This window comes from Nakamurella deserti, assembly GCF_003260015.1.
Lineage (GTDB): Bacteria > Actinomycetota > Actinomycetes > Mycobacteriales > Nakamurellaceae > Nakamurella > Nakamurella deserti.
Genome location: NZ_QCXS01000002.1, coordinates 2011403 through 2068641 on the forward strand (window position 1 = coordinate 2011403; position 57239 = coordinate 2068641).

General features: G+C 71.6%; 55 protein-coding genes (2 of these 55 running past the window's edge). 26 read left to right on the forward strand and 29 right to left on the reverse strand.

Annotation, left to right across the window (positions count from 1 at the left end):
- From DB033_RS09145 to DB033_RS09185, 9 genes are all read left to right on the forward strand, one after another.
- Positions 1-929, forward strand: the 3' portion of a protein-coding gene (locus tag DB033_RS09145) for an amidohydrolase family protein (protein WP_111766397.1). 241 nt of this gene lie to the left of the window's left edge; the window shows 929 of its 1170 coding nt (coding positions 242-1170); its start codon lies off the left edge, out of view; it ends in the stop codon at positions 927-929.
- A gap of 2 nt (positions 930-931) precedes the next feature.
- Positions 932-2161: an alpha-hydroxy acid oxidase gene (locus DB033_RS09150; RefSeq protein WP_157970597.1), complete on the forward strand. Its 1230-nt coding sequence runs from the start codon at positions 932-934 to the stop codon at positions 2159-2161.
- On the forward strand, positions 2158-2823 hold the full coding sequence (locus tag DB033_RS09155; protein WP_111766399.1) for a Rieske (2Fe-2S) protein: 666 nt from the start codon (positions 2158-2160) through the stop codon (positions 2821-2823). Before DB033_RS09150 ends, DB033_RS09155 begins: the two co-directional genes overlap by 4 nt.
- Before the next feature lie 32 nt (positions 2824-2855).
- The gene (locus DB033_RS09160; protein WP_111766400.1) at positions 2856-3941 is read left to right on the forward strand and encodes an amidohydrolase family protein; all 1086 of its coding nucleotides are present in this window, start codon (positions 2856-2858) and stop codon (positions 3939-3941) included.
- Entirely contained in the window at positions 3938-4693 is a 756-nt protein-coding gene (locus DB033_RS09165; RefSeq protein ID WP_157970598.1) for an HpcH/HpaI aldolase family protein, read from the forward strand. Before DB033_RS09160 ends, DB033_RS09165 begins: the two co-directional genes overlap by 4 nt.
- Positions 4690-5667 (forward strand): phosphotriesterase family protein, encoded by a 978-nt coding sequence (locus DB033_RS09170; RefSeq protein ID WP_111766402.1) that lies wholly within the window; start codon positions 4690-4692, stop codon positions 5665-5667. Before DB033_RS09165 ends, DB033_RS09170 begins: the two co-directional genes overlap by 4 nt.
- Before the next feature lie 2 nt (positions 5668-5669).
- Positions 5670-5993, forward strand: coding sequence for a 2Fe-2S iron-sulfur cluster-binding protein (locus DB033_RS09175; protein WP_111766403.1), 324 nt, complete (start codon positions 5670-5672; stop codon positions 5991-5993).
- A complete protein-coding gene (locus DB033_RS09180; RefSeq protein WP_111766404.1) occupies positions 5990-7252 on the forward strand; it encodes an NAD(P)/FAD-dependent oxidoreductase in 1263 nt (420 codons plus the stop codon). The genes DB033_RS09175 and DB033_RS09180 overlap by 4 nt, the downstream gene beginning before the upstream one ends.
- A 98-nt stretch (positions 7253-7350) precedes the next feature.
- Positions 7351-8688 (forward strand): MFS transporter, encoded by a 1338-nt coding sequence (locus DB033_RS09185; protein ID WP_205843736.1) that lies wholly within the window; start codon positions 7351-7353, stop codon positions 8686-8688.
- A gap of 6 nt (positions 8689-8694) precedes the next feature.
- Here the strand turns inward: DB033_RS09185 and DB033_RS20925 are convergent, their stop codons facing one another.
- Positions 8695-9399, reverse strand: a complete 705-nt coding sequence (locus DB033_RS20925) for a GntR family transcriptional regulator (RefSeq protein ID WP_170315506.1) — start codon at positions 9397-9399, stop codon at positions 8695-8697.
- 481 nt (positions 9400-9880) lie between these two features.
- Between DB033_RS20925 and DB033_RS09195 the strand changes: the two genes are divergently transcribed.
- The 3 genes from DB033_RS09195 to DB033_RS09205 all read left to right on the forward strand — a co-directional run bounded on the left by DB033_RS09195 (position 9881) and on the right by DB033_RS09205 (position 13564).
- A complete protein-coding gene (locus DB033_RS09195) occupies positions 9881-10792 on the forward strand; it encodes a glucose 1-dehydrogenase (RefSeq protein WP_111766407.1) in 912 nt (303 codons plus the stop codon).
- 192 nt (positions 10793-10984) lie between these two features.
- A complete protein-coding gene (locus DB033_RS09200; RefSeq protein ID WP_157970599.1) occupies positions 10985-12832 on the forward strand; it encodes a putative bifunctional diguanylate cyclase/phosphodiesterase in 1848 nt (615 codons plus the stop codon).
- 99 nt (positions 12833-12931) lie between these two features.
- The gene (locus DB033_RS09205; RefSeq protein ID WP_111766409.1) at positions 12932-13564 is read left to right on the forward strand and encodes a TetR/AcrR family transcriptional regulator; all 633 of its coding nucleotides are present in this window, start codon (positions 12932-12934) and stop codon (positions 13562-13564) included.
- Between the two features lie 214 nt (positions 13565-13778).
- Here the strand turns inward: DB033_RS09205 and DB033_RS09210 are convergent, their stop codons facing one another.
- Positions 13779-13988 carry a DUF5302 domain-containing protein gene (locus tag DB033_RS09210; protein WP_111766410.1) on the reverse strand — a complete coding sequence of 70 codons (210 nt, stop codon included), beginning with the start codon at positions 13986-13988 and terminating at the stop codon, positions 13779-13781.
- A gap of 177 nt (positions 13989-14165) precedes the next feature.
- On the opposite strand from DB033_RS09210, the gene DB033_RS09215 reads away from it, so the two are divergent.
- From DB033_RS09215 to DB033_RS09225, 3 genes are all read left to right on the forward strand, one after another.
- On the forward strand, positions 14166-15593 hold the full coding sequence (locus DB033_RS09215; RefSeq protein WP_111766411.1) for an aminobutyraldehyde dehydrogenase: 1428 nt from the start codon (positions 14166-14168) through the stop codon (positions 15591-15593).
- A gap of 188 nt (positions 15594-15781) precedes the next feature.
- Complete coding sequence (locus tag DB033_RS09220; RefSeq protein ID WP_111766412.1) at positions 15782-17047, forward strand: primosomal protein; 1266 nt, start codon at positions 15782-15784, stop codon at positions 17045-17047.
- Between the two features lie 9 nt (positions 17048-17056).
- Positions 17057-17401, forward strand: a complete 345-nt coding sequence (locus DB033_RS09225; protein ID WP_111766413.1) for a DUF5655 domain-containing protein — start codon at positions 17057-17059, stop codon at positions 17399-17401.
- Positions 17402-17405: 4 nt separating this feature from the next.
- On the opposite strand, the gene DB033_RS09230 is transcribed toward DB033_RS09225, so the two are convergent.
- Positions 17406-17813, reverse strand: coding sequence for a VOC family protein (locus DB033_RS09230; RefSeq protein ID WP_111766414.1), 408 nt, complete (start codon positions 17811-17813; stop codon positions 17406-17408).
- 100 nt (positions 17814-17913) lie between these two features.
- On the opposite strand from DB033_RS09230, the gene DB033_RS09235 reads away from it, so the two are divergent.
- Positions 17914-18864: a helix-turn-helix transcriptional regulator gene (locus DB033_RS09235; RefSeq protein WP_111766415.1), complete on the forward strand. Its 951-nt coding sequence runs from the start codon at positions 17914-17916 to the stop codon at positions 18862-18864.
- A gap of 75 nt (positions 18865-18939) precedes the next feature.
- A complete protein-coding gene (locus tag DB033_RS09240) occupies positions 18940-20040 on the forward strand; it encodes an adenosine deaminase (protein WP_111766416.1) in 1101 nt (366 codons plus the stop codon).
- 148 nt (positions 20041-20188) lie between these two features.
- Here the strand turns inward: DB033_RS09240 and DB033_RS09245 are convergent, their stop codons facing one another.
- A complete protein-coding gene (locus DB033_RS09245) occupies positions 20189-21475 on the reverse strand; it encodes a thymidine phosphorylase (RefSeq protein ID WP_111766417.1) in 1287 nt (428 codons plus the stop codon).
- A gap of 67 nt (positions 21476-21542) precedes the next feature.
- On the opposite strand from DB033_RS09245, the gene DB033_RS09250 reads away from it, so the two are divergent.
- On the forward strand, positions 21543-23183 hold the full coding sequence (locus DB033_RS09250; RefSeq protein ID WP_111766418.1) for an ABC-F family ATP-binding cassette domain-containing protein: 1641 nt from the start codon (positions 21543-21545) through the stop codon (positions 23181-23183).
- A 48-nt stretch (positions 23184-23231) separates the two neighbouring features.
- Here DB033_RS09250 and DB033_RS09255 read toward each other — a convergent pair whose 3' ends face one another.
- From DB033_RS09255 to nadA, 6 genes are all read right to left on the reverse strand, one after another.
- Positions 23232-23660 carry a hypothetical protein gene (locus tag DB033_RS09255; RefSeq protein WP_111766419.1) on the reverse strand — a complete coding sequence of 143 codons (429 nt, stop codon included), beginning with the start codon at positions 23658-23660 and terminating at the stop codon, positions 23232-23234.
- 115 nt (positions 23661-23775) lie between these two features.
- On the reverse strand, positions 23776-24186 hold the full coding sequence (locus tag DB033_RS09260) for a TIGR03618 family F420-dependent PPOX class oxidoreductase (protein WP_111766420.1): 411 nt from the start codon (positions 24184-24186) through the stop codon (positions 23776-23778).
- A 402-nt stretch (positions 24187-24588) separates the two neighbouring features.
- Positions 24589-25431, reverse strand: a complete 843-nt coding sequence (locus tag DB033_RS09265) for a hypothetical protein (RefSeq protein WP_111766421.1) — start codon at positions 25429-25431, stop codon at positions 24589-24591.
- A gap of 81 nt (positions 25432-25512) precedes the next feature.
- Complete coding sequence (gene nadC, locus DB033_RS09270; protein WP_111766422.1) at positions 25513-26403, reverse strand: carboxylating nicotinate-nucleotide diphosphorylase; 891 nt, start codon at positions 26401-26403, stop codon at positions 25513-25515.
- The gene (gene nadB, locus DB033_RS09275) at positions 26400-27998 is read right to left on the reverse strand and encodes an L-aspartate oxidase (protein ID WP_111766423.1); all 1599 of its coding nucleotides are present in this window, start codon (positions 27996-27998) and stop codon (positions 26400-26402) included. Before nadB ends, nadC begins: the two co-directional genes overlap by 4 nt.
- A complete protein-coding gene (gene nadA, locus DB033_RS09280; protein ID WP_111766424.1) occupies positions 27995-29050 on the reverse strand; it encodes a quinolinate synthase NadA in 1056 nt (351 codons plus the stop codon). Before nadA ends, nadB begins: the two co-directional genes overlap by 4 nt.
- Before the next feature lie 101 nt (positions 29051-29151).
- Between nadA and DB033_RS09285 the strand changes: the two genes are divergently transcribed.
- Entirely contained in the window at positions 29152-29865 is a 714-nt protein-coding gene (locus tag DB033_RS09285; protein WP_157970600.1) for an NUDIX hydrolase, read from the forward strand.
- Positions 29866-30128: 263 nt separating this feature from the next.
- Here DB033_RS09285 and DB033_RS09290 read toward each other — a convergent pair whose 3' ends face one another.
- The 5 genes from DB033_RS09290 to DB033_RS09310 form a co-directional block, all read right to left on the reverse strand.
- Positions 30129-30557 (reverse strand): cytidine deaminase, encoded by a 429-nt coding sequence (locus DB033_RS09290; RefSeq protein WP_240615809.1) that lies wholly within the window; start codon positions 30555-30557, stop codon positions 30129-30131.
- Positions 30554-31900: an ABC transporter permease gene (locus DB033_RS09295; RefSeq protein WP_111766425.1), complete on the reverse strand. Its 1347-nt coding sequence runs from the start codon at positions 31898-31900 to the stop codon at positions 30554-30556. Before DB033_RS09295 ends, DB033_RS09290 begins: the two co-directional genes overlap by 4 nt.
- Positions 31901-31952: 52 nt before the next feature.
- On the reverse strand, positions 31953-33059 hold the full coding sequence (locus tag DB033_RS09300) for an ABC transporter permease (protein WP_111766426.1): 1107 nt from the start codon (positions 33057-33059) through the stop codon (positions 31953-31955).
- On the reverse strand, positions 33059-34630 hold the full coding sequence (locus tag DB033_RS09305; protein WP_240615810.1) for an ABC transporter ATP-binding protein: 1572 nt from the start codon (positions 34628-34630) through the stop codon (positions 33059-33061). The genes DB033_RS09300 and DB033_RS09305 overlap by 1 nt, the downstream gene beginning before the upstream one ends.
- A gap of 301 nt (positions 34631-34931) precedes the next feature.
- Positions 34932-36143, reverse strand: coding sequence for a BMP family lipoprotein (locus DB033_RS09310; protein WP_157970601.1), 1212 nt, complete (start codon positions 36141-36143; stop codon positions 34932-34934).
- 435 nt (positions 36144-36578) lie between these two features.
- Here DB033_RS09310 and sdhC point away from each other — a divergent pair, with 435 nt between their 5' ends.
- The 5 genes from sdhC (at position 36579) to DB033_RS09335 (ending at position 41641) form a co-directional block, all read left to right on the forward strand.
- Positions 36579-37004 carry a succinate dehydrogenase, cytochrome b556 subunit gene (gene sdhC, locus DB033_RS09315; protein ID WP_111766428.1) on the forward strand — a complete coding sequence of 142 codons (426 nt, stop codon included), beginning with the start codon at positions 36579-36581 and terminating at the stop codon, positions 37002-37004.
- Positions 37004-37465 (forward strand): succinate dehydrogenase hydrophobic membrane anchor subunit, encoded by a 462-nt coding sequence (locus tag DB033_RS09320; protein WP_111766429.1) that lies wholly within the window; start codon positions 37004-37006, stop codon positions 37463-37465. Before sdhC ends, DB033_RS09320 begins: the two co-directional genes overlap by 1 nt.
- A gap of 1 nt (position 37466) precedes the next feature.
- A complete protein-coding gene (gene sdhA / locus DB033_RS09325; protein WP_111766430.1) occupies positions 37467-39227 on the forward strand; it encodes a succinate dehydrogenase flavoprotein subunit in 1761 nt (586 codons plus the stop codon).
- Entirely contained in the window at positions 39227-40027 is an 801-nt protein-coding gene (locus tag DB033_RS09330; protein ID WP_111766431.1) for a succinate dehydrogenase iron-sulfur subunit, read from the forward strand. The genes sdhA and DB033_RS09330 overlap by 1 nt, the downstream gene beginning before the upstream one ends.
- Before the next feature lie 96 nt (positions 40028-40123).
- Positions 40124-41641 carry a D-alanyl-D-alanine carboxypeptidase family protein gene (locus DB033_RS09335; protein ID WP_205843738.1) on the forward strand — a complete coding sequence of 506 codons (1518 nt, stop codon included), beginning with the start codon at positions 40124-40126 and terminating at the stop codon, positions 41639-41641.
- Here DB033_RS09335 and DB033_RS09340 read toward each other — a convergent pair.
- Positions 41627-42523, reverse strand: a complete 897-nt coding sequence (locus DB033_RS09340) for an LLM class flavin-dependent oxidoreductase (RefSeq protein ID WP_205843739.1) — start codon at positions 42521-42523, stop codon at positions 41627-41629. The genes DB033_RS09335 and DB033_RS09340 overlap by 15 nt on opposite strands.
- A gap of 170 nt (positions 42524-42693) precedes the next feature.
- Here DB033_RS09340 and DB033_RS09345 point away from each other — a divergent pair, with 170 nt between their 5' ends.
- Positions 42694-43569 carry a methyltransferase domain-containing protein gene (locus DB033_RS09345; protein ID WP_157970602.1) on the forward strand — a complete coding sequence of 292 codons (876 nt, stop codon included), beginning with the start codon at positions 42694-42696 and terminating at the stop codon, positions 43567-43569.
- A gap of 8 nt (positions 43570-43577) precedes the next feature.
- Here the strand turns inward: DB033_RS09345 and DB033_RS09350 are convergent, their stop codons facing one another.
- The 6 genes from DB033_RS09350 to DB033_RS09380 all read right to left on the reverse strand — a co-directional run bounded on the left by DB033_RS09350 (position 43578) and on the right by DB033_RS09380 (position 50223).
- Positions 43578-44681 carry a YihY/virulence factor BrkB family protein gene (locus DB033_RS09350; RefSeq protein ID WP_111766435.1) on the reverse strand — a complete coding sequence of 368 codons (1104 nt, stop codon included), beginning with the start codon at positions 44679-44681 and terminating at the stop codon, positions 43578-43580.
- 89 nt (positions 44682-44770) lie between these two features.
- Positions 44771-45856, reverse strand: coding sequence for a tryptophan--tRNA ligase (gene trpS / locus DB033_RS09355; protein WP_111766436.1), 1086 nt, complete (start codon positions 45854-45856; stop codon positions 44771-44773).
- Between the two features lie 507 nt (positions 45857-46363).
- Positions 46364-47395: an ABC transporter substrate-binding protein gene (locus DB033_RS09365; protein WP_111766438.1), complete on the reverse strand. Its 1032-nt coding sequence runs from the start codon at positions 47393-47395 to the stop codon at positions 46364-46366.
- Positions 47396-47453: 58 nt separating this feature from the next.
- The gene (locus tag DB033_RS09370) at positions 47454-48206 is read right to left on the reverse strand and encodes an ABC transporter permease (protein WP_111767376.1); all 753 of its coding nucleotides are present in this window, start codon (positions 48204-48206) and stop codon (positions 47454-47456) included.
- A complete protein-coding gene (locus DB033_RS09375) occupies positions 48203-48859 on the reverse strand; it encodes an ABC transporter permease (protein WP_420814055.1) in 657 nt (218 codons plus the stop codon). The genes DB033_RS09370 and DB033_RS09375 overlap by 4 nt, the downstream gene beginning before the upstream one ends.
- A 236-nt stretch (positions 48860-49095) precedes the next feature.
- The gene (locus tag DB033_RS09380) at positions 49096-50223 is read right to left on the reverse strand and encodes an ABC transporter ATP-binding protein (protein WP_111766440.1); all 1128 of its coding nucleotides are present in this window, start codon (positions 50221-50223) and stop codon (positions 49096-49098) included.
- A gap of 460 nt (positions 50224-50683) precedes the next feature.
- On the opposite strand from DB033_RS09380, the gene DB033_RS09385 reads away from it, so the two are divergent.
- Positions 50684-53050, forward strand: a complete 2367-nt coding sequence (locus DB033_RS09385; RefSeq protein ID WP_111766441.1) for a peptidase M6 immune inhibitor A — start codon at positions 50684-50686, stop codon at positions 53048-53050.
- Here DB033_RS09385 and DB033_RS09390 read toward each other — a convergent pair.
- The 7 genes from DB033_RS09390 to DB033_RS09420 form a co-directional block, all read right to left on the reverse strand.
- On the reverse strand, positions 53023-53466 hold the full coding sequence (locus tag DB033_RS09390) for a hypothetical protein (protein WP_111766442.1): 444 nt from the start codon (positions 53464-53466) through the stop codon (positions 53023-53025). The two genes, DB033_RS09385 and DB033_RS09390, sit on opposite strands and share 28 nt — an antisense overlap.
- Positions 53467-53529: 63 nt before the next feature.
- Positions 53530-53739 (reverse strand): hypervirulence associated TUDOR domain-containing protein, encoded by a 210-nt coding sequence (locus tag DB033_RS09395; protein ID WP_111766443.1) that lies wholly within the window; start codon positions 53737-53739, stop codon positions 53530-53532.
- 83 nt (positions 53740-53822) lie between these two features.
- Positions 53823-54506 carry a polysaccharide deacetylase family protein gene (locus tag DB033_RS09400; protein WP_111766444.1) on the reverse strand — a complete coding sequence of 228 codons (684 nt, stop codon included), beginning with the start codon at positions 54504-54506 and terminating at the stop codon, positions 53823-53825.
- Positions 54503-54787 (reverse strand): hypothetical protein, encoded by a 285-nt coding sequence (locus DB033_RS09405; RefSeq protein ID WP_111766445.1) that lies wholly within the window; start codon positions 54785-54787, stop codon positions 54503-54505. Before DB033_RS09405 ends, DB033_RS09400 begins: the two co-directional genes overlap by 4 nt.
- 10 nt (positions 54788-54797) lie before the next feature.
- Positions 54798-55688 carry a carbohydrate ABC transporter permease gene (locus DB033_RS09410; RefSeq protein ID WP_205843740.1) on the reverse strand — a complete coding sequence of 297 codons (891 nt, stop codon included), beginning with the start codon at positions 55686-55688 and terminating at the stop codon, positions 54798-54800.
- A complete protein-coding gene (locus tag DB033_RS09415; RefSeq protein WP_111766446.1) occupies positions 55688-56527 on the reverse strand; it encodes a carbohydrate ABC transporter permease in 840 nt (279 codons plus the stop codon). The genes DB033_RS09410 and DB033_RS09415 overlap by 1 nt, the downstream gene beginning before the upstream one ends.
- 113 nt (positions 56528-56640) lie before the next feature.
- Positions 56641-57239, reverse strand: partial view of an ABC transporter substrate-binding protein gene (locus DB033_RS09420; protein ID WP_111766447.1) — the final stretch only. The gene runs 772 nt beyond the window's last position; only the last 599 of its 1371 coding nucleotides appear in the window; the start codon falls outside the window, past its right edge; the stop codon is at positions 56641-56643.

The following is a 57239-nucleotide window of genomic DNA, read 5'->3' on the forward strand; positions in this document are numbered from 1 at the left end:
GCCGGGTCGGCGTCGACCCGGCGCTGGCCGTCGAGCAGGTCGTCGACCTCTACGACATGTCGGCCGTGGTGCTCACCTGCCCGCAGACCTACATCATCACCAGCGGCGGCGTGAACATGCCGCACCAGCTGGCCACCGCGCTCTACCGCGCCTACAACGACGCCCTGGCCCACACCTGGTGCGGCTACGACGACCGGTTCCGGGCCTCCATCACCGTGGCCCGCGACATCCCCGGCGGCGAACGGGAGATCGAACGCTGCATGACCGAGCACGGCGACAAGTTCGTGCAGGTGCTGATGTCCCCGTCCGGCGCCGATCCCATCGGCCGGCGCCGCTACTGGCCGATCTTCGAGGCCTGCGAGGCCTACGACATTCCGCTGGGATTCCACGTTCCCGGCATGGGCCGCCAGCCCACCGGCGCCGGCAGGCAGAGCTTCTACGGCGAGATGCACGCCGCGTTCTCCGTGCTGCCGTTGTCCATGGTGCCGAGCCTGATCTTCGAGGGCGTCTTCGACCGTTTCCCCAGGCTCAAGATCGCCGCGCTGGAACTGGGCTGGGACTGGGTGGTGCCGTTCAGCTGGCGGCTGGACGCGGTGTACGACAAGCACCGTGCCGACCTGCCGCACCTGTCGCGCCGGCCGTCGGAGTACCTGCGTGAGCACTTCTGGTTCAGCACCCAGCCCCTGGAGGAGCCCGAGCGGCCGGACATGACCGAGGGGGTGTTCCGGCTGTTCGAGGAGGCGGGTTTCGCCGACCGGCTGATGTTCTCCAGCGACTACCCGCACTGGGACTTCGACTCGCCGTACGAATCCGTCCCGGAGCACTTCCCCGAGGACCGCCGCCGCCGCATCCTGGGCGAGAACGCCAGTGCGCTCTACCGCCTGCCGCTCAAGCCCGGCCACGGGCTGCCGTCGCCGACGGACGCCTGACCGTGCTGCGCACCACGGCGCTCACCCGGCACCGGCTGGCCGGCGTCCTCAACTACGAGGACGCCCGGGCGGCGGCCCGGCGGGCGCTGCCGAAGTCGATCTTCCAGTACGTCGACGGCGGTTCCGAGGACGAGCTCACCCTGGGTTGGAACCGCCAGGCCTTCACCGATCTCTCCTTCGCCCCGCGCGGGGCGGTGTGGGTACCCGACCCGAAGCTGGCTACCACGGTGCTCGGTGTCCCGGTGTCCATGCCGATCCTGACCGCACCGTGCGGCGGCATGCGGCTCATCCATCCGGACGGCGACCTCGGCATCGCCCGGGCCGCCCACCTGGCGGAGACCGTCCACGTGTCGACGTCGGCGTCCGGGTTCTCGCTGGAGCAGATCGCGGAGGTGCCGGGCCCGAAGTTCTTCCAGGCGTACAGGTTCTCGAATCAGGAGGCGATGAAGTCGCTGGTGCGTCGGGCCGACGCCGCCGGGTACGCCGGCCTGGTCGCCACCATCGACACGAGTGTGGGCGGGAACCGGGAACGGGACTTCCGCAACGGCTTCAGCTACAACATGCGGATCAACCTGCGCAACGTCGTGAAGATGACGCCGCGGGTCATCGGTCATCCGGGGTGGGTCTACCGCTTCACCCGCGACGGCATGCCGTTCCAGCTGCCCAACACCGCGGACATCACCCCGGACGGCAGACCGATGGAGCTCTCCGCGCTGACCCGCACCGGCGCGGAGTCCCACTCACCGGACTGGGACGACATCGCCTGGATGCGGGCCCACTGGGACGGCCCGCTGGTGGTCAAGGGCGTGCTGACGGTGGCCGATGCCCGGCGGGCCCGGGCCCTCGGGGCCGACGGCATCATCGTGTCCAACCACGGCGGCCGGCAGCTCGACGGAGCTCCGGCCACCCTGCGGGCGTTGCCCCGCATCGTCGACGCGGTCGGCGACCACGTGGAGATCGTGCTGGACAGCGGGATCCGCCGCGGTGCCGACGTGGTGAAGGCCCTCGCCCTGGGCGCCCGCGCCGTCCTCGTCGGTCGCTACCCGGCCTTCGGGCTCGCGGTGGGCGGCACCGCCGGCGTGAGCCACGTCCTGGAGCGCATGCGCATCGAGCTGATCCGCACCCTGCAGCTGCTGGGCTGCGACGACATCCACACCCTGGACGCGAGCTGGGTGACCGACCGGTCGACCCGGCCGCTGTCCGAGACCGAACCGGAGCTGGTGACACGATGACCGAACCGACGACTCCCGCACCCGGCACCGAGGCTGCGGCCAGGGCCCGGAAGCCCCAGCGCTACGTGGTCGGGCGGGTCGAGGACTTCCCCGACTCCGGACGGCTGCTGGTCGAGGTCAACGGCCGCGAGATCGGCGTGTTCCGGGTCGACGGGGAGTTCCACGCGGTGCTCAACCGCTGCCCGCACCTGGGCGGCCCACTGTGCTACGGCCAGATCGTCAGCAAGGTGAGCTCCCCCGCCCCGGGCATCGTCACCCTCGACCGGTCGCAGACCCTGCTGACCTGCCCGTTCCACAACTGGGAGTTCGACATCCGTACCGGGCAGTCGTACTTCGATCCGCACAACCTGTCCGCGCGGCCGTTCCCCATCGGGGTCGAGACCGGCACCGACCTCGAGCCCGACCTGCAGTCCGGGGTGGCGGGCATGGTTCCCGGGCCGTACTGGGCCGAGAAGATCGACGTCGACGTCGAGGAGCAGTACATCGTGCTGACCCTCAAGGCACCGTCCCGACGCCGCGCCGCCACCGCGGCGGACGGCCCGGCGGACGCGGCCGCCACCGGTCCGACCGCCGCCGCACCGGTCGAGCCGCGGGTCCCCCGCCCCCAGGCCGTCACCGAAGCCGGATCGGCCCCCGCACCCACCCGGCCCGCCGCTTCCTGAGCGCGGCCACCCCTCTCGCGAAGGACCAGACAATGACGACTGTTCTCCCGCAGGCCACCCGGCCCTCCTCCTGGACCGGCGCGGTCATCGACTGCGACGTGCACGCCAACGTCCCGACACTCGACGCGATCCTGCCCTACCTGGACCCGGTGTGGCAGGAGGCGACCCGCGAACGCGGCTGGCACGGCCCCACCGGGCCGGCGTTGAGCTATCCGCCGGGCGCACCCACCACCGCCCGCCCGGAGTGGATCCAGGCCGACGGCACCAGCGCCACCCGGGTGGAGCTGCTGCAGCACCAGGTCCTGGAACCGTGGCGGACCGAGAAGGCCGTCCTCAACTGCTATTACGGGGTTGACTCGCTGCGGCACCCCGACTGGGCGCCGGCCCTGGCCCGCGCGGTCAACGACTGGATGGTCGCCGAGTGGTTCGCCGCCGACGAACGGCTGGTCGGATCGCTCGTCATCCCCGCCCGTGACCCGCAGGCCGCGGCGGCCGAGATCGACCGCGTGGGCGGGCATCCGCAGTTCAAGCAGGTGATGCTGCCGGTCCGGTCCGAGCGGCTCTACGGCCAGCGTTACTTCCACCCGATCTACGAGGCGGCCGCCCGGCACGACCTGGTGCTCGGCCTGCACTGGGGCGGGACCACCGAGGACGCGCCGTCACCCACCGGGTACGCGGGCCATTTCGCCGAGGAGTACGCGGTCGAGACGCAGCTGTACCTGGCCCAACTCACCAGCGTCGTCTTCGAGGGCGTGTTCCAGAAGTTCCCCACCCTCCGCTTCGCCGTGCTGGAGGGCGGTTTCACCTGGGTCCCGACCTGGGGGTGGAGCATGAACAAGAAGTGGAAGGGCCTCCGTCGCGACTTCCCGTGGTTGGATCGGCTCCCGCTGGACGTCGTCCGCGACCACATCCGGTTCTCCGTCGCCCCGTCCGACCTCGGCTCGGTCGCGCAGACCCGGACGATCGTCGAGTGGCTCGGGTCCGAGGACATCCTGATGTTCGCCACCGACTACCCGCACCGGCACGACGACGACCTGGAGAAGCTGCTCGAGGCGGTGCCGGACACCATGCGCCCGAAGCTGATGGCCGAGTCGGCCCGGCAGTGGTACCGGCTGTGAGCCGGAACCGGTTGCGCGACCGGCTGTCCGAGGGGCGCGCCGCCACCGGTCTGTCCTGCGTGCTGGGTGACGCGCAGATCGCCGAGGAGTTCACCGTCGCCGGGTACGACTACGTCTACCTCGACCAGCAGCACGGCCTCATCCCCGCCGAGCGTCTGGTGCCGATGCTGCGTGCCCTGGCCCGGGGCACGGCCACGCCCCTGGTCAGGGTGGCGGGCAACGACGCGACCCTGATCGGCCAGGCCCTGGACGCCGGCGCCGAGGGCGTCATCGTGCCCATGGTCGACACCGCCGGCGACGCCGCCCGCGCCGCGGCCGCCTGCCGGTACTTCCCGGACGGCACCCGCAGCTGGGGACCGGTCCGCGCCACCCACGGCCTCGGCGGTGACCCGGCCACCGTCAACGGTCAGGTGATGTGCCTGGTGATGATCGAGACCGCCACCGCCGTGGACGATGTCGACGCCATCGTGGCCACCCCCGGCGTCGACGGCGTGTACATCGGACCCGCCGACCTCTCGGTCAGTCTGGGCGGCGCGCCCACCGGTATCGAGGCGGCCACCGAGCCGGCCCTGCTCGACGCCGTCCGGGCCATCCGGGAGGCCTGCGCACGGCACGGCAAGGTCACCGCCATCACCGGTGTCCCGGCCACCCGCCACGCCGAGGGATTCGGCATGGTCACCGCCGGTTCCGACATCGGCTTCATCCGGGCGTCCCTCGCGGCGCTCGCCCACACCCCAGGAGGACCGGCATGACCACCGTCGACACCGTCAACGGCCCCGTCGAACTCGGCGCGATCGGCCGCACGCTCACCCACGAGCACATCTTCACCAAGAACCCCGAGATCGAGGAGGGCTGGCCCGACCCGGAATGGGAGGGTGAGGACGCCATGGTCGCCAAGGCCGTCGACACCCTCGACGAGCTCAAGACCCTCGGCATCGAGACCATCATCGACCTCACGGTTCCCGGACTCGGGCGGTCGATCCCGCGCATCCAGCGGGTGGCCGCGGCCAGCGCGGTGAACATCGTGGTGGCCACCGGTTATTACACCTTCAACGCGCTGCCCACCTTCTTCCAGACCCACGGCCCCGGCCTGATGGTCGACATGGACGACCCGATGCCGGCGCTGTTCATCCGTGACCTCACCACCGGCATCGGTGACACCGGAGTCAAGGCGGTCATGATCAAGGTGGCCACCGACGAACCCGGGCTCACCCCGGGCGTCGAACGGGTGATGGGCGCCGCCGCCACCGCACACCTGGAGACGGGCGCCACCATCACCACGCACACCCACGCCCGCGAGTTCCGCGGCCGCGATCAGCAGGAGTTCTTCCGCGCGCGGGGCGTACCGCTGGAGCATGTGCTGATCGGCCACTCCGGGGACAGCACCGACCTGGACTACCTGCGCGAGATGATGGACAACGGCTGCACTCTCGGCATGGACCGGTTCGGCATGGTCTCGATGCGCAGTGACGAGGAGCGGGTGGACACCGTCGTGCGCCTGGTCGAGATGGGGTACGCGGAGAAGCTCACGCTGTCCCACGACGCGGGGGTCTTCAGCATCAACACCCCGCCGTCCTTCCGGCGACGGGAGTCCCCGAACTGGAACCACGCCCACATCTCACGGGACATCCTCCCCCAGCTCCGGGAGCGGGGCGTCTCCGACGCCGACATCGACCAGATGATGATCACCAACGCGGCGCGCATCCTCGTCGGGGCGCGGAGCTGACCGTGCCCACCATCACCTACCACCACAGTGACGGCTCCGTCGACGAGATCGACGTGGTGCCGGGCACTTCCGTGATGCGCGGAGCCGTGGCCGGCGGGATCTCCGGCATCGTCGGCGAGTGCGGCGGTCAGGCCATCTGCGCCACCTGCCATGTCTACGTGCGGCCGGAGTACCTCCCCGCCCTGCCGCCGCCCTCCGACGACGAGGAGGAGATGCTCGAGGAGACCGCGGCGCCGCGGGACCCCGAACGCTCCCGGCTGGGCTGCCAGCTCAAGACCGGGCCCCGCCTCGAGCGCATCGTGGTCGACGTGCCGGAGGAGCAGTGACCGGCGGGCGGCGCGTCGTCGTCGTCGGCAGCGGGCAGAGCGGCATCCAGCTCGTGGACTCGCTGCGCAGCGAGGGTTTCGACGGGGACGTCGACCTCTTCGGCGACGAGCCCCATCTGCCCTACCAGCGGCCACCACTGTCCAAGGACTTCCTGGCCGTCGCCGGCGGCGACACCGGCGGCGGAGGCACCGCGCTACCGCTGCGTGCGGAGAGGTTCTTCGCCGACCGCGCCGTCACCTTCCACCGGGGCGTCGCCGTCGCCGCCGTCGCCACGGCGGCCGGCACCGTCGCCACGGCGGACGGACACGTCCTCGCCTACGACGACCTGGTGCTCGCCACCGGCGCCCGCAACCGGGAGCTGCGCATCCCGGGCGCCGACCTGGCGGGAGTGCACTCGCTGCGCACCCTGGACGACGCCGTCCGCCTGCAGTCCGAGCTGCGGACCGCCCGCCGAGCGCTGGTCGTCGGAGCCGGGTTCATCGGTCTGGAGTTCGCCGCGTCCGCCCGCGCCCACGGAGTGGAGGTGACCGTGCTCGAGCTCGCGCCCCGGATGATGGGACGTGTGCTGTCTCCCGAGATGTCGGACCACTTCCACGAGCTGCACGCCGCCGGTGGGGTCCGGACGCACTTCGGCGAGGGCATCACCGAACTCCGCGGCGAGGACGGCCGGGTGACCACCGGGGTCGGCACCTCCGGCACGGCGTACCCGGCCGACCTCGTCGTCGTCGGGGTCGGGGTGGTACCCAGCACCGGACTGGCCCAGCAGGCCGGGCTCGCCGTCGGCAACGGCATCGTGGTCGACGAGTACCTGCGGACCGGCGATCCGCACATCTGGGCGCTGGGCGACTGTTGCGCCTTCCCCGACGCCCGCACCGGGGAACTCGTCCGGTTGGAGTCGGTGCAGAACGCGGTGGACCAGGCCAAGACCCTGGCCCGCACCCTGGCCGGCACGCCCACGCCGTACACCGCCACCCCGTGGTTCTGGTCCCACCAGGGTGAGAACCGCCTCCAGATCGCCGGTCTCATCCCGACCGACGCCGATTCGGTCCGCCGTGGTGATCCCGCGGGCGGGTCGTTCTCCGTGTTCCGGTTCGTCGCCGGCGCCTTCGCCGGGGCCGAGTCGGTGAACAGCGCCGCGGACCACCTGGCCGCCCGGCGCATCCTGGACCGCCGTCTCCCCCTCACCCCGGCCGAGGCGGCCGATCCCGCGTTCGACCTCAAGGCGTACTCCCGCACCACGTCCGTGCCGGCCGCCTGACCCGCGTCCGGTCCCGCTGTCCTGCACCACCCCAGCGGCTCCTCCACCGGGACGAGTCCGCCGCCCAGCACCCTTCCCGCGACGCAATGGAGGATCCCGTGGACACGACGTCGTCTCCCGGCAGCACGGCACTGAAGAACGACGCGACCGACCCCCTGGACCCGACACGACGGCGGCAGATCCGCCGCGTCCTGGTGTCCAGCTTCATCGGCTCGCTCATCGAGTGGTACGACTTCTATCTCTTCGGGCTGGCGTCGGCGCTGGTGTTCAACCAGCTCTTCTTCCCCGACTTCAGCAACGCCGCCGGCACTCTCGCCTCGTTCGCCACCCTGGCCATCGGGTTCTTCGCCCGCCCGGTCGGCGGGGCCATCTGGGGGCACTACGGGGACAAGCTGGGCCGCAAGAAGATGCTCGTGCTCTCCATCATCCTGATGGGCGTCGGCACGACGCTGATCGGGCTGCTGCCGACCTACGCCCAGATCGGGATCGCCGCGCCCATCCTGCTCGTCGTGCTGCGCACCCTGCAGGGTGTCGCCGCGGGCGGGGAATGGGGCGGGGCGGTCCTCATCGCCATGGAGCACTCCCGGAGTCGCCGCGGTTTCTCCACCAGCATCCCGCAGATGGGACTCACCGGCGGGATCCTGCTGGCCACCGGGGTTTTCGCGTTGCTCACCCAGCTGCCGCCGGACGCGCTGCTGAGCTGGGGCTGGCGGCTGCCCTTCATCCTGTCCTCGGTGCTGGTGGTCGTCGGGTTGTGGATCCGGCTCGGTGTGCACGAGAGCCCGGTCTTCCTCGAGGCCCAGAAGAACGCCGACACCGCCGACGGCGAGCGCGCCCCCATCATCGAGGTCTTCCGCCACCCGAAGACCCTCCTGATCGCCATCGCCCTGGTGGTCGGTCCGTTCGCGGTCAGCTCCATCTACTCGACCTACGCCGCCGCCTACGGACTGCAGACCGGGTTCACCCGGTCGGAGATGTCCTCGGTGGTCCTGCTCAGCGCGGCCATCGGCTTCCTCGGGCAACCGATCTTCGGGACGCTCTCGGACCACTGGGGCCGGCGCAACGTCACCCTGATCGGGCTGGCCATGCAGGCCGTCAGCGTCGTGTTCCTGTTCAACGACCTCAACTCCGGGAACCTGGGCGCGCTCTACATCTCGATGGCGGCCATCGCCATCGGACACTCCATCTGCTACAGCCCGGTGGCCGCGTGGCTGGGCGAGCTGTTCCCCACCCGCCTGCGGTACACCGGCGCGTCGCTGGGCTACCAGCTGGCCGGGTCCATCGGCGGTCTCACCCCGCTGATCTGCGCGGCCCTGCTGATCGCCGGCGGTGGCACCTTCAACACCGGGTACATCGTGGCCTTCGGGATCGCGGTCAACGTGCTGGCGTTCGTGGCCGCGATGGCCGCCCGGGAGACGTCCCGGGACGTCCTGTAGGGCGGCTCACCCGTCCTGTGGGCCGGCGCCGGCGGATGCCGGGCCGGCCCACAGGCCCAACTGGTCCAGCTGGGAGATGAGCAGCTCACCGGTCCGCACGAAGTGGTCCTCCATCAACTCGCCCGCCCGGTGGGCGTCGCCGGCCTCCATCGCCTCGACGATCGGTGTGTGACCGTGCCGGTTGACCTCCGCCCAGCCGGGAACGCTCTGGAACGCCTCGTTGAACCGCAGGGGTACCGACCGGATGGCCACATCGGCGAACCAGACCAGTCGGTGGGCGCCCGACACCGCGTGGACCGCGGAGTGGAACTGCTCGTTGAGGTCCAGGGCGGTCTGGCTGTGGTGGTCCTCCAGCGCGGTCAGGGCGCTGTTGAGGGCACGGACCTCCGCGAACTGGGCCGTCGTGGCCCGTTGGACGGCGCGGGTGGCGATCTCGCCCTCGATGTGGGCCCACACGTGGTAGGTGTCGCGCAGGTCCGCACGGTCCAGCGGAGCGACCCAGAAACCCCGGTGCGGCTCGTGGACCAACCACCCGTCCTGGGACAGCTGGAACAGGGCCTGGCGCACCGGGGTGGTGCTCATCCCCATCAACTCCGACAGCCGCGTCAGACCCAACCGCTCGCCGGGACGGACGTCACCGCTGAGGATCAGGTCCCGCACGACCCCGACGACGGCGCCGCCCAACAACTCGCGCTTGCCCGGTGTCCGCACCGCGTTCCTTCCGATCGCCCCCCGTGGGCCCTCCGGCGACGGCCGACCTGCCCGACCGCGGCGAGGCGCCCCGGACATGCGGATTCCGCTGTCCTGCGACCTATTTCTACCCGACCGGACCGGCGCGGGGGTGCGCGCGGGAGTCTCGGGGACCGGGCCGTACCGGCACCGACGGGCCCGGCCCGCTCGCCGGCGCACGCGACCTCCGCAAGCACGGCCGACCGGACGCACGGCGCACCGGACGCACCGGGCGGGTCCCGCGGTGCGTGTCGACTCCTGTGACCACCGCCGCGCCGCCGTCCGGTGAGCCGGGCGCCGGGCCGCCGGCCGGTGGGGATCCCGCGGGGCGGGTCCCGGCCCGGCCGACGTTGCCACGGTGCACTTCTCGTCCCGGACCGGGTGTCGGGCATCACGCCCGGCGATGCGGCCGCGTCGCCCCCGGGACACGGTGATCGGGCCCGTCGGTGGGTAACCAGGGGTCATGACAGATCAGAAGACCGACCAGTACACCCTGCAGGACCCGACGAAGCTGTACGCCGACCGCAAGCCGGACGAGCAGTACCTCGAAGGCGCCGGCACGGACGCGGAGATGGCCGAGAACGTGCCCGCCGACCACGGCGAGGACTCCTACCGGGGCTCCGGCCGGTTGGCCGGCCGCAAGGCGCTGATCACCGGCGGTGACTCCGGAATCGGTGCCGCGGTGGCCATCGCCTTCGCCCGCGAGGGAGCCGACGTGGCGATCTCCTACCTCCCGGAGGAGGAGGTGGACGCCCAGCGGATCGTGGGATTCATCGAGGCCGCCGGCCGCAAGGCCGTGGCGCTGCCCGGGGACATCACCTCGAAGGCCTGGTGCGAGGAACTCGTCGCCAAGGCCGTCGAAGGTCTGGGTGGACTCGACATCCTCGTCAACAACGCCGGCAAGCAGCAGAACGTCGACTCGATCACCGACCTCGACGACGACGAGTTCGACGAGACCTTCAAGACCAACGTCTACGCCACGTTCCGGATCACCAAGGCCGCCGTTCCGCACCTCGTGCCCGGGTCGACCATCATCAACACGACCTCGATCCAGGCCTACGCACCGTCCCCGCACCTGGTGCACTACGCCGCCACGAAGGCGACGGTGAACAACCTGGCCAAGGGCCTCGCAGCGCAGCTCGCACCCAAGGGCATCCGCGTGAACGCCGTGGCGCCCGGCCCCATCTGGACGCCGCTGCAGCCGGCGGGCGGGCAGAAGCCCGAGGACCTGCCCAGCGCGGGCGAGCAGACCTACCTGGGTCGTTGGGGGCAGCCGGCCGAACTGGCGCCGGCCTTCGTCTTCCTGGCCAGCGGTGAGTCGTCGTACGTGGTCGGCGAGACCCTGCACGTCGACGGAGGCATGCCGACGCCGTGACGCAGCCCCGGACACGGACCACGGTCCGTGTCCGGGCGTCCCGCCGTCGGGGCGGCGCGCTGGGTCCGGTGGAGCTCACCACTGTCGCGGTGAGTATCCTCGCGACCACGTTCAGTGGTTCGGCTCGATGTAACCCACACGGCCGGGGGCGGGTCCGCGGTCGAGCGGGCAAGCCGCCGGGCGGTGGAGTCGATGCTGTCGGACATGGTGTGGGCGCTGGGCGACCTCGCCGCCCGCGCGGCGCAGGGAGCCACCCCGGACGAGCTGTTGACCGGGTTGTGCTCGGCCGCGGTCGCGGCGTTGGAGGTCGACGGCGCGGCGGTGATGGCGGTGCGCGACGGCCGGTGCCGGTTCGTCTGGGCGCGACCCGCCGAGTTCACCGGCTTCAGCAGGCTGCAGGAAGCGTTGCAGCAAGGTCCGTGTCGCGACGCCATGAGCACCGGGACGGTGATCCGCGCCGACACGGCCGCGGAGCTTCAGATGCGATGGCCGGAGCTGTCGTCCGCGGCCGCCCCCGGCTCCCCGGACATCAGCTCCGTGCTGGTGGTGCCGTTGATGAGCCGGGGCAGGTGCTGGGGAACCCTGGACCTGTTCTGGGTGGCCGACGGCGAGCTGCCGCCCGGCATGGAGACAGCCGCCCGGGCGCTCGCCGAGGTGGCGGTCTCCTACCTGGTGCTGGCCGTGGATTCGGCCGCAGCCGGCGAGCTGCACGACCGGATGACACACAAGCTGCTCCACGATCAGCTCACCGGGCTGCCCAACCGCGGCCTCATCCACGAGATGGTCTTCCACGCGCTGAGCGCCGTCCACCGCCGGGGTTCCGCGGTGGCGGTGCTGTTCGTCGACCTGGACGGTTTCAAGGCGATCAACGACGTCCACGGACACGTCGCCGGCGACACCGTCCTGCGCGAGGTGGCCCTGCGCCTGCGCGCCTGCGTCCGTGACAGCGACAGCGTCGCCCGGCTCAGTGGCGACGAGTTCCTCGTCCTCTGCGAAGACCTCCCCGCGGCCGGGACGGACGTCACCGCCGCCACCACGGTGCTGGCCGACCGGATCCGAGCCGCCGTCGCGCGGCCGATCGTCGTGGAGGGTGTGTCGGTGACCGTCACCGCCAGCATCGGTGTCGCGATCACCACCGACCGGCCGTCGGTGGCGGAACTGATCCACGACGCCGACATGGCCATGTACGAGGCCAAGGCCCTCGGACCCGGCGGCACCGTCACGCACAGCGACCCTCGGCACCTCGACGGCCACCGGCGCCATTCCCTGGAACGGCGCTTGTTCGACGCGCTGCGGCGTGAGGAGCTCACGGTGCTCTACCAGCCCATCGTGGCCCCCGATGCGACCGTCGTCGCCGTGGAGGCCCTGCTCCGCTGGCAGCGTCCCGGCGACACGCTCGTGGCCGCCGCGGATTTCATCGATCTCGCCCAGAGCACCGGGGTGATCGTGCCCATCGGGCACTGGGTCATCCGCCGCGCCCTGACCGACCTCCGGCACTGGCGGGACACCGCGCCCGGGACCGCACCGGACACGGTGTGGTGCAACCTCAGTCCCCGGGAGCTCGTCGCGCCGGACCTCCCCGGCGTCATCCGGGACGCACTCGCCGACGTCGGCCTCCACCCCCGTCACCTGGGTGTGGAGATCCTCGAACAGCATCTCACCGACGTCCGCGCCGTCGCCGCGCTCGCCGCGTTACGGGCCGCCGGGCACCCGCTGGCCATCGACGACTTCGGCACCGGCTACTCCTCGCTGTCCCGGCTGGTGGACCTCCCCGTCACCCACCTGAAGATCGACCGGTCCCTCGTGGCCGGACTGCCCGATCACGAGCGTTCCCGGACGCTGACCCGGGCCGTGCTGACCATCGCCGACGAACTCGGCGTCACGGTCGTCAGCGAAGGCATCGAGACGCAGGCCCAGGCCGCCTACCTGACCGCAGCCGGCACCCACCTCCTGCAGGGTTTCCTCTACAGCCGGCCCAGCAGCGCGGACACGATCACCCGCAGGCTCGCCGCACCGGGCGGTACGTCACCGGCGGCGTGAGCGTCACGCCCCGCCCGTCCGTGCGCGACGGCACCCACGGCGCGCGTGCCGCGGCGGGTAGGTTGACGGGGATCCTGCGTCGCGTCTCGAGGTGTGGAAATGCCCGACCCATCGGAAGTGGAGCGGCGTCACGACGTCGCCGCGCGGATCGTGCGCTCGACCGCCGCGCTGGTCAACCGGCACGGGATCGAAGGGGTGTCCGTGCCGGCGATCTGCGCCGCGGCGGGGGTGGGTGAGAGCGCCTTCGCGGACCGTTTCGGCTCCGTCAACGACGTCTTCGTCGAGATCGCCCGTTTCATGACCGCCGCTTTCGGCACCGCGATCGACGCCTCGATGAACAGCGACCACTCGCTGCTCGAGTCCATCCGCGCCGCACAGCACAGCTTCCTGGATGTCGTGGAGGAGCACGTCGACATCCAGAACGCGCTGATGGTGATCCGGTCCGCGGCCGCAGTGGATCCGACCGTCGGGGTGGCCGCGGGGTCGTCGTCGTCGCTGCAGGCCGAACTCGTGCTCAACGCGGAACTGTGGCTGATCGAGACCGCCCGGCTGCACGACATCACCTGGGACCTGCCGCGCCCGCTGCTCGCGGCGTTCGTCTCCACCAGCCTCACCGGGGTGGTCATCGACTACCTGGCGCGCCGGGAGATGCCGGAGAGCCGGCGGTTGGTCGACATGGTCGCCGCCGACCTGGCCCGGCACGGTGCCGCCCGGACGGACCGGGACGGCTGAGCCGGGTCCCGCGCGCGGGACCGCGGTCCCGGTCACGGAGACGTCCGAACGGGCCGATCCTGCCGGGCGGAACGACCGGCAACGCCCCGGGGCCGGGCGGGGGCGACGGTCGTCGCCCCCGCGGGGCGGAGACGACGGGCCGGCGGCCACGACGGGCGCCGCGCCGGGGCACTCCGGCCGATGACCAGGTGCCGCCGGGACGGGCGCCGCCCGGTCAGCCCGACTTGCGGCGGAAGACCCGCTTGGCACCCGCGGCGTGCGAATCGCCCGACACGTGGTTGTCGCCGTCCGCGGTGGTCCGGTTGCGCGCGTGGTTGGCGGCGTTCTTCCGCTCCAGGGCGGCCTTGAACCGGGCCTTCTGGTCCACCGGCCCGGCGTCGGTCCCGACGGTCTCGTCGGGCGTGCTCTCAGCGCTGGCTGACATGGTGGCCTCCTCGGCAGTGGGCGGTCGCGACGCTACCCGACCGCGGTGCGGACCCGGTCATCATCACCGCCGGAGCCGGGTGGCGGCGAGTCATTTACCCTCGGCACAACCGTCGAGCGGCCGGAGCGGACCGGAGATGCCGTGACCGTCGGCCGCCGTGAATCGGAGAGAACAGTCATGACGCTGGCCCTGCAGAACTTCGTCAACGGCGCCCGGACCCCGGCCGCCTCCGGCGAGACGATGGACGTCGTGGACCCGTCGACCGGCGAGGTCTACGCCGCCGCACCACGTTCCGGCCCCGCCGACGTCGACGCCGCCTACGCGGCCGCGGCCACCGCGTTCCAGACCTGGGGCGAGACGACCCCCGGCGAGCGGCAGCTCGCACTGCTGCGCATCGCCGACGCCCTCGAGGCCCGCGCCGACGAATTCGTCGACGCCGAGGTCGCCAACACCGGCAAACCCCGCGGGCTCACCGCCAGCGAGGAACTGCCGCCGGCCGTCGACCAGCTGCGCTTCTTCGCCGGAGCGGCCCGGGTGCTGGAGGGGCGCGCCGCCGGCGAGTACCTGGCGGGTCACACCTCGTTCGTCCGCCGGGAACCGATCGGCGTCGTCGGACAGGTGACGCCGTGGAACTACCCGCTGATGATGATGGTCTGGAAGATCGGTCCGGCGCTGGCCGCCGGCAACACCGTGGTGCTCAAGCCGTCCGACACCACTCCCGTCACGTCCCTGCTGCTCGCCGAGCTGGCGGCGGAGTTCCTGCCGGCAGGCGTGCTCAACGTCGTCACGGGTGACCGGGACACCGGGCGCGCCCTGGTGTCGCACCCGACGCCGGGGCTGGTCGCCATCACCGGCTCCATCCGGGCCGGGATCCAGGTCGCGGAAGCCGCTGCGGCCCAGGTGAAGCGGGTGCACCTGGAGCTCGGCGGCAAGGCGCCGGTCATCGTGTTCGACGACGCCGACGTCGCCGCCGCCGCCGAGGCGATCGCGATGGCCGGGTACTTCAACGCCGGCCAGGACTGCACCGCCGCGACGCGGGTGATGTGTGCACCCGGGGTCCACGACGACTTCGTCGCCGCCCTCACCGAGCAGGCGAGGAACACCGTGACCGGCCCGCCGTCGAACACCGATGCGTTGTACGGCGCGGTCAACAACGCCGCGCAGCTCGCCCAGGTCAGCGGCTTCGTCGACCGCCTGCCCGACCACGCCGTGCTCGACGCCGGGGGCCACGCGCTCGGCGGCCGCGGGTACTTCTTCGAGCCGACGGTGATCTCCGGTCTCCGCCAGGACGACGACGCCGTGCAGAACGAGATCTTCGGTCCGGTCATCACCGTCCAGCGGTTCGCCGACGAGGCCGAGGCGCTGCGGTCGGCCAACGGCACCCGGTACGGCCTGGCCTCCAGCGTCTGGACCACCGACCACGCCCGCGCGATGCGGATGAGCAAGGGCCTGAACTTCGGCTGCGTGTGGATCAACACCCACATCCCGCTCGTCGCCGAGATGCCGCACGGCGGTTTCGGGCAGTCCGGTTACGGCAAGGATCTCTCGATGTACGGCTTCGAGGACTACACCCGCATCAAGCACGTGATGAGCGCCATCGGCTGAACCGGACGTCGCCGGCGGCGGCGGCCCTGCCACGATCCACCGGTGCGCCCCAGGCGGCGCACCGGGGACGCATGGTCGTACTGGGTAGGCTCCGTGGGCGCAACGGGCGTACGGGCGGTCCCGACCGTCCGTACGCGATCACCGCGGGACTCGCCGACAGCCCCGGACAGCACGGAAAGGACCACGACGTGGCAGCGGACATCGTGCCCATCGAGCTCGGCCTCACGGCCGGCAACCTGGTGACCCTGTGGGCACCGCGCTGGCGGGAGGACGGCGAGGAGTGGGAGGCCTTCCTCGGCCACGGCGAGTTCCTGTACGCCTTCCCCGACACCGCGCACCTCGCCGCGTTCATCCGGACCGAGACCGAGCACGACCTCGCCGACCATCCCGACTGGGCGGACGTCCCCGACGCCCTCGTCGACGAGCTCGAGCCGTCGGACGAGCGCAGGATCGATCTCGTCGGCGTCCCCGAGCTCGTCGCCGGTCCCGCCGACATCTGGACCGTCGCCGAACTGGCCGACACCGTCGCGATCCTGCGGTCGCTGGCCGAGGTCTGCGACCTCGAGGTGGTGCTTGAGGTACTGGGGTCGACCGAGGGGTTCGAGGTACTGCCGCTCGGCGACAGCGCCTTCACCGGCCGCACCGGCGAGAAGCTCTGGGACGGCATCGGCGCCGCCGTCGTGGCGCGCTGGGACGAGGTCGTGGACGCCGTCGACGCCATCGTCACCACCCCCGACGTCGACCCCGAGGCGCTCGCGCGTGCGCAGGCCGAGCTCGCCTCGGTGTCGAAGCTGACCCTGAGCGACGCGGAGGGATCGGTGGCGGTCTCCGACGCCGCGCCCGAGGCGGCGCCGGAACTGGAACGGGCCGCGGAGCTGGAGTTCTGGGACGAGCTGGGCATCGACTGCATCTCGGTCGCCGTCGACGGCGTCACCGGCTACACCCTGCGCTGCTACCTCGGCGAGGACCCGGTCTTCCTCGCGGAGAACGGCCGGATCCAGATGTTCACCGACACCGAGCTGCTCGCGACCTACCTGGCCGACGCGTCGGTCAACCACACGATGGCCAACCTCGAGGTCTTCGGTGAGGTCCGCGACGAGGCCGCCACCGGCGACCTGGAGATCGCCGTCGGTCCCGAGAACACCTACGAGCTCGACGGTCTCATGCAGCAGCTGATCAAGGGTCCGGGTGCGGTCGACCGCAGGCAGCTCGAACTGGCTGTCGAGCTGCTGGTCGACGCGGCCGCCGTCCGGGGCGACGACGAGACCGCCGAGGCACTGGGCAGCTCCTCACCGCTGGGCTTCCTGATCAACGCCACCCTGCGGCCGGACCCCAACCGTATCCAGCCGACCCCGCCGTTCACCGACGAGGTCACCGCCTGGAACGTGCTCGTCGAGTCGTTCGTGGCCGGCCTCGACTGGCACCCGGAGCGTTCGGCTCCCGCCGACGTCTGACCCGTCGGTATGAGCGACGCCGCCTGGCCCCGGATCACCTCCGATCCGGGACCGGCGGCGGTCTACGAGGCGCTGCTCGCCGCGGTCACCGAGCTCGGGCCGATCGGGATCCGCCTCCGTAAGTCGGCGGTGCAGGTCGTCCGCCCCGACGGGGCCGGCGTGCTGGCCGTGTACGCCGACGCGGACGGCCTCGTCGTCACCCTGGTCACCGACCGGCGCCACACGTCACCCAGGTTCTCGACGGCGCAACAACTGTCGTCCGGGGTGTGGAACCAGCGGGTGCGACTGACGGCCGTCGCCGACGTGGACGACGAGGTCCGCGGGTGGCTCGCCGCGTCCTACCACCGTCGCTGACCGGTCACCCGGGGGCGTGACACGCGGCCTCCAGGCTGATGCCCAGCGGGTCGGTGACGAAGCCGCCGTAGTAGTCGGCGTGGTACTCGGGATGGACCGCGGGCGCCAGCTCCTCGGTCGCCCCCGCCGCCATCGCCGCCCGGTGGAAGGCCTCCACCTCGCCGCGGTCGCCGGCGGTGAACGCGAGGTGCATCCCGGTACCGACCACCCCTTTCTCCAGCAGCCAGAAGAACGGCTTCACCTCGGCCCAGCCGAACCCGACCATGGCGTGCTGGCCGGGGAAGGCGGGGATGGTCAGGATCCGCACGATCCCCAGGGTGGCCAGTACCGGCTCGTAGAACGCGACGGCCGCGTCCAGGTCGGGGACGGCGACGTTGAGGTGGTCGATCTGCGATCCGGAACGGTCGGTCATGGTGGTCCTCTCGACGGCCGGCGGACGTCGTGCCCGCACGATGGCCACCGTCGCAGCCGGAGCGGACGCAGGATGTCCGCTCTGCGCGGATGATCGGGGAATGGCCACCACCTCCGCCCGGCTCCTGCAGCTGTTGTCCCTGCTGCAGTGCGACGGCGCCTGGACCGGACCGGCCCTCGCCACCGCCCTCGGGGTGTCCGACCGGACGGTGCGTCGCGACATCGACGCGCTGCGGACCCTGGGGTACGCGGTGGACGTCAGCCGCGGGGCGGGCGGCAGCTACCGGCTCGGCACCGGGCGGCGGCTGCCACCCCTGGTCTTCGACGAGGAGCAGGCGATGGCCGTGGCCGTCGCGCTGCAGGCGGCACCGCGGTCGATCGTCGGGCTGGACGCCGCGGCGGCCCGGGCGCTGACCACGCTGCTGCAGGTGCTGCCGGGACGGCTGGGCCAGCAGGTCGCCGGCCTGACCATCACCTCGGTGACCAACCTGTGGGACCTGGCGCCGCCGCCGGTGGACGCGGCCGTCCTGCGGGACGTCGCCACCGCCATCCACCGCACGGAGACGCTGCGGTACGACATCACCGGCGCCGCACCAGGTCCCGCGGCGACGCTGGAGCCGCACCATCTGGTGTCGTGGGCCGGTCGGTGGTGCCTGCTCGGTCGGGAGCCGACCGGTGGAGGGTGGCGGGCCGTGCGACTGGACCTGCTGACGCTGCGGACGCCGAACGGTCCCCGCTTCGACCGCCGGACCATCCCCGGCGGTGACGTCGCCGCGTACTTCAGTACGCTCCCCGACCGCGGCGACAACCTCGACCACTGGCCGTGTCAGGGGTCGGCGGTCGTCGAGCAACCCGCCGAACTGATCGCCCGGTTCGCGCCCGGCGGCACCAGGGTGCAGCCGATCGGCCCCACGAGCAGCCGGGTGACCATGGGCGCATGGTCGTGGAACGGCATCGCCGCACTCCTGGGCTCCTTCGACGCGGTCGTCCGGGACGCCGAACCCGCCGCGCTGCGGGAGGCCTGCCGGGAGCTCGCGTCCCGCTACCGCTGACCAACTCCGGACGGTGATCCCACGGTTCCCCGGCAGTCCGCCGAACGCCCGGGGTCACTGCGGTACGGTGCCTGGATGTCACCCCATCACGGCCTCGAGCTGACCAGCGAGACCATCCGCCGGGCACCGAAGGTGCTGCTCCACGACCACCTGGACGGCGGCCTGCGCCCGTCGACGGTCATCGACCTGGCCGCTCGGATCGGGCACGAGCTGCCGGCGCAGACGCCGGCGGAGCTCGCGCACTGGTTCGTCACCGCGGCGAGTTCCGGCGACCTGGTCACCTATCTCGAGACGTTCGCGCACACCGTCGCGGTGATGCAGACCCGCGAGGCGTTGATCCGGGTCGCGTCCGAGTGCGCGCAGGACCTCGCCGCCGACGGCGTGGTCTACGCCGAGGTGCGGTTCGCACCCGAGCTGCACACCGAGCAGGGCCTGCCGATCACCACCGTGGTCGAGGCGGTGCTGACCGGGTTCGCCCACGGCGAGGCCATGGCCGCCCAGCAGGGGCACCCCATCGTCGTCCGTGCGCTGCTGACCGCCATGCGGCACGCCGCGCGGTCGCGCGAGATCGCCGAGCTGGCGGTGAACTACCGCGACCGCGGCGTCGCCGGCTTCGACATCGCCGGCGCCGAAGCGGGTTTCCCGCCCTCGCGGCACCTGGACGCCTTCGAGTACCTGAGCCGCGAGAACGCGCACTTCACCATCCACGCGGGCGAGGCGTTCGGGCTGAAGTCGATCTGGGAGGCACTGTCGTGGTGCGGCGCCGACCGGCTCGGGCACGGCGTGCGGTTGATCGACGACGTCACCGTCGGCGACGACGGTGTCGTCCGACTCGGCCGGCTCGCCGCCTACATCCGGGACACCCGGGTGCCGCTGGAGATGTGCCCCACGTCCAACGTCCAGACCGGCGCCGCGCCGTCCATCGACGAGCACCCGCTGGGACTGCTGGCCCAGCTCAAGTTCCGGGTCACCGTCAACACCGACAACCGGCTGATGAGCGGCTGCTCGATGACCAGCGAGATGACGGCGGTGGCCAACGCTTTCGGTTACGGCTGGGCCGATCTGCAGTGGCTCACCCTGAACGCGATGAAGTCGGCGTTCCTGCCCTTCGACCGCCGGTTGGCCATCATCGACGAGGTCATCAAGCCCGGCTACGCGGCCCTGCTGGCCGGCTGAGCACAAAGCTCCCCGACTCGGGTAGCGATGTTCCCGCTGAGCGGGCACATTCCTCCCCGACTTCCCGGCCGGCGACGGCGCATCGGAATCCGGTGGAGATGTTCCCGCTGAGCGGGCACATTCCTCACCGACTCGGGGCGGATCGTGCTCAGCGCAGGACGTCGAGGATCAGCGGGGTCGCGGTCACGGATGTGCCGGGGGCGGCCACCGTGAGCGCCGCCTCGACGAGGGCCACCGCCTCGGGGAGACGGTCCTCGTCGTCGGTGCACAGCTCGAACACCGGTTGCCCGACGCGGACCGGCTCCCCCGGCTTGGCCAGGCACACCACGCCGGCGGCGGCCTGCACCAGGTCCTCCTTGCGGGCGCGGCCGGCACCGAGCCGCCAGGCCGCGACGCCGACGCCCATCGCGTCCAGCGCGCTGACCGTGCCCTCGGTGGTCGCACGCACCACGTGCCGGATCAGCGGCGTCGGCAGCTCCGCATCGGGGTCGCCCCCCTGCCCGGCGATCATCGCCCGCCAGGTGTCCATCGCGGCGCCGCCGGCGAGCGCGACGGCCGGATCGGTGTCGAGCCCGGCCAGCGCGAGCATCTCCCGGGCGAGCGTCAACGTCAGCTCGACGACGTCGGCCGGTCCCCCACCGGCCAGTACCTCGACCGCCTCGGCGACCTCCACCGCGTTCCCCGCGGCCCGGCCCAGCGGAGTCGACATCGCCGACAACACCACAGTTGTCGTCACGTCATGGGCGGCACCGATGTCCATCATCGAGCGGGCCAGCGCGGTCGCCCGCTCCTGATCGGGCATGAACGCCCCGGCACCGACCTTGACGTCGAGCACCAGCGACGGGGTGCCCTCGGCGATCTTCTTGCTCATGATCGACGCCGAGATCATCGGGATCGACTCGACCGTGGCGGTGACGTCACGCAGCGCGTAGAGCTTGCGGTCGGCCGGCGCGAGGTCGGCGGACGCGGCACAGATGACCGCCCCGACGTCGCGCAGCTGGCCGACCATCCGGTCCGCCGGCAGCACCGCCGACCAGCCGGGGATGGACTCCAGCTTGTCCAGGGTGCCACCGGTGTGACCGAGTCCGCGGCCCGACAGCTGCGGCACCGCCGCCCCGCAGGCCGCCACCAGCGGCGCCAGGATCAACGAGACCTTGTCCCCCACACCGCCGGTCGAGTGCTTGTCGACGACGGGCCGGCCGATGCCGGCCAGGTTGAGCCGGATGCCGGAGTCGATCATGGCGGCCGTCCAGGTGGACGTCTCCTCCGAGGTCATCCCGTTGAGGTAGATCGCCATCAGCAGCGCCGACATCTGTTCCTCCGCCACGGCTCCCGCGGTGTAGCCGTCGACCATCCAGCGGATCTGCGCGTCACTGAGCGGCCGGCCGTCCCGCTTGGCCCGGATGACGTCGACGGCGGCGATCGCGTTGCTCATCCGACCAGTATCGCCGGGGCCGGTAGACCCGGTCGGGACCGGGCCGCGCGCCTGGCAGGATCGATCCGTGACCGCAACGCTGAAGGCCGACGGCCTGGGAGCCGGGTTCGGTGACCGGACCCTGTTCACCGATTTCGACCTGGTGATCGCCCCGGGGGACGTGGTCGGCCTGGTGGGCGCCAACGGCGCCGGCAAGTCGACCCTGCTGAAGATGCTGGCCGGGATCGAGACACCCGTCGAGGGCCGCGTGACGCTGTCGCCGTCGGACGCGACCGTCGGCTACCTGCCGCAGGAGGTGGAACGCCGGGCCGGCGAGACGGTGGCCGGGCACCTCGCCCGCCGCACCGGCGTCGCCGACGCGCAACGGGACCTCGACGCGGTCACCGAGGCGCTCACCGCCGGCGAGCCGGGCGCGGACGACGCGTTCACCCCGATCCTGGACCGCTGGCTGGCCCTGGGTGGCGCCGACCTGGAGAGCCGCACCGATGCGGTGCTGGCCGACCTGGGACTCCACGTCGACCCGACGATGCCGATGACGGGACTGTCCGGCGGGCAGGCCGCGCGGGTGGGACTCGCGGCGCTGCTGCTGTCCCGCTTCGACGTGCTGCTGCTGGACGAGCCGACCAACGACCTCGACCTGGACGGCCTCGATCGGCTGGAGCGCTTCGTGACCGGCGCCCGCACCGGCATCGTCCTGGTGTCCCACGACCGCGAGTTCCTGGCCCGCTGCGTCAGCACCGTCGTCGAGCTCGACCTGGCCCAGCAGCAGATCAGCGTCTACGGCGGCGGCTACGAGTCGTACCTGACCGAGCGGGAGGTCGCCCGGCGGCACGCGCGGGAGGCGTTCGAGGAGTACGCCGACAAGCGGGACGAGCTCAAGGAGCGTGGGCAGATGCAGCGCACGTGGATGGATGTCGGCATCCGCAAGCAGGCCATCGCACGCAAGAAGGACAACGACAAGATCGCGCGGGCGTCGCGGATCGAGCAGACCGAGAAGCAGGCCGCCAAGGTCAGCCAGACCGAGCGGATGCTGGAGCGGCTGCCCGAGGTGGCCGAGCCCCGCAAGGAATGGAAGCTGCACTACACGATCCAGGCGGCGGGCCGGTCGGGTTCGGTGGTGGCGACGCTGCGGGACGCGGTGGTGCAGCGCGGCGACTTCACCCTCGGACCGGTGAGCCTGCAGGTCGACCTGGGCGACCGGATCGGTGTCACCGGCCCCAACGGCGGCGGCAAGTCGACGCTGCTGGCGCTGCTGCTGGGGCGACTGACGCCCTCCGTTGGGGCGGCGGCCCTGGGCTCCGGGGTGCAGATCGGTGAGATGGACCAGGCCCGGCAGCTGCTCACCGGCGGCGCCACCCTGCTGGACGCGTTCGAGGCCGAGGTACCCGACTGGGCGCCGAACGACATCCGGACGCTGCTGGCCAAGTTCGGGCTCGGGGCGCACCACGTCCTGCGGCCGACGGCGACCGCCTCGCCGGGTGAGCGCACCCGGGCGGCGATGGCGCTGCTGCAGGCCCGCGGGGTGAACCTGCTGGTGCTCGACGAGCCGACGAACCACCTGGACCTGCCGGCGATCGAGCAGCTCGAATCGGCGCTGGAGAGCTACACCGGGACGCTGCTGCTGGTCACCCACGACCGGCGGATGCTCGACGCCGTGCGGCTCAACCGCCGCTGGCACGTCGAGGCCGGGACCGTCACCGAGCGCTGAGGCGCCGCCGGTGGTGACGGATCGGGGCACCGGACACCCGGTCAGCGGTCACGAAGGGCCCCGATCCGAGCGGTGCCGGGCGATGAGGGAGAAGCCGGCCAGGAAGCAGAGCACCGCCGACACCATCACACCGTTCTCGACCCAGAAGCCGGGCCGCCCGGGAATGACGTCCTTCATCACCATCCCGAGGAACACGAGAACGGTCCCGGCGGTGAACTGCCGCCAGTCCTCAGCGGTGAGTTCACGCTTCCGTCGGGTGGGCGGCTTCGGTCGCCGCTCCGTCGAGTCGGGGAGGACCCGGAACACCAGCACGCCGAGAACGGCGGCCGCCAGCGCCCAGCCCGTGGCCACCCGTCGCTGACCGGTGTCGACGACCCAGGCCCACGCGGCGATCGCGTGGACCAGCTCGAGCACCGCGAGCGCCAGACACCACCGTCGCACCGTCCGCGCGCTCGCTTCGAACTTCTGTCCCGCCACGACGGCACGGTACGAGCCGGTGGACGGCCGCCGGCACCCACCTGGCAGATCGGGGCAAGAACTTCCGCTGAGCGGTCGGGGACCTCCCCGGTTCCGACGGCCGGGGCAGATCCGGTCAGGCGTCCTTCAGCTCACCCCAGGCGTGCCAGCGCTCGATGGTCAGGTGCGTGTACACCCGGGGGCGCACATGATCGGGGTAGGGCTGTCCGCCGTAGTGGATCGAGAGCCGGTCGATCTGGCGGTGCCCGACGTCGTCGAGGATGTCGCCGATCCGGCCCTGCACGCTGGCCTGGGTGTACCAGCTGGCTTCCGACAACGCGGTGAGCGAGACGCGTGGGTCGTGCCGCATGTGCTCCAGCCGGGCGCGGCCGGCGTCCAGGCCCAGCAGGATCGTCCCGTCGTCCTCGAGCAGGTACCAGGTGGCCACCGAGACCGGCCGGCCGTCCGTCGCGACCGTCGCCATCACGGCAGGGTTGGGCAGGCGCAGGAAGTCGCGGACACGGGCCGGAAGTGGTGTCGTGGGCATGCCGGAACGCTACCCAGCGCCCCGGAGGTCTGCTCGACACGGCCGTAGAACCAGGTGTGTCGCGCTCGCAGCGTGAACACCTCGAGCCAGACGGAACGTCGCGCGGCCGGGCACCGTCCGGCCGTCCTCACCGCGAACGACACCGCGCTGCGTGGGTGGGCCGAGGTGTCGGTCGGGAACGCCGGAGCCGCGGAGCCACGACAGCGCGTGGCGGCGCCGCCGCGAGCGCTGAGCGTCGACACCGTTCCGGCGAACGCCGTGAGACACCTCAACCGGCTCCGACTCACCGCCGGACGGCGGCGTGACGTCGTGGGAGAGCTCCCCGGACAGGCCGCCGCACTGGATGTGGCGGTCGCCCCGCCCTGGGGTCGGGGTGGCGCCGGACACCGTCGATCCACCGCGTCAGCACACCGGGCGCCCAGGGAGCACCGGCTGGGTGCTGACGACGTAGGTGCCGTCGGGAGTGGTCCAGTCACCGATGTCGTACGGCCCCGTGGTGATGTCCATCAGCTCGTCGGCGACGCTCCCGGTGAGCGTGACGCAGCGGCCCTCGCCGGCGAGGGCGACCAGCAGCGCGGCATCCAGCGGCCAGTCACCACGGCCGGCGACACCGGTGGCGCCATCGGACGGACGCGCAGACATCATCATCGCCGACGGGCGCCAGGGCTCGTCCCCGCTCGCCGCGTCCCGCAGATCGGCCAGCACGTCGACGAAGGCGTTCCTCGCCTCGACCACGTCGGCCGGTAGTCCCATCGACGCATCGGTCGGGAAGTCCAGCGCGGAGACGCTGCGAGTGCCGCCGTTCGCCGTGAAGGTGAGGGTCACCGACCCTGCGTCCGTCACGACCGCCGACACGAGATCGTCGCGGAGCGGCACCGCATGCCCGGGTGACGCCATGAAGACGTCCAGGATGGAGCGCAGCTCGTCCGGATCGGCGCGGCCGATGGTCGCCCGGTCCCACCCACCCCACGGCGCCGGCTGGATCACCGTGCCGTCGGTGTAGGCGATCCACTCGGGCACGCCGTTCCGGTACGCCGATTCGGCCGCGTTGCCGCCCGAGAAGCTGATCATCGCCACCACCCCGGCACCGAGCGGGTTCTCCTCACGGGGCGGTCGTCGCCCGGTGAGGTCCCCGGAGTACGTCGTGGTCGCCCGGTGGTCGGCGGTCGGTGCGGTCACCGGCGTCTCGCCGCACGAGACCAGCAGGATGGCGACGAGCATCGCGGCGATCGGGGTCCGGCGCATCGGTGTCCTCCCCACCCGCGCCGCGTGGTCAGCGGCAGCATCCACCAGACGGGTCCGGCAGACCTGCGGTTGCATCCGGCGTCAGGTCAGGTCCAAGCCCAGGTCCAACGCCGGCGCGGAGTGCGTGAGCGCCCCGACGGCCAGGTAGTGCACGCCGGTGGCGGCGACGGCGTGCGCCCGATCCAGGGTCAGGCCGCCGGACGCCTCGAGCCGGACCTCCGGATAGGCGGCCGCCCGGCGCACCGCGGTCGCGGTGTCGCGCAGCGAGAAGTTGTCCAGCAGAACGAGGGTCGCGCCGTGGTCGAGGGCCTCGGTGAGCTGGTCCAGGGTGTCGACCTCGACCTCCAGGGCGATGTCGGGTCGCAGGCTCCGGACGGCGGCGATGGCCGCACCCACCGAACCGGCCGCGGCCACGTGGTTGTCCTTGATCAGCGCGGCATCGCCCAGCGACATCCGGTGGTTGCGCCCACCGCCGCAGCGCACCGCGTACTTCTCCAGCGACCGCAGGCCGGGCAGGGTCTTGCGGGTGTCGCGGACGACCGCCCCCGTCCCGGCCACCGCGTCGACCCAGCGACGCGTCTCGGTGGCGATCCCCGAAAGGTGGGTCACCAGGTTCAGCGCCGTCCGCTCGGCGGTCAGCAACCCGGCCAGTGCGCCCTCGACCCGCAACGCCACCGTCCCGGGTGCCAGCACCCCGCCGTCGGCCACTTCGAGGTCGACCTGGACGTCCCCGCCGAGCACCTGGTCGAACACCGCCACCGCCAGCGGCCCGCCGGCGAGCACCCCGCTCTGCCGGCTCACCATCAGCGCGGTCCCGTGCACGTCCGGGCCGACCGTGGCCATCGTCGTCACGTCCGGGCCGTCGCGCAGGTCCTCCTGCAGCGCCCGGCCGACCACCGCGTCGATCTCGTCGGAGCGCAGACCGGCCGCGGCGAGCTGCGCCTCCTGCGCCATCCACGCCTGGACGCTCATCGGTTGGCCACCTCTCGTCCGCTGGGCCGCCGATCATCCACCACCGGTGCGCCGTCGCGCCAGGACACGAACAAGGAGCCGACCAGCCCGTCCGGCCGGTCATCGGTCCGCACGTGGCATCCCACGCCGGCGCTCCGCGCGGTGGCCGCGGCCGCCAGTACGGCACCGACCTGCGCCAGGTTCGTGGCCTCGACCGACGCCCGGCTCGGCCCCGCGCCGCCCGGCCCCCCGTCGGTGATCCGCCCCGCGAGGCGACGCACCGCCCCCAGTCCGACCGCGTCCCGGCCGATCCCGGCGTACCGACTCATGCTGCGCTGGAACTCCTCCCGCCGGGCCGGCGGGCACCACCGGGTCGCCGGCGCCCGCACCGTCGCGGTATCGGCCGCCCGCACCGGCTCGGCCGCGATCGCCGCCGCCGCCCGGCCACCCATCACCAGACCCTCGAGCAGCGAGTTCGACGCCAGCCGGTTCGCACCGTGCAGTCCCGTCCGCGCCACCTCCCCCACCGCCCACAGCCCGGGCACCGAGGTCCGCCCGGAGCGGTCGGTCCACACGCCCCCGCAGCTGTAGTGCGCCGCCGGCGACACCGGCAGCAGGTGCCGGTCCAGGCGCAGCCCCAGCTCGCCCGCGGCGGCGGCCACCGTGGGGAACCGCCGAGTCACCTCCGGTACCGCCCGCGCGTCCAGGAAGACATGATCGTCGATCCCGCACACGTTCTCGGCCATCCGCCGGGTGACGGCCAGTGCCACGACGTCCCGCGGGGCCAGATCACCCGCCGGGTGCACGCCGGCGGTCACCGAACGGCCCGCGCCGTCGACGAGCACCGCACCCGCACCGCGCAGGGCCTCGGTCACCAGGTCCCGGCGCCCGGCGGCGACGCCGCCGAACAGCGCGGTGGGATGGAACTGCACGAACTCCAGGTCCGCGGTCACCGCACCGGCCCGCAGGGCCATCGCCACACCGTCGGCGGTGGCCACGGCCGGGTTGGTGCTGGACGCGAACAGCTGACCCAGCCCGCCGGTGGCCAGCACCACCGCGGCGGCGCGGATCGAACCCGTCGTCCCGTCCGGCGTGAGGACCCGGACCCCGACGGCGGTGCCGTCCGGCGAGAGGGCGACGTCGAGAGCGAGATGGTCGGCCAACGTCACCGGCAGCCCCTGCGGCGCGGTCAACGCCCGGGCGACCTCCGCGCCGGTCGCGTCGCCGCCGGCGTGGACGATCCGGTCGGCGTGGTGCCCGCCCTCCCGGGTGCGCAGCAGCACGCCGTCCGGGTCGGTGTCGAACACCGCGCCCCGGCGGCGCAGCCGGGCCACGGCCGTCGGGCCCGCGGCCAGGATGTCGCGGGCCGCGACCGGATCGCAGAGCCCGGCGCCCGCGCTGAGCGTGTCGGCGAGATGCGCCCCGACGCTGTCGCCGGCCGCCTCGTCCACCACGGCGACCCCGCCCTGCGCCCACCGGGTACTGCCGTCGTCGACGCCGGCCTTGGTGACGACGAGGACCGACAGGCCGTAGGCGGCCGCGTCTCTGGCGCAGGTGAGCCCGGCGACGCCGGAACCGACGACGACCACGTCCGCGGCCGCCTCCCAGGCGGTCACTCGCCGCCGCCGGGGCGACCGATCGCGATCATCGCCTCCACGGCCCCGCGCGCCGCGGCGGCGGTGACGGCGTCGACGGTCACCTCGTCGCGTCCCTCGCGGAGCGCGGTCAGCAACCGCTCCGGGGTGATCATCTTCATGTACGCGCAGGACGCGCGGTCGTTGACCGCGCGGAAGTCGATGCCGGGAGCGGCTTTCCGGAGCTGGTGGATCATCCCGATCTCGGTGGCCACCAGCACGCTGCGGGCCTCGGTCGCCCGCGCCCGGTCCACCATCTCGCCGGTCGACAGGATCCGGACCCGTGACTTCTCCACGATGCCCGCACCGGCGAGATAGATGGCGCTGGTGGCACATCCGCACTCCGGATGGATGAACAGCTCGGCCTCCGGTGCGGCGGCGGCGGTCTCGGCCAGCTGCCGGCCGTTGATGCCGGCGTGCACGTGGCACTCGCCGCCCCAGACGTGCATGTTGTCGCGTTGCAGCGTGCGCCGCACGTGGGCACCGAGGAACTGGTCGGGGCCGAACAGCACCTCGCGGTCGGCCGGGATCGACGCCACCACCTCGACGGCGTTGGAACTGGTGCAGCAGATGTCGGTCTCGGCCTTCACCGCGGCGGTGGTGTTGACGTAGCTGACGACGACGGCGCCGGGATGTTCGGCCTTCCAGCCGCGGAGCTGCTCGACGGTGAGCGAGTCGGCCAGCGAGCAGCCGGCTCTCGCGTCGGGGATCAGCACCGTCTTGGCCGGCGCCAGGATCTTGGCCGTCTCGGCCATGAAGTGCACGCCGCAGAACACGATGGTCGACTGCGGGGCGGCGGCGGCGATCCGGGACAGGGCCAGCGAGTCCCCCACGTGATGGGCGACGTCCTGGATCGCGGGCAGCTGGTAGTTGTGCGCCAGGATGACGGCGTCACGCTCGTCGGCCAGGCGACGGACCTCGGCGGCCCAGGCCAGGTGGTCGGTCTCGGCCGCACCGATGAGGGCGGCGTCGCTCTGCGACGGGGCGCCGTCGGGCGACCGGCGGGGGTTCGTGACGGCGGGGATGACGGACATGGGGCGACTCCCGATCTGGCGGGTTTTCGACTGGTAGGCGAAAACGAGTCGAGGCTAGCACGGTGCAGGACGGCGACACGGCGCCCGTAATCTCGATCGTCGTGACCCCTGACGCTTCCCCGCCGTGCGACCCGCTCCGGCACGAGGTCCTCGCCGCGGTGTTCGGCGTCCGCGCGGACGCGCAGGGCTTCGCCTCGCTGCACGTCCTCGTCTGGCAGCGCGCCCAGGCGCCCGACGCCGGACGCTGGGCCCTCCCCGGTGGCGACCTGGCCGCCGGCGAGGACGTCGAGCGCTCCATGCGGCGCCACCTCGCGGACAAGGTCGACCTGGCCGAGGTCGCCCACCTCGAGCAGCTGGCCACCTTCTCCGACCCCGCACGGGTTCCCGGCCGGCGGGTGGTGGCCACCGCGTTCGTCGGGCTGGTGCCGTGGGGCGTGCACCCATCACTGCCGGCGGACACCGCGTGGCGCTCGCTGGACCATCTGCCACCGACCGCGCTGGATCACGGCCGCATCATCGACCGCGCCCACGAACGGCTCCGGGGCAAGCTGTCGTACACCAACATCGCCTTCGCGCTGGCCCAGGACTCCTTCACCATCGCCTCGCTGGCACGGATCTACTACGCGGTGCTCGGTCACCACGTCGATCCGACCAACCTGCAGCGCATCCTGGCCCGCCGGGGGATGCTGCAGCGCACCGGCGGGACGGCCTCCCCCGGACCGGCCGGCGGACGCCCGGCCGCGCAGTACGCCTTCACCACCCGCGAGCTGCGGGTCACCGACCCGTTCGCCGCCTTCCGGCCACCGGACCACTGAACCGGCCGGGCGGGCTGATCACTGTCGGCGTGATGGCAACCGGATTTCGGTGACGATCACGCCGAACCAGCAGGCCGGGACGGCTGCCCGGGCGACACGGTCCCGCCGCTCGCTTCCGGCGTGGATACGACCGGAATGCGGTGATGGTCACGCCGAACCGACGGACGAGAGACCGGGTGGGTCCGGCCCGGCTGGGCCCGACATCGTGAAGGGTTGTGCCCGCTGAGCGGGCACAACCCTTCACGGGTTGGGTAGGAAAACGCTCAGCCCGGCAGGTGCTCCGGCCCGAAGGCGTCGGGCAGCACCCAGCTCATCGGCTTGACCCCCGACGGCGTGTCGACCAGCAGATCCGCACCGCCGAACTCGTAGATCACCTGCCGGCACCGGCCGCAGGGCATCAGCAGGTCGCCCGCCCCGGACCGGCAGGCCAGCGCCACGAGCCGACCGCCGCCGGTCAGCCGCAGCTGGCCGACCAGGGCGCACTCCGCGCAGAGGCCGAGCCCGTAGGAGGCGTTCTCGACGTTGCAGCCGGTGATGACGCGGCCGTCGTCGACGACCGCCGCCACCCCGACCTGCAGCCCGGAGTACGGGCAGTAGGCGTGACCGGCTGCCTCGACCGCGAGCCGGCGCAGTGCCTCCCAGTCGTAGCCGTCGGCCAGCGCGGCGGTGGTCTCGTCGGGCTGGGTGCTCAATGGTTGTCCCCGGATCGGTACGGCAGGCCGGCGTGCGCCGGTGGTCTGAGTCGTTGGGAGGCGACGGCGAGCACCAGCAGTGTCACCACGTACGGCGTGATCGTCACCAGGTCGGCGGTCAGCGCGTCGACCGTCAGGTACAGCGCGAGGAACCCGACGGCGCACACGAAGGCGATGACCGCCGCCCGCATCCGCTTCCGGCGGAGCTGCAACAGCGTGATCATCGCCAGCAGGAACGCCACGAACAGGAACAGCGCCGGGATCGCACTGGATCCGAGCAGCTGCAGCGCGTCGGTGAAGCCGAACAGCGACGCGCCGCCGAGCAGCCCGGTCGGTCGCCAGTTGCCGAAGATCATGATGGCCAGGCCGATGTACCCGCGGTTGGCGGTCTGTCCCTCGCGGTAGGCCGAGCTGGCCACGATGGACAGGAACGCACCACCGAAACCGGCCAGGCCGCCGCTGACGGCCATCGCCAGGTAGCGCAGCCGGATCACCTTGACGCCCAGGCTCTCCGCCGCGGCCGGCGCCTCGCCGGAGGACCGCAGGCGCAGCCCGAACGCGGTGCGCCACAGGATGAACGCGGTCAGCGGCACCAGCAGCAGGGCCACGATGGTGGCCCACGACAGGTCGGTGAGCACGCCCCTCAGCACGCCGGCGGCGTCGGACACCACGGGGATCTTCTCGTCGTAGAGCGAGCCCAACAGGTCCGAGGTGGGCTGGCCGCCCACCGCCCCACCGGCCAGGTAGGGGGCGGTGAGCGACTCCACGGGCGCCATCTGCGGCGGCGACTTGGACACGCCACCGCCCTGCTGCCCGTTGAAGAAGATCTCCGACAGGTACTGCGTCGCCCCCAGGGCCAGGATGTTGATCGCCACACCGCTGATCACGTGGTCGACGTTGAACTTCACCGTCGCCACCGCGTGGATCAGGCCACCCAGGCAGCCGCCCACGATGCCGAGCAGGATCCCGGTCCAGGGACCGAACTTCCACGCCCCGTAGGCGCCGAACCAGGTGCCGAGGATCATCATCCCCTCGATACCGATGTTGACGATGCCCACCCGCTCCGCCCACAGGCCGGCCAGTCCGGCGAGCAGCAGCGGGATCGACAGCCGCAGCGTCGCCGAGACGGTGCCGGGGGCGGTGAGCTCGTCGGCGCCGGTGATCACCCGGACGATCGACAGCACCACGAACAGCACGACGGCGGCCAGGATCAGCTTGCCGCTGGTGGAGCCCAGGAAGCTGCGGCGACCGGGGTCGGGCGCGGCGTCGGCCGACCGGCCCGCCACCTTGCTCAGCTGGTCGGGGCCGATGCCCGACGTCGAACGCTGCGGATCCAGGGTCATGCCGCCACCCGCCCCGTGACCACGCCGGACGTGGAACTCCGCACAGCACACCTCATGTCAGCACCTTCCCGGTGTCCAGTGCCTTCGACGTGCCCCGGGCCGTCCGTTTGTCCAGCCACCGCCCGACGAGTCCGTTGACCACGACCACGGTCAGCACGACCACGCCCTGGATGATGTCCACGATCGACTTGGGCACGTCCTGGATCTGCAGGATGCCCGAGGACGCCTGCAGGAAGCCGAAGAGCAGTGCGGCGACGACGATGCCGCCGGGGTGGTTGCGGCCGAGCAGGGCCACGGCGATGCCGGTGAACCCCAGGCCGGTGGCCAGACCCGGCCGGTAGGAGTGTTCGTCGACCATCAGCGCCTGCATGCCGACCAGCCCGGCGATCGCACCGGAGATCATCATCGACCGGACGATCATCTTCCGTGAGTCGATGCCCGCGGTCTGCGCCGCCACCGGGTTCAGCCCGGACGAGCGCAGCTGGAAGCCGAAGGTGGTGCGGAACAGCAGCAGCCAGACCAGGAACGCCACCACCACGGCGAGGACGAAGTACCAGGACAGCGAGCCGTTGCCGGTGGAGATCATGCTGCCGATCCAGCCGTTCTCGGGCAGCGGCTCGGTCTTGACGTCCAGCGAGGTCCGCCCGGTGCTGTCGACCTTCTCGAAGCGGAAGTAGGTGTTGTAGAGGAAGGCGGTCAGGCCCACCGCGATGGCGTTGAGCATGATCGTCGAGATCACCTCGTTGACCCCGCGGCGCACCTTCAGCACCGCCGGGATCCACGCCCACCCGGCGCCGAACACCATGGCGACCACCAGGATCAGCAGGATCTGCAGCGGTCCGGGCAGCACCAGGCTGGATCCGATGACCGCGGCGGCCAGCATCGCCACCCGGTACTGACCCTCGACGCCGATGTTGAACAGGTTCATCTTGAACCCGATCGCCACCGCGCAGCCGGAGAGGATCAACGGCCCGGCCCGCTTGGCCGCGTCCAGCAGCTGGGTGGACTGAGTGCCGTAGTCGAACATCTGCCCGTACACCGACAGCGCGTTGTGACCGGTGAACTGCAGCAGCAGCCCACCGAGGACGAAGGCGATCGCGACCGCCGCGATCGAACTGAGCGCGGTGTATCCCAACCGCTGCCAACCGGCCCGATCCATCAGGCGACCTCCTGCTCTCCGCCGGTCATGTACGTGCCCAGCAGTTCGGGGGTGGCCTCGCCGGGGGTCAGCGAGGCGGTGATCCGGCCGTCGTACATCACCAGGATCACGTCGGACAACGCGAGGATCTCGTCCAGGTCGGCGGAGATGAGCAGCATGCCGGTGCCGCCGTCGCGGGCCTGGCGCAGCTCGTCCCAGATGGTGGCCTGGGCACCGACGTCGACGCCACGGGTGGGATGCGCGGCGATCAGCACGCTGGGGTCGGACTCGAGTTCGCGGCCGACGATGAGCTTCTGCTGGTTACCGCCGGACAGCGCGAACGCGGGCACCGTCTCGTTCGGGGTCCGGACGCCGAAGGTGGTGATGATGTCGCGGGTGTCGGCCTTGACCGCCGCCGCGTCGACGAAGGGGCCCTTGCGGAACTTCGGCTCGATCTCCCGGCCGAGCAGCGCGTTCTCCCACAGCGGCGCGGACAGCATCAGTCCCTCGCGGTGCCGGTCGAACGGGATGTAGCCGATGCCTTCGCCGCGGGTCTGCTGGGCGGTGAGCTCGGTGATGTTGCGGCCCGCCAGGCGGATCGTCCCGGAGGCCAGCGGACGGATGCCCATGATGGCCTCGCACAGCTCGAACTGGCCGCTGCCCTCGACGCCGGCCACCCCGACGATCTCGCCGCTGCGGACCCGGAACGAGACGTGGTCCACGACGTCCTTGGCGCCCGCAGAGCCCCCGACCACGACGTCGGTGAGCTCCAGCCGCACCTCGTCGGCCACGGCGGTCGTCCGCGGCTCGGAGGTGGGGAGCTCGAAGCCGACCATCATCTCCGAGAGGCTCCGCCGGTCGACGTCCTTCGGGGTCACCGAGCCCACCGTGGTGCCGGCGCGGATCACCGTGATGTCGTCGGCGACGGCCAGCACCTCGTCGAGCTTGTGGGAGATGAAGATGATGGTCGCGCCGTCGGCGACCAGCAGCTTGAGGCTGTCGAAGAGCTCGTCGACCTCCTGCGGCACCAGCACCGCGGTCGGCTCGTCGAGGATCAGGATCCGCGCACCGCGGTAGAGCACCTTGATGATCTCCACCCGCTGCCGGTCGCCGACGCCGAGCTCGGCGACGAGCCGCCGCGGGTCGATGTGCGAGCCGATCAGGCGGGCGCAGTCACGGAACCGCTGCTCGGCCGCCCGCAGATCGATGCGGCCGCCCTTCTGCGGCTCGGAGCCCAGGATGACGTTCTCCAGCACGGTCAGGTTGTCCGCCAGCATGAAGTGCTGGTGGACCATGCCGATGCCGGCCGCGATGGCGGCGGCGGGCGACTTGAAGGTGACGGTCCGGCCGTTGACGCCGATGGTGCCGGCGTCGGGCTGGTGCATCCCGTACAGGGTCTTCATCAGGGTGGACTTGCCGGCGCCGTTCTCCCCCACGATCGCGTGGATCGTGCCGGGGCGGACCTTCAGCCACACGTCCTTGTTGGCGATGACACCGGGGAACCGCTTCTCGATGCCGTCCAGCTCCACCGCGAGGGGCGCGCCGGACGCCGGTCCGGCCGGAGGGACGGGTGCCGCCACGGGACTGCTCACGGGTCCTACCTCTCTCAGGGGCGCGTCCCGGCCGGTCGGGCCGGGCGGACGCCACCACCGGGGGCCGGCGACGGTGCCGGCCTCCGGAACGACTGCTGTGGAGAAACTATCCGCCGCCGGGGATTCCGGTGTGACGGGACGGTCGCGGCCAACGTGTCGGGGGTGCCCGAGCATTGTGTCCGACCGGGAAAACGAGCGGAGTCCCGGGACCTGCGCCCCGGGACTCCGCTGTACCGCTCACTGCACGTTCACTGCCGGACACCCACCGCCGGCCGTGGCCGACCCGTGCCGGGCAGGTCGATCAGGCGTCGGCCGGATCGGTCGGAACGGTGATCTCGCCGTCGACGATCTGCTGCTTGAGCGCCTCCAGCTGCGGGACGATGTCGGTCAGGTAGTCACCGGAGGTGGAGTAGCCGACACCGTTGGTGGACAGGTCGAAGACCTTGGTGCCACCGGCGGTGTCACCCGCCTGGACCTGCTCGATGGTCTGGTAGACGGCCTCGTCGACGCGCTTGAGCATCGAGGTCAGGATGACCTTCTGCTGCTCCGGGGTGGCCAGCAGGTAGGTGTCGGAGTCGACGCCGATGGCCCACTTCTGGGTGCCCGCCGCGGTCGCCTCCGTCGCGGCGTCCACGGTGCCGGCACCGGATCCGCCGGCCGCGCTGTAGATGATGTCGGTGCCCGCGGAGTACCAGTTCTTGGCGATCTCCTTGGCCTTGTCCGGCGAGTTCCAGGCCGCGTTGTCACCCTCGGCGCCCAGGTAGCTGGACTCGATCTCGATGTCCGGCGCGACGGCCTTGGCCCCGGCGCGGTAGCCCGCCTCGAAGCGCTTGATCAGCGCGCCCTCCTGGCCACCGATGAAGCCGATCTTGCAGGTGGTGCTCTTCAGCGCGGCGGCCGCACCGACGAGGAAGGAACCCTGCTCCTCGGCGAAGACCAGGCTCTTCACGTTCGGCTCGTCCACGACGGAGTCGATGATCGCGTAGGTCAGGTCGGTGTTGGCGGCGGCGGCCGCGGCCACCGTGTCGGTCCACAGGAAGCCGACGGCGATGATGGGGTTGTTCTTGTTCTGGGTCAGAGTGTTCAGGTTCGGCACCCGGTCGTCGTCGCTGTTGGCCTCGAGCTCGGTGACCGTGACGCCCAGGTCGGTCTCGGCCCGGTCGGCACCCGATGCGGCCGAGTCGTTGAACGTGCCGTCGCCGCGCCCGCCGGTGTCGAAGGCCAGGCCCACCTGCAACGGCGCACCGCCGCCGGTGGCGGCGGCGGAGGAGGACTCCGCGGCGGAGCTCGACTCCGCGGCGCTGGTCACCCCGGCGGTGTCGATCGTCTCGGTGGCGCAGCCACCGGCGCCGGTACCGCCGCCGGTGGAGCTCCCGCCGGTGGTCGCGGCGACCGACGAGGTGCTGTTCGCGGACGTGGACGAACCGGGGGTGCTGCTGTTACCGCAGGCTGCCAACGCGATGGCGGCGGCGGTGACTCCTGCGATCAGCCGAAGGCTGCGCGCTCGACGCACGATGATCTCCTTGTGTTCTCCGACAGGGCTGCCTCGCCGTGTCCCGGTGAGGATCTCCGGTGGTCGGACGACCGGACGGGAAGACCTGCGGTCGTCCGACGACCGGCGGACGGAACCGGATGCACGGGGCATTGCTGGCGGACGTTACCGCCGGGTACGCCGAACGGGCCAGTCCCGCAGCGCTCCGTGACCGAATCGTGCCCCGCGGAAGAGCGGCGGCCCCGGGCTCCCCGGCGGCGCGGCGGCACGTCCCGGCTTCGTGACGACACCTTTCGAGGCAGGCGTGCGTCACCCGGATGCGGATGTGAGGTGTCTATGAAGTCACAGCCGCGCTGACGTGAGGTGGTCATCCGGCCGGGACTACCATCGGGTTCACACCTTTGGGCCGTCCCGGCCTATCGCGTCCCGCCGCCGACGTCGGAGGTCCACCAGATCATGGCCAGTACCGTTGTCCGCCCCCGCCGGGGAGATCCCGGCGCCCGGCGCGGCTCTCTCTACCGCGGTGGGGAGGGCATGTGGTCCTGGGTCGCCCACCGCATCACCGGCGTCCTCACCTTCTTCTTCCTCTTCGCGCACGTGCTCGACACCGCGCTGGTCCGGGTGTCCCCGGAGTCGTACAACCTCATCATCGAGACGTACAAGAACCCGCTGGTCAACCTCATGGAGGTCGGCCTCGTCGGCGCCGTGCTCTTCCACGCGCTCAACGGCATCCGCATCATGACCGTCGATTTCTGGTCCAAGGGGCCGCGCTACCAGCGCCCCATGCTGTGGGGCATCCTCGCCGTCTGGGTCCTCGTGATGATCCCCGGCACCTACTTCATGCTCGAGCGCACCGTCGCCACCATGTTCGGGGGTGCCTGATGACCACGGTCTCGCCGAACTCGGCCGCCGCCGCCGCTGAGGCCAACCAGGAGTCCTACCGCGGCATCGAGGCGCCCAACTCCAAGCGCCGCCGCGTCGCCAGCGGCAAGAACTTCGAGATGTACTCGTGGCTGTTCATGCGGCTGTCCGGCATCGTGCTGGTGGTCCTCGTGCTCGGCCACCTCTTCATCATGAACATCCTCGACGGCGGCGTGCACCGCATCGACTGGGGCTTCGTCGCCGGTCGCTGGGCGTCCCCGTTCTGGCAGATGTGGGACCTGACGATGCTGTGGCTCGCGGAGCTGCACGGTGCGAACGGCCTGCGGACGGTCATCAACGACTACGCCCGCAAGGACACCACCCGCTTCTGGCTCACGATGCTGCTGTACGCGTCGGTCGTCCTGACCATCGGCCTGGGCAGCTTCGTCATCTTCACCTTCGACCCGACCATGGGCGGCTGACATGCAGATCCACAAGTACGACGTCGTGATCGTGGGCGCCGGCGGTGCGGGCATGCGGGCGGCCATCGAGTCCTCACAGCGCGCGCGGACCGCGGTGCTGACGAAGCTCTACCCCACCCGGTCGCACACCGGCGCGGCGCAGGGCGGCATGTGTGCCGCGCTGGCCAACGTCGAGGAGGACAACTGGGAGTGGCACACCTTCGACACGGTCAAGGGTGGCGACTACCTGGTCGACCAGGACGCCGCCGAGATCATGTGCCGCGAGGCCGTCGACGCGGTGTACGACCTGGAGAAGATGGGCCTGCCGTTCAACCGCACCCCCGAGGGCCGCATCGACCAGCGCCGGTTCGGCGGGCACACCCGCAACCACGGTGAGGCCGCGGTCCGCCGGGCCTGCTACGCCGCCGACCGCACCGGTCACATGATCCTGCAGACGCTGTACCAGAACTGCGTCAAGCAGGGCGTGGAGTTCTTCAACGAGTTCTACGTCCTGGACGTGCTGATGACCGAGACCGACGAGGGCCCGGTGTGTTCGGGTGCCGTCGCCTACGAGCTCGCCACCGGCGAGATCCACGTCTTCCACGCCAAGGCCGTCGTCTTCGCCACCGGCGGAGCCGGCAAAGTCTACAAGACGACGTCCAACGCGCACACCCTGACCGGTGACGGCATGGGCGTCATCTTCCGCAAGGGCCTGCCGCTGGAGGACATGGAGTTCTACCAGTTCCACCCGACCGGTCTGGCCGGCCTCGGCATCCTGCTCACCGAGGGTGCCCGCGGCGAGGGCGCCATCCTGCGCAACGCCTCCGGCGAGCGCTTCATGGAGCGCTACGCCCCGACCATCAAGGACCTCGCGCCCCGCGACATCGTCGCGCGTTCGATGGTCATGGAGGTCCTCGAGGGCCGCGGCGCCGGTCCGATGAAGGACTACGTGCTGCTCGACTGCACGCACCTGGGTGCCGAGGTGCTGGAGACCAAGCTCCCCGACATCACCGAGTTCGCGCGGACCTACCTGGGTGTCGACCCGGTGACCGAGCCGGTGCCGGTGTTCCCCACCGCGCACTACGCGATGGGCGGCATCCCCACCAACGTCAACGGCGAGGTGCTGCGCGACAACGACCACATCGTCCCCGGCCTGTACGCCGCGGGCGAGTGCGCGTGCGTCTCGGTGCACGGCTCGAACCGCCTGGGCACCAACTCGCTGCTGGACATCAACGTGTTCGGCAAGCGCAGCGGGATCGCCGCGGCCGACTACGCCAACCGCACCGAGCACGTCGCCGACGTCGACAACCCCGCCGACACGGTCGTGAACATGATCGAGACGCTGCGCTACGCCACCGGCGGTGAGCGGGTCGCCGACCTGCGCATCGAGCTGCAGGCGACCATGGACGCCAACGCCGCGGTGTACCGCACGGAGACGACCCTGAAGCAGGCGCTGCAGGACGTGCAGGTGCTCAAGGAGCGCTACGCCAACGTCTCGGTGCAGGACAAGGGCAAGAAGTTCAACACCGACCTGCTGGAGGCCGTCGAGCTGGGCTTCCTGCTCGAGCTGGCCGAGGTGATGGTCGTCGGTGCGCTGAACCGCAAGGAGTCCCGCGGCGGACACGCCCGTGAGGACTACCCCTCGCGTGACGACACGAACTACATGCGCCACACCATGGCGTACAAAGCGGATGCGGCGCTGGCCCCCCTGTCGTCCGACATCCGTCTCGATTTCAAGCCGGTGACGATGACCCGGTACCAGCCGATGGAGCGCAAGTACTGATGACCAGCACCCTGGAAGCCCCGACTCCGGCGCAACACACCAACCCGCCGCCGAAGGTCCCGGACGGCGCGGTGACCGTCACCCTGCACCTGCAGCGGTTCAACCCCGAGGTTGACGACGCTCCGCACCTGGAGACCTACCGGGTGCCGGCGCTGCCGACCGACCGGGTCCTGAACCTGCTGCACTACGTCAAGTGGTACATCGACGGATCGCTGGCGTTCCGCCGCTCGTGCGCGCACGGCATCTGCGGCTCGGACGCGATGCGGATCAACGGCCGCAACCGGCTGGCCTGCAAGGTCCTCGTCAAGGACCTGATGACCAGCAAGGGCGACGCCGCCAACCCCACCGCCGACATCACCGTCGAGCCGATCAAGGGCCTTCCGCTGGAGAAGGACATGATCGTCGACATGGAGCCGTTCTTCGAGGCCTACCGGGCCGTGAAGCCGTTCCTGATCACCCACGGCAACGAGCCCACCCGTGAGTGGATCCAGTCGGTCGACGACCGCGAGCGGTTCGACGACACCACCAAGTGCATCCTGTGCGCGGCGTGCACCACGTCGTGCCCGGTGTACTGGTCGGCCGACAGCTATGTCGGTCCGGCGGCGATCGTCAACGCCCACCGCTTCATCTTCGACTCCCGCGACCAGGGTGCCGAGGAGCGGCTGGAGATCCTGTCCGACGCCGAAGGCGTGTGGCGCTGCCGCACCACCTTCAACTGCACCGACGCCTGCCCCCGCGGTATCCAGGTCACCAAGGCCATCCAAGAGGTCAAGCGCGCGTTGATGTTCCGGCGCATCTGACCGGTGGCCGAGGAACGCAGCCGGCCCCTCCCGTCCTGGACGGGAGGGGGCCGGCTTTCTTCTGTCCGGCGCACGACGGCCGCCGCGCTGACGGCCGTGGTGCTGCTCGGCGCCGCCGCGGTGCCCGCCACGGCCGACGAGTACCTCCCGCCCTCCGAGACGATCGCGCCGCCGGACACCGGCGACTGCGCCCAGCGGGAGACCCCGCCGCCCGCGGTGGACACCTCGGAGGCACTGCCACCCGGTGTCGCCGCACCCACCCCGCTCCCGGTCCCGGCCGAGCCGGTCGGCGGCCCGGCGATGGGCGCGTGCGGGTTCGTGCTCCCCGACGGCGCCCCCGCCGTGCCGTCCGACATCTCGGCGACCGCCTGGATGGTCGCCGACCTGACCACCGGACGGGTGCTCGGCGGTAAGGACGTGCACGGCCGCTACCGGCCGGCCTCCACCCTGAAGCTGCTCACCGCCAGTGTGCTGTTGCGCAACCTCACCGATCTGGACGCCACGGTGGTCGGCACCCAGGAGGACGCCGATCAGGAGGGCTCCCGCGTCGGCGTCGGGGACGGCGGGATCTACACCGTCCGCGACCTGTTCCTGGGGCTGCTGCTGAACTCGGGCAACGACACCGCCAACGCCCTGGCCCGCGCGAACGGCGGCATCGAGGCGACCCTGGCCGAGATGAACGCGCTGGCCGCGTCGATCGGTGCGCTGGACACCCGGGCGGTGACGGTGTCCGGACTGGACGGCGCCGGCCAGCAGACGTCGGCCTACGACCTCGCATTGATCATGAACGAGGCGCTGTCGCTCCCCCGGTTCACCGAGCTGCTGAGTACCCCGGACGCGATCTTCCCCGGTTTCGACACCTACCCGGCCTTCGGCATCGCCAACGACAACATGCTGCTGGCCGAGTACGAGGGCGCCGTCGGCGGCAAGACCGGCTTCACCGACGATGCCGGCAACACCTTCGTCGGGGTGGCGCAGCGCAACGGACACCGGCTGGTAGTCACCATGTTGGCCGGCACCCAGCAGCCGCGCCGCCAGTGGATGCAGGCGGCCTCGCTGCTCGACTGGGGATTCGCGGTGACCGCGGCGGGTCTCAACCCGGTCGGCCGGCTGGTGGAGCCGGGTGGAGACCTGGACGCCTCGGGCGCGGCGTCGGAGGCCGCGGCCTCGTCGTCCGCCGCGGCGACGACGGGCCCCGCGCCGGTCACGACACCGTCGGCGACGCCGGCGCACACCACGGCGGCGGAGTCGTCCCCGACGTCGGGGGGCGCACGGAGCGGCTGGTGGGTCGGCCTGGTCGCGCTGCTCGTCGTCGCCGCCGGTGCCGCGCTCGTCCTGCTGCGACGGCGGCGGCCGGTCACGGTGACCGGGGCCGTCGCGTCGGGCGGGGCCGGGTCGAACGATGCGGCACCCGTGGTCGGTGGATCCGCCGCCGGCGGCGCAGCGACCGGTGAGGCCGGCGCACCGGCGGTCAGGGCCGACGGTGCGGCTGAGGGAGTGCCCGCCCCCGGCGGCGGCGGGGCCGGCCCGGACGGCACCGGGGGCACCGACGACACCGAGGGCACCGAGGGCACCGGCACGGAGCCGGAAGGACCGGGGTCAGCCTCCCGTTAGGGCCGCGTCCAGCGCCCCGATCTGCGGGAACGGATCGCCGATGGGCCGCACCACCACCGTGTGGGCACCGGCCGACCACAGGTCGCGCAGGCCGGCGACGACGTCGGCGGCCGACCCCTCCAGCACGAAGATGTCGGCCGGGTCGACCCCCAGCGGCGTCGCGACGTCGATCCGGGCCTGTTCGGTCTGCGCGGCGGCGGCCGCCGGGTCGTCGGTGACGAGCACGTAGGCCAGCACGACGATGCGGTGGTCGTCCACGGCACCGTCGCGGCCCTCGTCGATCAGCGCCCTGGCGGCGGCGATCCCGGCCGGGCCGGTGCCCTCCGCGAGGATCGTGCCGTCGGCGACCCGGCCGGACAGCCGCAGCGACTTCGGTCCGGTGACCCCGGCCAGCAGCGGCAGCGGCGTCCGCAGCGGGTGCACCAGCGTCAGGTCGTCGATGTGCACGGCACGGCCGTCGTGGGTGACCCGGTCGCCGCGGAGCAGCGCCCGCACCACGGTGAAGGTCTCCTCCAGCAGCGCCAGCGGCGACGGCACCGCCGCCCCGACCTCCCGCATCCACGACTGCACACCGTGGCCGATCCCGGCGGTCAACCGCCCCGGATGCAGCCGTCCCAGCGTGGCGAGCTCCATGGCCAGCAGGGCCGGGTTGCGCAGCGGCGCCGGCACGATGCCGATCCCGACGTGCAGCCGCGCGCTCGCCGCCAGCACTGTGGCGGCCGCACTGACGGCCCCACCCCAGCTCAGGTCCTCGACCACCCACACGTCGTCGACCGCGGCCGCGGCCTCGCAGGCCGCCGCCAGCGGGATGAGCTGCTCGGGCGGCAGGCTGCGATCGACCATCACGCCGAGACGACCGGTGGGCGGTGCTGAAGAGACCATGAGGTCATTGTGGCGTGTCCGCCTCGCCCGGCGGGCACCGCGACCGGCACCGGCCCGTCCCGAATGTCCCCGGACGGACGCTGGACAGCCGCCGGTCGACCCTGCACGCTGGGGAGTCGGGCCGGGTGGCACGGCTGCCGACCCGGTTCTCCGCCGGAGGGGGCGTCGCCATGGGCACACCACAGGAGCCGTCGTCCGCCGACGGGCCGGCCGGGTTGCGGCTGTTCCAGCGGTCGGCGCAGGACGACGAGTCGGTGCAGCGGATGCTGACGCTGCTGGACATGCAGGACACCGCACCGGGCATCGAGCGGCTGCGCCGGTGGGCCCTCGAGGTCGCCGCACCGCGCCGCGGCGAGACGGTCGTGGACGTGGGGAGCGGCACCGGCACCGTCGTGCGGCGGCTGGCCGGCGTCGTGGGGCCGGGGCTGGTCACCGGCATCGAACCGAACCCGCGCCTGCGGGCGGTGGCGGAGGAGCGCACACCCGCCGACCCCCCCGGCGTCGCCCACCGTCACGGCACCGCCACCGACCTGCCCTTCGACGACGGCAGCGTCGACCTGGTGTGGTGTGAGCGGGTGCTGCAGCACCTGTACGAGCCGGCGGCGGCGGTGGCGGAGATCGCGCGGGTGCTCCGGCCGGGAGGGCGGGCGGTGCTGCTCGACTCCGACCACCGCACCCGGGTGACCTCCGACGTCGACCCCGACGTCGACGCGCGGCTGCTCGGGGTGTTCCTCGCGTCCCAGCCCAATCCGTCCGCGGCGCGGCGGATCCCCCGGCAGGTCCGTGACGCCGGCCTGGTGCTGGACCCCGACATCGGATCCAGCGCCCTGATCTTCCCGGCGGCCCTCGTGGCCGGGTCGGCGTTGCTCGAGTTGAACGCGGCTGCGGCGGTGGAGCGCGGAGCCGTGACCCGCGTCGAGGCCGACGAGGCGGTGCGGCGCTTCCGGGCGGCGGCGGCGGAGGGGGTGGCGTTCTCGGCGGTGACCGTGTTCGGGTTCCTGGCCCGCAAGCCCGGCGCGGCCGACGACCCCGCCCGGACGGGCTGAGCCGGCGGTCAGTCCGAGCGGCGGCGCCGGACCGTCCGGGCGACCCAACCGGCGGCGGCGCCGACCCCGATCCCCCCGGCCAGCGCAGGGACGCTGCGGGTGCGGTACTGCGGCTGGACGACCACGGCGAGGTCGTCGTCCTCCTCCGGGATCGCCGGCCACTCGCTGGTGCCGATCCAGGCCGCGATCATCAACACCATTCGGGCGACCAGGTTGACGATGGCCAGCAGCACGATGATCGACCCGAAGGCCGCCGCGGTCGCGGAGCCGCTGAATAGCTGCAGCAGGGTGGACAGCAGCAGCTTGAACAACTCGAAGATGATGGCGGCGGCGATGGCGCCCCGCCAGATCTTGCGGCGCGGCACCTCCTCGCTGTGCACGGGCAGGAACCGGTAGAGGAAGTAGAACAGCCCGATGCTGACCATCAGGGCCAGCAGGATGGGCACGATCGACAGCACCGCGGTCACCCAACCCACGTCGTCCAGACCCAGGAGCTCGGCGAACACGCCGGTGAGCGCGGTGCCGATGGCACTGAGCACCACCGAGACCAGGATGCCGACCCCGAGTACGACCAGGGCGACCAGATCCTTGCCCAGGCCCTTGACGAAGCTGTCCTGGTACTTCGGCGGCATGTCCCACTTGGGCCGCCACTGCGCTTGGACGGCGGTGCGGATGTTGGTCATCCAGCCGATCCCGGTGTACAGGCCCAGGGCGAGTGAGATGGCGCCGACCGCCCACCGGGCACTGATCGCGTTGTCGATGATCCCGTTGACGGTCTTCGCGAGCTCCGGACCCGACTGCTCGAAGACCGTGGTGACCTGCTCCTTGAGCTCCTGGATGAGGTCCGGCCGACCACTGAGCACGATGCCGGTGACCGAGAAGGCCAGACCCAGGATGGGGACCAGCGACACCAGCGTGAAGTAGGTGATGGCCGCCGCGAAGGACGAGCCCAGGCGGTCCCCGAAGCGGGTGAACATCCGCAACAGGTGGGCGACCCAGGGCTTCTTCGAGATGCGGCCCCACAGCTTGACGGGGGCGGCCGGACCTTCGGCGTCGTGCCGGGCCTGCGCGTGGGTCTTGTACGTCGCGTCGGCGAGCGTGGGCTTGTCCATCGGTCAACGTCCCCTTCGGTGTGGCGGTGGTGACGCTCGCGAGCCCGGGCCCGGGTGTGCGGCCGGGCGGGCGGTCCCGCAGGCTGTGTCTACCCGGCGGCGACCGGTGCGATGAAACCGACCCGCTCGTAGACCCGGGCCAGCGTCCGGTCGGCGACCTCGCGGGCCCGGGCGGCACCCGCGGAGAGCACCCGGTCAAGCTCCGCCGGGTCACGGAGGTACTCGGCCACCGCCGCCTGCACCGGGGTGGCGAACTCGACGAAGACGTCGGCCAGGTCCGACTTCAGATCTCCGTAGCCCTTACCCTCGTAGCCGGCTTCCAAGTCGGCGACGGGGGTGCCGGTGAACGCGTGCAGCATGCCCAGCAGGTTGGCGATGCCGGGCTTGGCGGTCTCGTCGTACCGGATCTCGCGTTCGGTGTCGGTCACCGCCGACTTGATCTTCTTCACGCTCGACTTCAGGTCGGCCAGCAGGTCCAACGAGCCGGCGGGCACGGACTTGCTCATCTTCGCCGACGGGTTCGTCAGGTCGTAGACCTTGGCGGTGCTCTTCAGGATGTACGGGTCGGGCACCCGGAAGGTCTTGCCGAAACGGGAGTTGAACCGCTGCGCGAGGTTGCGGGTGAGCTCCAGGTGCTGCCGCTGGTCCTCACCGACCGGGACCTGGTGCGGCTGATAGAGCAGGATGTCGGCGGCCTGCAGCACCGGGTACGTGAAGAGCCCGACGCTGACCCGGTCGGCGGCGACGCGGCCCGACTTGTCCTTGAACTGCGTCATCCGGCTGGCCTCGCCGAAGCTCGCCTGGCATTCCATCACCCAGCTCAGCTGGGAGTGGGCCGGGACGTGCGACTGCAGGAACAGCGCCGACCGCTCGGGGTCGATGCCCAGTGCGAGCAGCTGCGCGACAGAGGCGCGGGTGCGCTGACGCAGCAGCTTCGGGTCGTGCTCCACGGTGATCGCGTGCAGGTCGACCACGCAGTAGAAGCAGTCGTGGGTCTCCTGCAGGGCCACCCACTGGCGGATCGCACCCAGGTAGTTGCCGACGTGGAACGAATCGTGGGTCGGCTGGATGCCGGACAACACCCGCGGGCGGCTGGTCGCAGCGGTGCCGGCGCCCGCGGCTGCGGAGTCGGCCGGGGTGGCGTCGGTCGTGGCGGTGTCAGGTGCGGACAACATGCCCCGATCCTTCCACTTCACGACCGGTCGGCCCGCATCGGCGGCGGGAGCGGAAGCGGTCGGCCGGGGTGCGTCAAGGCCGGGCCGGGTCAGGCGGGGAGGGCGGGGCGGGGCGCCGTTCCTTCGGTGGCCGGGCCAACCGGGACGGCCACCGCGCCGACCGGGCGGGCGGGGCGGCACGGGCGGGCGCGCCGAGCCGGGCGGGTCGGGCGGGGCGTGTCGGGGCGGCACGGGCGGGCGCGCCGGGCGGCACCGGCCGGGGCGGGAGACGGGCGCTACTTCTTCGGCGGCCGGATCACCTTGACCGTGTAGAACGCCACCGCCGCGAGGAACGCCACCAGCAGCACCACCTGCCACCACATCATGTCCGCGCTCCTCCGTGTGGGCGGCGGTCGCCGCGTCCCGTCACCGGACGAGTCAAGCACGGCGTCACCGTGGCGCCGGAAACGCCGCACCGCCCGACCGGAGCCGGTCGGGCGGTGCGGTGATGACGACGGAGCGGGCAGGTCAGACGAGACCGTTCTGGCTGAGCCAGTCCTTGGCCACCGTCTCGGCCGGCTCGTTGGAGTAGACCCGGACGAGCAGTTCGGTGAGGTTCTCGGTGGTCAGCTTGGCCGACACCGCGTTCAGCGCCTCGGCGGTCTGGCCGGCCAGCGAGGAGCGGACCAGCGGCAGGATCTGCTGGGCACGGAAGTTGTTCTTCGGGTCCTCGAGCACGACCCAGTTGTTGGCCGCGATCGACGGGTCGGTGGTGAAGATGTCGGTGACGTCGACCTGACCGCCCTTGAGCGCGTTGATGCTCAGGGGCCCACCCGGGTCCAGCGCGGTGAACGACTTGAAGGTGACGCCGTAGTTCTTCTGCAGGCCCGGGATGCCGTCGGCGCGGGTCTCGAACTCGGCTGCGGCGCCCAGAGTCAGCTCGCCGGCGACCGGCGCGAGGTCGGCGATGGTCTTGAGGTTGTACTGCTGGGCGGTCTCCTGGGTGACGACCAGCGAGTCGTTGTCCTCGGCCTGGGACGGCTCGAGCACCTCGAGGCCGTCGGGCTGCACGACGGCCGGCAGCGCGGCGTAGACGTCCTCGGCCGAGACGGCGGTGGCCGCCTTGTCCTTGTAGGACAGCAGCGCACCCGAGTACTCGGGGATCAGGTCGATCGACCCGTCCTGCAGAGCCTTGTAGTAGGCCTCGCGGTTGCCGATGTTGAGCGTCTTCTCCACGGTCAGGCCCTTGGCCTCCAACGCGCCGGCGTAGATCTCGGCGAGCAGGGCGCTCTCCGGGAAGTTGGCCGAGCCGATCTTGACGGTGCCGCCGGCGGTCTCGGAGCCGGTGGCGCCGCCGGCGGAGCTCTCGGTGGCACCGGCGGAGCCGGTGGCGGACGAGTCCGCGGAGGTCGGCGCGCTCGAGGCGGACGACGTGGGCGTGCTCGACGACGGCGTCGTGGACGGGGCACTGCTCAGCGGATCGGACGAGCCGCCGCAGGCGGTCAGCACGAGGGCGGCGGCGCTGACGAGGGCGGCGAGTGCGGTGGATCTGGTTCTCATTGCTTCTCCTGGTGGTGGTGCGGGGGTGTGTGGTGGTCGGCAGGGGGTCGGATCCGGGTCAGGCGACGGCGGGCTCCTTGGGAACGACGGCAGCAGTGGCCGGGCCCGGTTCGACGCGGCTGCGGAAGCGGCCGCTGACGCCCGGGGAGACGATCAGCCGCTGGACCAGCGCGAGCAGCAGATCGACGACCAGCGCGAGGACCGCGACCAGAACGGCGCCGGCGGCCATCTGGCTGTAGTCCTGCTGGGCCAGGCCGGTGAAGACGTAGCGACCGAGGCCGCCGAGGGAGACGTAGGAGGCGATGGTGGCGGTGGCGATGACCTGCAGGGCGGCGCTGCGGACCCCGGAGATGATCAGCGGCAGCGCGTTGGGGAGTTCGACGCGGAACAGCACCTGCGAGCTGGTCATCCCCATCCCGCGGGCGGCGTCCCGCGCGGCCGCGTCGGCGTTCTGGATGCCGGCCACGGTGTTGCCGAGGATCGAGGGCAGCGCGAGCAGCACCAGCACGACCTCGGTGGGCAGCAGGTAGACGAGGTTGTTGCGGCCGGTGATGAGCGGCGACAGCAGCACGACGAAGAAGATGAGCAGACCGAAGCTGGGCAGCGACCGGACCGCGTTCACCACGAGCGACACGGCAGCGACACCGCGACCGGTGTGGCCGATGAGCAGGCCCAGCGGCAGCGCGATGACCAGCGCGATCACGATGGCGATGGCCGAGTAGTAGAGGTGCTCGCCGATGCGCGCCGGGATGCCCTGCGGGCCGCTCCAGTTGGACGCACGGGTCAGGAAGTCGAGGACGCCGCCGATCATGCCGGCCTCCCCGCTCGGCGCCACGGTGTCAGGACCCGGGTGCCGGCGACGATCAGTCCGTCCAGCACCAGCGCCAGCAGAAGACACAGCACGATGCCCAGCACGATCGGCGCGTAATAGGACCGGAACGACGACATCTGCAGCCCGGTGGAGAACAGCTGACCGAGCTGGGCGGTGCCGATGGTGGTGGCGACGGTGACCAGCCCGACGTTGGAGACGGCGGCGACCCGCAGCCCGGTGCTGATGACCGGGACGGCGATGGGCAGCTCGACCCGGATCAGCCGCGCCAGCCGCCCGTAGCCCATCGCGGTGGCCGATTGCAGGACCTCGGTGGGCACCGAGGCCAGCCCGTCGGCGACCACCCGCACCAGCAGGGCGACGGTGTAGACGGTGAGCGGGAACAGCACGTTGACCGGGTCGAGGATGCGGGTGCCCAGGATGCCCGGCGCGAGTACGAACAACGCGATCGACGGGATCGTGTAGAGCAGGCCGGCGATGCTGACCAGCGGCGGATAGGTCCAGGCGTAGCGACGAGCCAGGTAGCCGATGGGCAACGCGATGATCAGCCCGAGCACGACAGGGACCACCGACAGCCAGACGTGTTGGGCGAAGAGGTCGAGCACTTCGGCGGTGTGGTCACCGAAGTACCCGATGAAGTCCCACTGTCCGGGCGGCCCGTCGGCCAGGGCATGCAGTTCCGCCCCCGGCCGCAGGGTCGACAAGACCGGAAGCGCCTGTCCGGGCGGCCCGTCGCCGGCGACGGTGAGACCTTCGACGGCGACGTGGGCGTGGAACACGACCGGATCAGTGGTGAATGGCGACGGGACGGGTGCACCGGCGTGGTGAACGGGCACCTGCGGTGCCGTCGCCGCCCGGATGGCGGCGCCGATCATCCGGCGACCGCGGTCCGCTCGGCGGCGCGGCGGTCGCCGGCCTGCGCCTCGATGCGACGGACCACCTCACCCGCGGTGACGGTGCCGACCAGCCGACGGGCTCCGTCGACGACCACTCCCCGGCCGCTCGGCGACGACAGCGCGGCGTCGAGGGCGTCGCGGAAGCTGCCGTCGAGCCCGACGCGCGTGCCACCCCGGTTGAGGATCACCGGATCGATGTCGCCGGTGGCCCCGGGCACGATCTCCAGCCAGCCCATCGGCTCGCCGTCGGCGGTGACGACCAGCACCCAACCGTCGAGAGCGACGCCCTCGGCCGCAGCCCGGTCGGACCCGACGGTCACCGTCGGCTCCGGCTGGGGGTCGAGGTCACCGGCGGATTCGAAGCCCAGCGCCCGGTAGCCCCGGTCGCGGCCGACGAACGCGGCCACGAAGTCGTCGGCGGGGCGGCTGAGCAGCTCGGTCGGCGTGGCCAGCTGGGCGAGGTGCCCACCGGTCCGCAGCACCGCGATCCGGTCGCCGAGCTTGACGGCCTCGTCGATGTCGTGGGTGACCAGCACGATCGTCTTGCCCAGCTCCTGCTGCAGGCGGAGGAACTCCTCCTGCAGTTGGCCGCGGACCACGGGGTCGACGGCGGAGAAGGGCTCGTCCATGAGCATCACGGGCGGGTCGGCGGCGAGCGCCCGGGCCACGCCGACGCGCTGCTGCTGACCTCCCGACAGCTGCGCCGGGTAGCGCTTGGCGAAGCTCGCGTCCAGGCCCACGCGCTCCAGCAGCTCCATCGCGCGGCTGCGGGCCTGCGCCTTGGAGGTGCCCAGCAGCAGCGGAACGGTCGCGACGTTGTCGACGATGGTGCGGTGCGGGAACAGGCCCGCGTGCTGGATGACGTAGCCGATGCCGCGCCGCAGGTCGGAGGCCGAGAAGCTGCCGGTGTCCCGGTCGTCGAGCCAGATCGTGCCGGAGGTCGGCTGGATCATCCGGTTGATCATCCGGAGTGAGGTGGTCTTCCCGCAGCCGGACGGACCGACGAAGACGGTGATCTCACCGGAGGCCGCCTCGAGGCTGAGGTCGTCGACGGCGACGGTGCCGTCCGGATAGCGCTTGGTGACGTGGTCGAATCGGATCATCGAACTGAGGCCTCCTCGTGTCCAGCCGGTTTCGGGCTGACGCGGGCGAGTAGTCAGGGTGGGCGATCGCGGAGACCGTCCCGTCGTGCGACCGAGCGCAGATCAGGTGGAGCGGCGGAATCCGAGGGCAACGCTAGTACGACGCACCGACAGTGGGGGCCGGCGCGGCGTGTCCAGAGCTTGCATACCCCGTTCGGACGTCCGCTCGCGGCGGCCGCGGTGACCGATATCGAGTCGAGACCATTCGCGTGACGACACCCGACCGGCCGTCCCGACCCACCCACTGCGGCGGGCCGCGGAGTGACCGGCCCTCGTCGCGGGGGTGCGATCCGGTGATCCGCGGCAACCGTGCTGGGATCGTCCTCCCGATCGGGTGACATCCCGCCCGGTCGGCCGATTGACGCTGCCGGTGATGGACCGATAGTCAGAACGGGTCCGATCCACCGTGCTGGGAGAAGTCGTGATCCGCAGAGGTATCGCCGGCGCCGTCGCCGTCGCCGTGATGGTGCCGCTGCTCACAGCCGGTCCCGCCGTCGCCGGGCGGGCGTCGGACCCGATCGCGGTCGCGCTCGCGGACACCGCTGCGGAGGTGGCGCCGATCGCGGACCGCACCTCCGCGCACACGAACGGGTCGGCCGCACCTGCGGACACCGTGCCGTTCGAGGACCGTCCGCTGACCGTCGAGGGCGAGACGCTCGAGATCCCGTCGTCTTACGCCCCGGCGCCCGGGCCGCCCGACGGGCCGCGTGTTCCGGGCCCGGCCGCGTCGTCCGGGGCACGGACCGACGACACCGGCGACGCCCCCGCCCCGGCTACCGCGGAACCCACCCCGGCCGTCGGTACCGTCCGGCAGTGGCTGGGGTTGGACGACGTCCGCGGCGTGCTCTACCGCAAGGACTACACGCTGCGGGCGGTCGGCGAGCACATCGAGGTGTGGGTGGCCGTCGACCTGGCGTTCCCGGCGACGGACTGCCGCAACCAGGTGCCCGGCAGCACCACGATCACCGACGCGCAACTGGCCGCCTTCACCGCAGCGTTCGACACCCGGATCTTCCCGGTGGAGACGGGCGTGTTCAGCACGCCGCCCGACCGGGACGGCAGCGGGGCCCTGCTCTGGTCGGACCGCAACGGCGACGGCGGCGACTACCGGGGCGCCGGGAACCGCACGGTCACGCTCGTCGACAACATCCGCGACCGGAACTTCCACTCCTTCCCCGACGCCGCCACCGGCGTCGCGGGCTTCTTCTCCGGCCAGCTCAACGAGCTCTTCGACCGCAACGTCCTGACGATCGACGCCTACGACTGGGCGCACCGCACGGGCGCGAACCCGCCGGACGAACCCACCCCGTTCGCCTGCACCAGCCGCCCCGCCCGGCCGTCGGCCTACGAGGCCACGTTCGCCCATGAATGGCAGCACCTCCTGCAGTACTACACCGATCCGGGAGAGGCGATCTGGCTGGACGAGGGGCTGTCCGACGTGGCTCAGACCCTGACCGGCTTCGTGGACGCCCGCGCCGGGGTCGACCGGGCGGGCGCCGACAGCCACCTGTTCTGTTTCCAGGGCTTCGGGACGGTGCGGGGGCCCGGCAACCCGTTCCCACTGGACTGCGGCGGGCCGGAGAACTCGCTGACCCTGTGGAACGAGGGGACCGCCCCCGGGGCGGTGCTGGCCGACTACGGGAACGCCTATCAGTTCCTGCTCTACCTGGGCGACCGGTACGGGCCCGGCATCCTGACCGACCTGCACCGCGACGGTGCCCGGCAGGGCCTCGCGGCGGTGACGGCGGCGCTGGCCGCCCGGGGGGAACCCGACCCGGCGGAGGTCCTGCGGGACTTCCAGCGGTCGGTGGTCCTGGACGCCTACGTCGACGCCGGCGCCGGGATCTCCGGCGTCGACCCGGCGCGGGTGAGCAGCGCCGCGGTGCACTCGACGGTGAACCTGGACAATCCGGCGATCAACTCCACCCCAGGGGTCGCTCCGAACGGTGCCGACTACGTGCCGCTGACCGGGATCGACGAGGAATTCCGGCCGACCGTCCTGCGAGGCGCGGAGCTGGCCGGGCTCGAGTTCCACGGCGAACCGGGACCCGCTGCAGCACCGGTCGGCTGGGACGTCGTCGTCGACGACCCGGGGCGTCCCGGCGACGCGGTGCTGTCCGCGCGCGCCGACCGCCCGGCACTGCTGCCGGTCACCGTGCCCACCACCGATCCGACGCTGCGGATGCTGGCGCACCACACCGGCGGTACCGCGACCGTCACCGTGTCGGCCGACGACGGAGCGACGACGACCGTCGTGCCGGTGACCGGGCCCACCGGGGCGCCGGTGTCCGCGCTGACCGGCGATTCCGGCGGCTTCGTACCGGTGTCGGTCGACCTCACCGCGTGGGCGGGGACGGACGTCGTTCTCGGAATCGGCTGGGCGGGCCCGGCCGGTGGGCTGCGGCTGGACGACCTGCGGCTCGGCGACGCCCTCGTCAGCGACGGCACCTCCCTGGCCGGGCTGCTCTCCCCCGCCGGTCCGCGGCCCGTCCCGCCGTCACCGTGGGCACTCACTCTGATCGGGATCACCGAGGAGAACGGCCGGACGCTGATCACCGTCGGGACACCGACGCCCGCGGACGACGTCGTGCTCGGGGCCACCGAGCTGCAGCCGTTCAGCGACGCCGACCGGGTCGTGGTGATCGTGTCCCACACCGATCCGACCGGGCTCCGGCTCACCCCGGCGGCGTACACCCTCGTAGTGAACGGGCGGCAGCAGCCGGGCGGCACCGTGCCCGCCGGTGCGGCGTCGGTGGCCGCTCAGCCGGCGTCAGGCTCGAACGAGTAGCCGTACTCGCCGCTGCGGGCGGGTCCGGAGGTGGTGACCCGGGTCGTGAAGGTGCGGCACTCGGGGTCGCCGATGGCCAGCACGGTGAACACGATGGGCCGCTCGAAGCGCTGCTGCACGGTGAAGCGGCCGGCCGGGGTGTACGGGCCGACGACGGGGTCGCTGTTCACCGGACCGAGCAGGGCCCGGGCTTCGGCCGCGGTGGCCGGCCCGGCCGCGAGGTAGACGGTGCCGTTGAGGCCGAACCGCAGGTACCGGAACCGTCCGTCCGTGGCGCCGCCGACGTAGGTGCCGTCGGTCCGCGGGACGAACCAGTCGGGCTCGGGCTCGTCGGAGGTCATGGTCGAGATGTCCTGCGGTTCACCCGCCGTCGCACCGCCGGAGGTGAACGACTTCAACGCGTCGCGCCAGCCCATGTCGCTCCTTCTCGCCGCCCGTCGGTTCGAACCTAACCCGCCGGGCGGCGCACGGTGAAGGTGTCAGCTCTTGTCGAGCGCGTCCGGCTTGTGGACGGCTTCCTTGCCGGACTTGTCCGACTCGACCAGGTACTGCGGCTCGTCCTTGGACGCCTTGACCTTGCGGCCCCCGGCCTCGGTCTCCGAGGTGATCTTCTTCTCGACGGTGCCCTCGGTGGTGGTGCCGTGGGTGCTCCACGTGACGTGGTCACCCTTCTTGAACTCGTCGGCCATGGTCAGGTCCTCTCGGTGGGTGCGGCGTGGTGTCCTACCGGTACCCGCCGCCGTGGCGTCGCAGTCGCGAGAAGCGGTGCGGCTCAGCGGATCCGCTGGATCATCGTGTTGCTGAACAGATATCGGTAGCCGGCACCGAGCAACGCCCCGTCGACGCGGGGTCGTCCGCCCCAGGGACTGCCGTGCAGCCACACGAACGCCGCACAGTCCTGCCCGGTGATGGCGTCGAGCACGCGCTTGGGTTCGACGATCTCGCGGTGCAGATCGTCGTCGGTGACGACGTCGGCGATCCCCACGTGCGAGGCGGTGTGCGGGAAGACCACGTGCCGGGACGCCATCTCGGCCAGCTCGTCGGTCGACAGCGCGATCCGCTCACCCGTCAGCTCCTCGGGGACCAGGTCGATGAAGTGCGACCGCGCGAACAGCTCCTGCTCCCCCACCGGGCAGCTGACGAACCCGGTGCACACCGGGAACCATCCGGTGAAACCGGTGTCGTCGCAGGCCGGCACGGCCACGTCGTAGCTGTTGCGGTAGCCCTCGTAGAACACCGGCAGCAGGCCGGGCCGGTCGCCGGACCACCGCCCGGTCGCGAAGAACGTGTCGAGCTCGGCGAGATCGACCGGATCGAACCGCTCGCGGTACACCTCGAGCTCCCGGTGGACCGACGCCGCCGTCGACGCCGGGGTGTTGTGGTAGTTCACCACCCGCAGGAAGCGACCGCCGGCGACCAGGTCCCGGTGGGAGGCGAACCCGTGGTCGCCGGTCACGCGTCCGGCCCCGTGCGGATGCGGTGCGGGTCGAAGTCGGCGTAGGCGACGGCCTGCAGGACGCTGCCGGTGACGCCGAGATCGCCGTCCCGCTGCGACGGCGCGAGCGCCGCGCGGTAGCGGTCCAGATCACCGGCCAGCGAGGCCCCCTCCCCGGTGACGGAGTCGTGCGGGTCCGGGATGGGGTCGACCTCGCTCACCAGGGCCAACACCATCGGGATCCCCTCGGCGGCGTAGTCGCGGTCCTGCGCCCGCCGGAGGTCGTCGCGTTCGTAGCTCACCCGTGCCCCGTCACTTGATGCCCGTGCGGGCCAGGCCCTGGACGAAGTACCGCTGGAACGCGATGAACAGCACCACGATCGGCAGCACCGAGATGAGGCTGACCGCCATCACGGCGCCGTAGTCGGTGCTGTACTGGCTCTGCAGTGACGTCACCAGCCCGATCGGCAGGGTGAACAGCTGCTCGTTGCTGAACAGGGCGATCAGCGGCCAGGAGAACGCGTTCCACTCGTTCATGAACGTCAGCAGCACGAGTACCGCGATCAGCGGTTTGGCCAGCGGCAGCACGATGGAGAAGAACACCCGCAGCTGCCCGGCACCGTCGATCCGGGCCGCCTCGATCAGCTCGTCCGGGATGGCCAGGAAGAACTGCCGGGCCAGGAAGATGCCGAACACGGCGGCACTCTCGGGCAGGATGACCGCCCACAGGTTGCCGTACAGCCCCAGCTCGATGGAGATGCGGAACTGCGGCACCATGATCGACTGGACCGGGATCATCATGGTCGACAGCAGCACCAGGAACAGGATGTTGCGGCCCCTGAACGGCAGTTTCGCGAAGGCGTAGCCGGCCAGCAGGTTGACCACGACGGTGATGGCGGTGACCGCGACGGCGATGATCGCGGAGTTGCCGAACCACGTCCACACCGGGAACCGGTCGAACGGCTTGGTGAAGTTCTCCAGGGTGAAGTTGCGTGGCCAGAGCGACAGGCCGGGCGCGTACAGGTCCTCGCGGCGCGAGAACGCCGTCATCAGCATCCAGTACAGCGGGAAGAAGATGACCAGCGACGTCCCGGCGGCCAACGCGACCCGCGTCTTGAAGAACCGGCCCCGGCGGCTCCGGGAGACCCGGCGCACCGGTTCCGGGTGCATCTCCACGGCGCCGGGGGCGGCGAGCATCACCATCAGCCGACCTCGTCCCGGTTGCGGTTGAACTTCCACTGACCGGCGGTCAGCAGCATCGAGATGACGAAGATGACCACACCGATGGCGGCGGCGTAGCCGAGCTGTCCGGGCCCGTGGTCGTCGAAGCCCATCCGGTAGGCGTAGGTGACGACCATCGTGGTGGAGAAGTTGGGCCCGCCGGCGGTCATCGCGTAGACGGTGTCGAAGATCTGGAACGAGTACAGCAGGTTCATGATCAGCAGGAAGAACGTCGACGGACCGAGCAGCGGGAAGGTGATGCTGCGGAACCGCCGCCAGCCCGAGGCCCCGTCGACCTCGGCGGCCTCGAGCACCGCCGGATCGACGCCCTGCAGGCCCGCCAGGTAGATGATCATGTCGAATCCGACGCGTTGCCACAGGGTCACGATGATCACCGAGACCATCGCCCACGTGCCGTCGGACTGCCAGGCCGGCCCGGTCAGGCCGAACAGCGCGAGGAACTTGTTCACGAAACCGTTGAACTGGTCGAACATCCACGCACCCAGCACGCCGGTCGCCACGCTGGAGATGACCAGCGGCAGGAAGATGATCGACCGCCAGAAGGTGCGCAACGGCATCACACCGTTGAGCAGCACCGCGATGGCCAGGCCCAGCGCCATCCCGACCGGGACGGTGAACACGGTGAACACGACCGTGTTGCGCAGCGTCTCCCAGAACACCGCGTCCTGGGCCAAGGCGATGTAGTTGTTCACCCCCAGCCAGGTGGCCTTGCCCAGCGACCCCAGCCGCTGGAAGCTGATGACCACCGCGAGCACCAGCGGCACCAGCAGGAACACCAGGGCGAGCAGCAGGTTGGGCAACAGGAAACCACCGGCGGCCAGGACCGTGCCCAGCCGTGCCCGGTTCCGGGGCCCCCTCCGCGGTTCGGGTGCTGCCGCGAGGCCCGCCGCCTCGGTCAGCCCGGTGGTGGTGCTCAGGAGCCCAGGGCCTGGTTGACGCCCTGGGCGAGGGCGGCGAGGGTGTCCTCGGTGGATTGGCCGTTGAACGCCAGCTCCAGCTGGTCGGCCAGGATCGTGTTGATCGAGTTGAACGTGGGCAGCGTCGACTCCGCCACGATCCGGTCGGAGATGGTGGTCGCCTGCTGCGCGCAGATGGTGACGACGTCCGGCCGGTAGACGTACTCCAGCTCGGCGGTGGCCAGCGACTGCAGCGTGGGCAGCTCGATGGCCTGCTCGCAGAAGTACTTCATCATGTCCTCGGAGACCAGGAAACGCAGCCACGCGGCGGCCAGGTCGGCGTTGGCCGAGTCCCGCCGGGCGACGATGGCGTTGCCGCCGAGGTCCGCGGCGGCACCGACGTCGCGCGGCAGGTAGGTGGCCTTCCAGTCGCCCTTGTAGCCGTCCTTCGGGTCGGCGATGCCGGGCACCAGGAAGTCACCGATCATCGCCATCGGCACGGTCTGGGACAGGAAGAAGCTGTCGGAGTACTGGCTGGTTTTGATCTTGGCCGTCGGCGGGACCCAGCTCTTCTCGAAGAAACCCTTGGTGAAGTCGAGCGCCTTGGTGGCCGGGT

What these genes read in the sequence shown, in the direction of transcription:
- DB033_RS09155 (WP_111766399.1), top strand. Translation starts at nt 2,158, where the DNA reads ATGACCGAACCGACGACTCCCGCACCCGGCACCGAGGCTGCGGCCAGG.
- DB033_RS09160 (WP_111766400.1), top strand. Translation starts at nt 2,856, where the DNA reads ATGACGACTGTTCTCCCGCAGGCCACCCGGCCCTCCTCCTGGACCGGC.
- DB033_RS09170 (WP_111766402.1), top strand. Translation starts at nt 4,690, where the DNA reads ATGACCACCGTCGACACCGTCAACGGCCCCGTCGAACTCGGCGCGATC.
- DB033_RS09195 (WP_111766407.1), top strand. Translation starts at nt 9,881, where the DNA reads ATGACAGATCAGAAGACCGACCAGTACACCCTGCAGGACCCGACGAAG.
- DB033_RS09200 (WP_157970599.1), top strand. Translation starts at nt 10,985, where the DNA reads ATGCTGTCGGACATGGTGTGGGCGCTGGGCGACCTCGCCGCCCGCGCG.
- DB033_RS09205 (WP_111766409.1), top strand. Translation starts at nt 12,932, where the DNA reads ATGCCCGACCCATCGGAAGTGGAGCGGCGTCACGACGTCGCCGCGCGG.
- DB033_RS09210 (WP_111766410.1), bottom strand. Translation starts at nt 13,988, where the DNA reads ATGTCAGCCAGCGCTGAGAGCACGCCCGACGAGACCGTCGGGACCGAC.
- DB033_RS09215 (WP_111766411.1), top strand. Translation starts at nt 14,166, where the DNA reads ATGACGCTGGCCCTGCAGAACTTCGTCAACGGCGCCCGGACCCCGGCC.
- DB033_RS09225 (WP_111766413.1), top strand. Translation starts at nt 17,057, where the DNA reads ATGAGCGACGCCGCCTGGCCCCGGATCACCTCCGATCCGGGACCGGCG.
- DB033_RS09230 (WP_111766414.1), bottom strand. Translation starts at nt 17,813, where the DNA reads ATGACCGACCGTTCCGGATCGCAGATCGACCACCTCAACGTCGCCGTC.
- DB033_RS09235 (WP_111766415.1), top strand. Translation starts at nt 17,914, where the DNA reads ATGGCCACCACCTCCGCCCGGCTCCTGCAGCTGTTGTCCCTGCTGCAG.
- DB033_RS09240 (WP_111766416.1), top strand. Translation starts at nt 18,940, where the DNA reads ATGTCACCCCATCACGGCCTCGAGCTGACCAGCGAGACCATCCGCCGG.
- DB033_RS09245 (WP_111766417.1), bottom strand. Translation starts at nt 21,475, where the DNA reads ATGAGCAACGCGATCGCCGCCGTCGACGTCATCCGGGCCAAGCGGGAC.
- DB033_RS09260 (WP_111766420.1), bottom strand. Translation starts at nt 24,186, where the DNA reads ATGCCCACGACACCACTTCCGGCCCGTGTCCGCGACTTCCTGCGCCTG.
- DB033_RS09265 (WP_111766421.1), bottom strand. Translation starts at nt 25,431, where the DNA reads ATGCGCCGGACCCCGATCGCCGCGATGCTCGTCGCCATCCTGCTGGTC.
- nadC (WP_111766422.1), bottom strand. Translation starts at nt 26,403, where the DNA reads ATGAGCGTCCAGGCGTGGATGGCGCAGGAGGCGCAGCTCGCCGCGGCC.
- nadA (WP_111766424.1), bottom strand. Translation starts at nt 29,050, where the DNA reads ATGTCCGTCATCCCCGCCGTCACGAACCCCCGCCGGTCGCCCGACGGC.
- DB033_RS09295 (WP_111766425.1), bottom strand. Translation starts at nt 31,900, where the DNA reads ATGACCCTGGATCCGCAGCGTTCGACGTCGGGCATCGGCCCCGACCAG.
- DB033_RS09300 (WP_111766426.1), bottom strand. Translation starts at nt 33,059, where the DNA reads ATGGATCGGGCCGGTTGGCAGCGGTTGGGATACACCGCGCTCAGTTCG.
- sdhC (WP_111766428.1), top strand. Translation starts at nt 36,579, where the DNA reads ATGGCCAGTACCGTTGTCCGCCCCCGCCGGGGAGATCCCGGCGCCCGG.
- DB033_RS09320 (WP_111766429.1), top strand. Translation starts at nt 37,004, where the DNA reads ATGACCACGGTCTCGCCGAACTCGGCCGCCGCCGCCGCTGAGGCCAAC.
- sdhA (WP_111766430.1), top strand. Translation starts at nt 37,467, where the DNA reads ATGCAGATCCACAAGTACGACGTCGTGATCGTGGGCGCCGGCGGTGCG.
- DB033_RS09330 (WP_111766431.1), top strand. Translation starts at nt 39,227, where the DNA reads ATGACCAGCACCCTGGAAGCCCCGACTCCGGCGCAACACACCAACCCG.
- DB033_RS09340 (WP_205843739.1), bottom strand. Translation starts at nt 42,523, where the DNA reads ATGGTCTCTTCAGCACCGCCCACCGGTCGTCTCGGCGTGATGGTCGAT.
- DB033_RS09345 (WP_157970602.1), top strand. Translation starts at nt 42,694, where the DNA reads ATGGGCACACCACAGGAGCCGTCGTCCGCCGACGGGCCGGCCGGGTTG.
- DB033_RS09350 (WP_111766435.1), bottom strand. Translation starts at nt 44,681, where the DNA reads ATGGACAAGCCCACGCTCGCCGACGCGACGTACAAGACCCACGCGCAG.
- trpS (WP_111766436.1), bottom strand. Translation starts at nt 45,856, where the DNA reads ATGTTGTCCGCACCTGACACCGCCACGACCGACGCCACCCCGGCCGAC.
- DB033_RS09365 (WP_111766438.1), bottom strand. Translation starts at nt 47,395, where the DNA reads ATGAGAACCAGATCCACCGCACTCGCCGCCCTCGTCAGCGCCGCCGCC.
- DB033_RS09370 (WP_111767376.1), bottom strand. Translation starts at nt 48,206, where the DNA reads ATGATCGGCGGCGTCCTCGACTTCCTGACCCGTGCGTCCAACTGGAGC.
- DB033_RS09380 (WP_111766440.1), bottom strand. Translation starts at nt 50,223, where the DNA reads ATGATCCGATTCGACCACGTCACCAAGCGCTATCCGGACGGCACCGTC.
- DB033_RS09390 (WP_111766442.1), bottom strand. Translation starts at nt 53,466, where the DNA reads ATGGGCTGGCGCGACGCGTTGAAGTCGTTCACCTCCGGCGGTGCGACG.
- DB033_RS09395 (WP_111766443.1), bottom strand. Translation starts at nt 53,739, where the DNA reads ATGGCCGACGAGTTCAAGAAGGGTGACCACGTCACGTGGAGCACCCAC.
- DB033_RS09410 (WP_205843740.1), bottom strand. Translation starts at nt 55,688, where the DNA reads ATGGTGATGCTCGCCGCCCCCGGCGCCGTGGAGATGCACCCGGAACCG.